This is a genomic window from Burkholderia gladioli (assembly GCF_000959725.1).
GTDB classification, from domain to species: Bacteria; Pseudomonadota; Gammaproteobacteria; order Burkholderiales; family Burkholderiaceae; genus Burkholderia; species Burkholderia gladioli.
Genome location: NZ_CP009322.1, coordinates 3,552,491 through 3,610,161 on the forward strand (window position 1 = coordinate 3,552,491; position 57,671 = coordinate 3,610,161).

47 protein-coding genes and 1 pseudogene (2 of these 48 running past the window's edge) are annotated in these 57,671 nt (G+C 66.7%); 28 read left to right on the plus strand and 20 right to left on the minus strand.

The genetic code is table 11. The features are described 5' to 3' along the window. The 5 genes from BM43_RS38895 to BM43_RS40475 all read right to left on the minus strand — a co-directional run. Positions 1-13 carry the 5' portion of a type VI secretion system amidase effector protein Tae4 gene (locus BM43_RS38895; protein WP_080742107.1) on the minus strand. 620 nt of this gene lie to the left of the window's left edge, so 13 of the gene's 633 nt are visible here — the first part of the coding sequence; the start codon lies at positions 11-13; its stop codon lies beyond the left edge, outside the window. 2 nt (positions 14-15) lie between these two features. Then, entirely contained in the window at positions 16-573 is a 558-nt protein-coding gene (locus tag BM43_RS38900) for a PAAR domain-containing protein (protein WP_080742108.1), read from the minus strand. A gap of 238 nt (positions 574-811) precedes the next feature. Then, complete coding sequence (dbpA, locus tag BM43_RS15285; protein WP_036054872.1) at positions 812-2,209, minus strand: ATP-dependent RNA helicase DbpA; 1,398 nt, start codon at positions 2,207-2,209, stop codon at positions 812-814. A 13-nt stretch (positions 2,210-2,222) separates the two neighbouring features. Continuing rightward, complete coding sequence (locus BM43_RS15290) at positions 2,223-2,405, minus strand: hypothetical protein (RefSeq protein WP_025097459.1); 183 nt, start codon at positions 2,403-2,405, stop codon at positions 2,223-2,225. Positions 2,406-2,687: 282 nt separating this feature from the next. Next, positions 2,688-3,122, minus strand: a complete 435-nt coding sequence (locus tag BM43_RS40475) for a hypothetical protein (protein ID WP_144417669.1) — start codon at positions 3,120-3,122, stop codon at positions 2,688-2,690. Positions 3,123-3,409: 287 nt separating this feature from the next. Between BM43_RS40475 and BM43_RS15295 the strand changes: the two genes are divergently transcribed. Next, positions 3,410-4,531, plus strand: a complete 1,122-nt coding sequence (locus BM43_RS15295; protein ID WP_036054871.1) for an iron-containing redox enzyme family protein — start codon at positions 3,410-3,412, stop codon at positions 4,529-4,531. Between the two features lie 91 nt (positions 4,532-4,622). Here BM43_RS15295 and BM43_RS15300 read toward each other — a convergent pair whose 3' ends face one another. From BM43_RS15300 to BM43_RS15315, 4 genes are all read right to left on the minus strand, one after another. Further along, positions 4,623-5,216: a TetR/AcrR family transcriptional regulator gene (locus BM43_RS15300; protein ID WP_036054870.1), complete on the minus strand. Its 594-nt coding sequence runs from the start codon at positions 5,214-5,216 to the stop codon at positions 4,623-4,625. A 315-nt stretch (positions 5,217-5,531) separates the two neighbouring features. Beyond that, positions 5,532-6,332: an SDR family NAD(P)-dependent oxidoreductase gene (locus BM43_RS15305; RefSeq protein WP_036054869.1), complete on the minus strand. Its 801-nt coding sequence runs from the start codon at positions 6,330-6,332 to the stop codon at positions 5,532-5,534. Positions 6,333-6,469: 137 nt separating this feature from the next. Next, entirely contained in the window at positions 6,470-6,958 is a 489-nt protein-coding gene (locus BM43_RS15310; protein ID WP_036054866.1) for a low affinity iron permease family protein, read from the minus strand. A gap of 132 nt (positions 6,959-7,090) precedes the next feature. Then, positions 7,091-8,239, minus strand: a complete 1,149-nt coding sequence (locus tag BM43_RS15315; RefSeq protein ID WP_036054864.1) for a GGDEF domain-containing protein — start codon at positions 8,237-8,239, stop codon at positions 7,091-7,093. Between the two features lie 443 nt (positions 8,240-8,682). Between BM43_RS15315 and BM43_RS15320 the strand changes: the two genes are divergently transcribed. Next, positions 8,683-9,612, plus strand: coding sequence for a LysR substrate-binding domain-containing protein (locus BM43_RS15320; RefSeq protein WP_036054860.1), 930 nt, complete (start codon positions 8,683-8,685; stop codon positions 9,610-9,612). A 25-nt stretch (positions 9,613-9,637) separates the two neighbouring features. On the opposite strand, the gene BM43_RS15325 is transcribed toward BM43_RS15320, so the two are convergent. The 8 genes from BM43_RS15325 to BM43_RS15360 form a co-directional block, all read right to left on the minus strand. Continuing rightward, positions 9,638-10,225, minus strand: coding sequence for a pyridoxamine 5'-phosphate oxidase family protein (locus BM43_RS15325; RefSeq protein ID WP_036054859.1), 588 nt, complete (start codon positions 10,223-10,225; stop codon positions 9,638-9,640). Positions 10,226-10,342: 117 nt separating this feature from the next. Beyond that, positions 10,343-11,989, minus strand: a complete 1,647-nt coding sequence (locus BM43_RS15330) for a hypothetical protein (protein WP_036054856.1) — start codon at positions 11,987-11,989, stop codon at positions 10,343-10,345. A 197-nt stretch (positions 11,990-12,186) separates the two neighbouring features. Then, on the minus strand, positions 12,187-16,278 hold the full coding sequence (locus BM43_RS15335) for a hypothetical protein (RefSeq protein WP_036054853.1): 4,092 nt from the start codon (positions 16,276-16,278) through the stop codon (positions 12,187-12,189). Between the two features lie 208 nt (positions 16,279-16,486). Beyond that, a complete protein-coding gene (locus BM43_RS15340; protein ID WP_036054850.1) occupies positions 16,487-19,417 on the minus strand; it encodes an ATP-binding protein in 2,931 nt (976 codons plus the stop codon). Between the two features lie 55 nt (positions 19,418-19,472). Next, positions 19,473-19,928, minus strand: a complete 456-nt coding sequence (locus tag BM43_RS15345) for a CesT family type III secretion system chaperone (RefSeq protein WP_013689018.1) — start codon at positions 19,926-19,928, stop codon at positions 19,473-19,475. A gap of 120 nt (positions 19,929-20,048) precedes the next feature. Next, positions 20,049-20,333 carry a hypothetical protein gene (locus BM43_RS15350; RefSeq protein WP_172535078.1) on the minus strand — a complete coding sequence of 95 codons (285 nt, stop codon included), beginning with the start codon at positions 20,331-20,333 and terminating at the stop codon, positions 20,049-20,051. Positions 20,334-20,504: 171 nt separating this feature from the next. Next, a complete protein-coding gene (locus BM43_RS15355; protein WP_013689020.1) occupies positions 20,505-20,750 on the minus strand; it encodes a hypothetical protein in 246 nt (81 codons plus the stop codon). A 29-nt stretch (positions 20,751-20,779) separates the two neighbouring features. Continuing rightward, positions 20,780-22,186, minus strand: a complete 1,407-nt coding sequence (locus BM43_RS15360) for a hypothetical protein (RefSeq protein ID WP_036054846.1) — start codon at positions 22,184-22,186, stop codon at positions 20,780-20,782. 647 nt (positions 22,187-22,833) lie between these two features. On the opposite strand from BM43_RS15360, the gene BM43_RS15365 reads away from it, so the two are divergent. Together BM43_RS15365 and BM43_RS15370 are read left to right on the plus strand one after the other, a co-directional pair. Further along, the gene (locus tag BM43_RS15365) at positions 22,834-24,024 is read left to right on the plus strand and encodes an MFS transporter (protein ID WP_036054844.1); all 1,191 of its coding nucleotides are present in this window, start codon (positions 22,834-22,836) and stop codon (positions 24,022-24,024) included. 340 nt (positions 24,025-24,364) lie between these two features. Beyond that, positions 24,365-25,918, plus strand: coding sequence for a hypothetical protein (locus BM43_RS15370; protein ID WP_036054842.1), 1,554 nt, complete (start codon positions 24,365-24,367; stop codon positions 25,916-25,918). 103 nt (positions 25,919-26,021) lie between these two features. On the opposite strand, the gene BM43_RS15375 is transcribed toward BM43_RS15370, so the two are convergent. Next, the gene (locus tag BM43_RS15375) at positions 26,022-27,446 is read right to left on the minus strand and encodes a class I SAM-dependent methyltransferase (protein ID WP_036054841.1); all 1,425 of its coding nucleotides are present in this window, start codon (positions 27,444-27,446) and stop codon (positions 26,022-26,024) included. A 546-nt stretch (positions 27,447-27,992) separates the two neighbouring features. On the opposite strand from BM43_RS15375, the gene BM43_RS38905 reads away from it, so the two are divergent. From BM43_RS38905 to BM43_RS15480, 22 genes and pseudogenes are all read left to right on the plus strand, one after another. After that, complete coding sequence (locus BM43_RS38905) at positions 27,993-29,660, plus strand: HsdM family class I SAM-dependent methyltransferase (RefSeq protein WP_080742109.1); 1,668 nt, start codon at positions 27,993-27,995, stop codon at positions 29,658-29,660. Then, positions 29,650-30,678 carry a hypothetical protein gene (locus tag BM43_RS38910; RefSeq protein ID WP_080742110.1) on the plus strand — a complete coding sequence of 343 codons (1,029 nt, stop codon included), beginning with the start codon at positions 29,650-29,652 and terminating at the stop codon, positions 30,676-30,678. Before BM43_RS38905 ends, BM43_RS38910 begins: the two co-directional genes overlap by 11 nt. A gap of 178 nt (positions 30,679-30,856) precedes the next feature. Then, complete coding sequence (locus tag BM43_RS15385) at positions 30,857-31,348, plus strand: MarR family winged helix-turn-helix transcriptional regulator (protein WP_025097476.1); 492 nt, start codon at positions 30,857-30,859, stop codon at positions 31,346-31,348. 216 nt (positions 31,349-31,564) lie between these two features. Next, positions 31,565-32,395 carry a p-hydroxycinnamoyl CoA hydratase/lyase gene (locus BM43_RS15390; protein ID WP_036032814.1) on the plus strand — a complete coding sequence of 277 codons (831 nt, stop codon included), beginning with the start codon at positions 31,565-31,567 and terminating at the stop codon, positions 32,393-32,395. Between the two features lie 151 nt (positions 32,396-32,546). After that, entirely contained in the window at positions 32,547-34,436 is a 1,890-nt protein-coding gene (locus tag BM43_RS15395) for a feruloyl-CoA synthase (protein WP_036054837.1), read from the plus strand. A gap of 143 nt (positions 34,437-34,579) precedes the next feature. Continuing rightward, positions 34,580-35,785, plus strand: a complete 1,206-nt coding sequence (gene mhpT, locus BM43_RS15400) for a 3-(3-hydroxy-phenyl)propionate transporter MhpT (RefSeq protein ID WP_036054835.1) — start codon at positions 34,580-34,582, stop codon at positions 35,783-35,785. Between the two features lie 65 nt (positions 35,786-35,850). After that, positions 35,851-36,999: a porin gene (locus tag BM43_RS15405; protein ID WP_036057007.1), complete on the plus strand. Its 1,149-nt coding sequence runs from the start codon at positions 35,851-35,853 to the stop codon at positions 36,997-36,999. 28 nt (positions 37,000-37,027) lie between these two features. Continuing rightward, positions 37,028-38,749 (plus strand): tannase/feruloyl esterase family alpha/beta hydrolase, encoded by a 1,722-nt coding sequence (locus BM43_RS15410; RefSeq protein WP_036054833.1) that lies wholly within the window; start codon positions 37,028-37,030, stop codon positions 38,747-38,749. Positions 38,750-39,207: 458 nt separating this feature from the next. Next, the gene (locus tag BM43_RS15415; protein ID WP_013689048.1) at positions 39,208-39,759 is read left to right on the plus strand and encodes a sigma-70 family RNA polymerase sigma factor; all 552 of its coding nucleotides are present in this window, start codon (positions 39,208-39,210) and stop codon (positions 39,757-39,759) included. Further along, positions 39,741-40,715, plus strand: coding sequence for a DUF4880 domain-containing protein (locus BM43_RS15420; protein ID WP_036054831.1), 975 nt, complete (start codon positions 39,741-39,743; stop codon positions 40,713-40,715). Before BM43_RS15415 ends, BM43_RS15420 begins: the two co-directional genes overlap by 19 nt. A 106-nt stretch (positions 40,716-40,821) precedes the next feature. Continuing rightward, complete coding sequence (locus BM43_RS15425) at positions 40,822-41,322, plus strand: Lrp/AsnC family transcriptional regulator (RefSeq protein ID WP_017920929.1); 501 nt, start codon at positions 40,822-40,824, stop codon at positions 41,320-41,322. Positions 41,323-41,614: 292 nt separating this feature from the next. Next, positions 41,615-44,032, plus strand: a complete 2,418-nt coding sequence (locus tag BM43_RS15430; protein ID WP_042285248.1) for a TonB-dependent siderophore receptor — start codon at positions 41,615-41,617, stop codon at positions 44,030-44,032. A 31-nt stretch (positions 44,033-44,063) separates the two neighbouring features. Then, the gene (locus BM43_RS15435; protein WP_230676375.1) at positions 44,064-44,834 is read left to right on the plus strand and encodes an energy transducer TonB; all 771 of its coding nucleotides are present in this window, start codon (positions 44,064-44,066) and stop codon (positions 44,832-44,834) included. A gap of 22 nt (positions 44,835-44,856) precedes the next feature. Beyond that, the gene (locus tag BM43_RS15440) at positions 44,857-45,591 is read left to right on the plus strand and encodes a MotA/TolQ/ExbB proton channel family protein (protein ID WP_017920678.1); all 735 of its coding nucleotides are present in this window, start codon (positions 44,857-44,859) and stop codon (positions 45,589-45,591) included. A 13-nt stretch (positions 45,592-45,604) separates the two neighbouring features. Then, the gene (locus BM43_RS15445; protein WP_013689054.1) at positions 45,605-46,027 is read left to right on the plus strand and encodes an ExbD/TolR family protein; all 423 of its coding nucleotides are present in this window, start codon (positions 45,605-45,607) and stop codon (positions 46,025-46,027) included. Further along, the gene (locus BM43_RS42585) at positions 46,024-47,796 is read left to right on the plus strand and encodes an ABC transporter ATP-binding protein/permease (RefSeq protein ID WP_036054825.1); all 1,773 of its coding nucleotides are present in this window, start codon (positions 46,024-46,026) and stop codon (positions 47,794-47,796) included. The genes BM43_RS15445 and BM43_RS42585 overlap by 4 nt, the downstream gene beginning before the upstream one ends. A gap of 79 nt (positions 47,797-47,875) precedes the next feature. Then, positions 47,876-48,196, plus strand: a pseudogene (gene trxA / locus BM43_RS42590) (thioredoxin); the annotation flags it as partial. A gap of 946 nt (positions 48,197-49,142) precedes the next feature. Then, positions 49,143-50,501 carry a TldD/PmbA family protein gene (locus tag BM43_RS15460; RefSeq protein ID WP_036054822.1) on the plus strand — a complete coding sequence of 453 codons (1,359 nt, stop codon included), beginning with the start codon at positions 49,143-49,145 and terminating at the stop codon, positions 50,499-50,501. Positions 50,502-50,513: 12 nt separating this feature from the next. Further along, entirely contained in the window at positions 50,514-51,989 is a 1,476-nt protein-coding gene (gene tldD, locus BM43_RS15465; RefSeq protein WP_042285252.1) for a metalloprotease TldD, read from the plus strand. A 28-nt stretch (positions 51,990-52,017) separates the two neighbouring features. Continuing rightward, on the plus strand, positions 52,018-52,458 hold the full coding sequence (locus tag BM43_RS15470; RefSeq protein ID WP_244107964.1) for a Fis family transcriptional regulator: 441 nt from the start codon (positions 52,018-52,020) through the stop codon (positions 52,456-52,458). A gap of 22 nt (positions 52,459-52,480) precedes the next feature. After that, positions 52,481-53,503: a DUF2891 domain-containing protein gene (locus tag BM43_RS15475; protein ID WP_036057006.1), complete on the plus strand. Its 1,023-nt coding sequence runs from the start codon at positions 52,481-52,483 to the stop codon at positions 53,501-53,503. A gap of 244 nt (positions 53,504-53,747) precedes the next feature. Further along, complete coding sequence (locus BM43_RS15480; RefSeq protein ID WP_036054820.1) at positions 53,748-55,439, plus strand: methyl-accepting chemotaxis protein; 1,692 nt, start codon at positions 53,748-53,750, stop codon at positions 55,437-55,439. Positions 55,440-55,484: 45 nt separating this feature from the next. On the opposite strand, the gene BM43_RS15485 is transcribed toward BM43_RS15480, so the two are convergent. Continuing rightward, entirely contained in the window at positions 55,485-55,739 is a 255-nt protein-coding gene (locus BM43_RS15485) for a hypothetical protein (RefSeq protein WP_144417670.1), read from the minus strand. Positions 55,740-56,425: 686 nt separating this feature from the next. Here BM43_RS15485 and BM43_RS38915 point away from each other — a divergent pair. Both BM43_RS38915 and BM43_RS15490 read left to right on the plus strand, forming a co-directional pair. After that, a complete protein-coding gene (locus tag BM43_RS38915) occupies positions 56,426-56,911 on the plus strand; it encodes a DUF2778 domain-containing protein (protein ID WP_080742112.1) in 486 nt (161 codons plus the stop codon). Beyond that, positions 56,911-57,180, plus strand: coding sequence for a hypothetical protein (locus tag BM43_RS15490; protein ID WP_025097485.1), 270 nt, complete (start codon positions 56,911-56,913; stop codon positions 57,178-57,180). Before BM43_RS38915 ends, BM43_RS15490 begins: the two co-directional genes overlap by 1 nt. 51 nt (positions 57,181-57,231) lie before the next feature. Here BM43_RS15490 and BM43_RS15495 read toward each other — a convergent pair whose 3' ends face one another. Beyond that, positions 57,232-57,671, minus strand: the 3' portion of a protein-coding gene (locus BM43_RS15495; RefSeq protein WP_036054817.1) for a GntR family transcriptional regulator. The gene runs 298 nt beyond the window's last position; only the last 440 of its 738 coding nucleotides appear in the window; its start codon lies beyond the right edge, outside the window; the stop codon is at positions 57,232-57,234.

Genomic DNA, 57,671 nt, shown 5'->3' on the forward strand with positions numbered 1-57,671 from the left:
TGGTATGCGGCATCACTACCTTCCCCCGTGCTGTTTCGCGAGCGCGTCGTCACCCCAATACACGATGTATGAGCCGGGTTTGTCGCCGGTGGAAATGCGTGGCAAGATGCCATCCGGTCCGATCCGCCCTGCATTGGTTTTGCCGTCTTCTGTTTCGATGTAGTAAGGAAGGCCTTCCACACGATGTCCCATGACCTTGACTTGCTCGTCATAGCCTAGGTTCTCGACCGACGCAGTGCCGCTTGCTGTGGAAACAGGCGATGCCTGCATTCGATTGCTGCCGGACTGGTCGTCGCACCATGAGTCGCCGCCAAGCGATGCAACGATGCGCGGAGGGACGGGGCACTGGCATCGTACGACGTCGCCATCCAGTGTCGTTTCGCCCATGAAGAATAGGCGATAGGGGCCGCCAGCCTTTGCGATGATTCCAGTGCATCGACACGCGGTGCAGAACGCCTCGCCTCCAATCAAGGCGACTTGATGGCCGTCAAACGTGCATCGCGAAGCTTTGTAAGTGCTGATTGTCCCGCCGCTCGAAAGCGCGTCGCCTGCGACCGCGATTTTTCTTCTCATGGATTGGCCTCCGAAAAGCCATAATCCTAGTTGTTCGCAGTCTTAACTTATCCGGAAATTTATCAATACATTGTTGATTACATGGCGAGCCGCTGACGTAAGAGACGAGTCGACGCTGCGATGTCGTGAAGCTTGACTTGAGCAGTCTAGATCAACTGATCGCCCCTGCGTTGACGAGCGGAAACCCTAGACATGGTCGAGATGCCGCAGCTTCCACCGCGGCACCCCACGACCATCCTCACTCGTCCATCAACCGCACCTTGACCTTCTTCCCCTTGATCTTGCCGCCATTGAGCTTGCGCAGCGCCTCGTGCGCCACGCTGCGCTCCACCGCCACGTAGGTCGAGAACTCGGTCACGTTGATCTTGCCGATCTGCGAGCCTTGGAAGCCCGCATCGCCGGTCAGCGCGCCGAGCACGTCGCCGGGCCGGATCTTCTCCTTGCGCCCGCCGAGGATCTGCAGCGTCTCCATCGGCGGCAGCAGCGGCTCGTTGCTGGCAGGCGTGAGCGAGGCCAGCGGCTGCCATTCCACCTCGCGCCCCTGGGCCTGCTCGATGCCGCCCACGCGGCCCATCTCGTTCATGCTGGCCAGGCTCAGCGCCCAGCCTTCCTGGTCGGCGCGGCCGGTGCGGCCGATCCGGTGCACGTGCACCTCGGGGTCGGGCGTCACGTCCACGTTGATCACCGCCTCGAGCTGGGCGATGTCGAGCCCGCGCGCGGCCACGTCGGTGGCGACCAGCACCGAGCAGCTGCGGTTCGCAAACTGGATCAGCACCTGGTCGCGCTCGCGCTGTTCCAGCTCGCCATGCAGCGCGAGCGCATGAAAGCCCTGCGCGCTCAGCACGTCGAGCAGGTCGCGGCACTGCTGCTTGGTATTGCAGAACGCGATGGTGCTGGCCGGCCGGTAATGATTCAGCAACTGGCCCACCGCGTGCAGACGCTCGTCCTCGGTCACCTCGTAGAAGCGCTGGCGGATCTTGCGCGCGTCGTGCTGCTCGGCCAGCTTGATCTCCTTCGGATTGCGAAGAAACTGCCGGCTCAGCTTGGTGATGCCTTCGGGATAGGTGGCCGAGAACAGCAGGGTGAGCCGCTCGGTCGGGCATTGCCGCGCGACGGTCGCGATATCGTCGAAGAAGCCCATGTCGAGCATGCGATCCGCTTCGTCGAGCACCAGCGTGTTCAGCGCGCCGAGCGCGAGCGTGCCGCGTTCGAGGTGGTCCATGATGCGGCCCGGCGTGCCGACCACGATATGCGCGCCGTGCTCCAGGCTGGCGGCCTGAGGACGCATCGGCGTACCGCCGCACAGCGTCAGCACCTTGATGTTCTCCTCGGCGCGCGCGAGGCGGCGGATTTCCTGCGCGACCTGGTCGGCCAGCTCGCGCGTCGGGCACAGGATCATCGCCTGCACGTCGAAGCGGCGCGTGTCCAGGCGCGAGAGCAGCGCCAGCGAGAAGGCGGCGGTCTTGCCGCTGCCGGTCTTGGCCTGCGCGATCAGGTCCTGGCCGGCCAGCGCCAGCGGCAGGCTGGCGGCCTGGATCGGCGTCATCTCGGTGTAGCCGAGCTGCTCGAGATTGGCGAGCACCGCCGGCGAGAGCGCGAGCTCGCTGAACGGCCGGTTGGGCGTGGCTTGGGTCATCGTGGCTCCGGGTTCAGAAGGGACGGCCTTCGATCTGCTCGTAGACGGGATTGCCGTTCTCGTCCTCGTAGCGATAGAGGTAATTGCGCGCGCCGCACAGCGGGCAGCGGAACAGGTCGCCCTGTCCTTCGTCCTTGATGACGACGTCGGCGAGCTCCCACGGCGTGCCGCAGCTCTGGTTTCTACAAGTGAACAAGGTCTTCTCCAACGGGATGCGATGGCGCTCCGGACCAGCGGGGCCGCGGGCGCCGCGCGACGGCGGCCTGCGGCATCCGGGCGACGGCGCGGATGCGGGCGGCCGTGGCGAGGACGGGGCGTCGATGCGCGGGTGAGATTGAGGGCGATCGGCGGATCGCGCGTGCCGCGATTTTAACGGATGCGCGACCGCCAGGCTTTCGATTCCGAAAGCCTGGCGCCGGTCAAGCGGTTTGCATGGGCGCCGGATGATACCGCCCACCCTATTGTATGGAGAACATTCTCAAGGTATTCTCTGCGCCGATACAGACCTGTCTTGCTTAATCGGCGGCTTCAACTGATATGGAATCGATTCCCGCCGTGGAGATATCGAATCTTTCGACAGGCAATCGAAAGCGAGCAGGATGCAGGACCCGAACTCCAGGCGCATGGCGCCAGGGGGCTGGCGGAACAACGAGAGAACCTGAGAGAAACGGCGCTGGGGCAAGAGCCGGATTCTCGCCGCGACGGACGACGGACGCGGCGGATCCCGGCTCGGCAGGTGGCCCGGCCGGCGCGCTGCGGCGCGCACACCACCGAGCAAAGGCAAAGCGATCGTGGACACGCGCTCGCGCTTTTCATCAAAGCCGCAATTGCGGCTTTTCTTTTTTCCATCGCCCGAATGCCGCGAGGTATTCCGATTTTCCTGAATTCCGGCAATCGCGCCATTGGCCGTCATTGAATAAAAAATGATACCGGCGGTATCGTTTTTCCATCGGGAGCGTCAGTGCCGCGATTGATTCGAATCTCATGATGATACCGGCGGTATCGTTGTCAGGCGGCCCTGGCGTACTGGAAAGCGGGTTCGATCGCAAGCGGATTTCTTGATCCCACGGGATAAACCCGTGTGCATCACTCACTGTCATTTCGTTTATGTAGAATGCACGCGCGTATGTTTACTTTTTCGACGACAGGCGTCGAGGGACATAAGGCACAACGAATCATCAGGACAGCATGCGACACGAAATGGCAGCGACGGCTCAGGACCTCCCGTTCCGCGCGTTCGAGCGCGAGACGGCCGACTCAACGCGGATCGACGCGGTGCTGGACGAAGCGTCGATGCTGAGCCTGCCCGCCGCCGTGGCGCTGCTGTGCGATTCGGATGCGTTCGACGACTGGCCCGACGCCACGCCCGAGAGCGGCGAGCGCTTTCTCGCCGCGGTGCGCGCCACGCTGTCGCGAGCCTTCGGCGCGCGCGACCCCGAGGCGCTCGCCGAGGCGCACCAGGCGCTGTTCCAGCTCTACGACCTGCACGTGGCCGACGGCACCGATCCGCGCGCGCGTCACCAGTTCAATCCGCTGCTGACGCAGGCACGGGCACTGATCGAGCGGGCCTGGCTGCGCAGCGAGCGCGAGCGGCTCGGCCTGGGCACGGCGCCCACCGCGAGCGCCGAGGTGGTCAGCGCCCTGAAGGCCCTGTGGTCCGGCCATCGCGCGGCCGCGCATCCGCTGTTCGATTTCCTCGAGACCGAAGCGAGCCGCGAGCAGATCGTCGCCTTCTTCCGTAGCGACAGCGCGTTGAACATCCGCTTCTTCGACCTGCTGCTGTATTCGCTGATCGGTTCGCGTGTCGAGGTGCGCAAGGAGCTGGTGCAGAACCTGTGGGACGAATCGGGCCGCGGCAACCCCACGCTGAGCCATGTCAGCCTGTTCCGCCAGTTGCTCGACGTGGTCGGCGTCGGCCAGGCCGAGGACAACCATGCCAGCCAGCTCCAGGTGGAGGGCCATGCCGGCTACAACCTGTTCATGCTGACCAGCCTGAACCGCGCCCATTACTTCAAGCTGCTCGGCGTGATGGCGATGACCGAGCTGCTCGATCCGTCCCACTACGAAAAGCTGGTGCGCGGCTGCCGGCGCGTCGGTTTCGGCGGCGCCGGGGAGCTGGGGTATTACGAGGAACATGTGACGATCGACATCGTCCACGCGGAAGGCTGGCTGGCGGACGTGATCGTGCCGGTGGTCGAGCAGACGCCGGCGGTCGGCGACGACATCATCTTCGGGGCCGCGCTGCGCCTGGCGAGCTGCGAGGCCTATTTCGACGCGCTGCATGCCAGGCTGGCCGCGCTCGAACCCGCCGCGCTCGCCTGAGACGGGCTTGAGGCGGCAAGCAGAATAATGGAGCCTGAGAGAACCGCGCCCGCGCGTCGGCCTGGCCCGGCGCGCGGCGGCGCGACCTTGCTCAGTTGAGCGTGGCGGTTTCCCGGTGCTGGGGCGTCAGCCGGTAGGCGGCGATCAGCCGCTCGGCCGCTTCCCAGGCTTCGCCGGCGGCGTGATCGCGATCGCCGCTGGTGGCGGCGATGATCGCGCCATCGAGGATCATCACGATCTGCCGCGCCAGCGGCTCGACCATCGCGGACGGCACCAGGTCCTGCAGCAGCCCCTGCACGAAGCTGCGCAGGCCCTGTTTCTGCGAGATCGAGATGCGCACGATGTCGCCCGAATCCTCGTGGAACTCCGACAGCGCGCCCACGAACATGCAGCCCGAGAAGTCGTGCGAGGTGAACCAGCGGTGGTGCCAGTCGAACAACTCGTGCAACTGTTCCTCGGACGACTGCCGCGTGGCGATCGAGTCTGCCATCGACTGCAGGGCCGAGCGGGCCCGCTGCGACAGCACCTCGGAGATGAGGTCGTTCTTGGTGGCGAAATGGCGGAACAGGGTCATTTTGGCGACGCCCGATTCCTTGATGATGCGATCGATCCCCACCGCGTGATAGCCGTTTTCGGCGAACAGGCGGGTAGCGGTATCGACGATGCTCTGCTTCTTGGTGCTCATGCGTCCGACTTCCTTAGGCCACCCGGAATGGCGGACCCTCCCGGAAATCGGGAGCCGCATGCCGCCGTCGCACCGCTCGGCGGGGCCGGAACGGGGAATCGGGTGTGACGCATAGATTACCTTGAACCGGCCAGGTTTCGCTTGCCGTGGCGCGTTCGCGACGCCGCGTCGCGCGTTACGGCGTGTTGTTTCGTGTCGCAAGCGCGTGTTTCGCGCCGGGCGGCCGCGGATGCACCGCCGGGGTGCGCGATTGGACCGCCGGTTCGGGCGTGACGACGGGGCGCGATCCTTCGACGGATCGCGCCCCGTCTGTTTTCAGGCGGCGTTCCGGTAACGCGGCGCGGCCGAGTTCGTCGACAACTGGCCCGACATCGTGCGGCGCGCGCTTTCGTAGGCCAGCCAGGCACCCTCGTCATGCAGCGGCGGAATCGTCACCAGCTCTCCGCGATCGAAGCCGACCAGGGCCGCGTCCACCATCTCGGCGGCCGGCATCACGATGCCCGGGTCCAGATGCTCGATCGGCAGGCCGCCGGTGGCCCAGAAATCGGTGGCGGTCGCGCCGGGCAGCACGGCCTGCACGCGCACGCCCTTGGCGGCCAGCTCGTGATGCAGCGACTGGCTGAAGGCGAGCACGAAGGCCTTGGTGCCGCCATATACGCCGTTCAGCACTTCCGGCGCGATCCCGACGATCGAGGCGATATTGATCACGGCGCCGCCGCCGCGCGCCACGAAGCCGGGCACGGCCGCGTAGGTCAGGCGCGTGAGCGCCGTCACGTTCAGCTCGATCATGCTCGTCATGCGCTCGACGTCGCTGTCGAGCAGCGGCGTGTGGGTGCCGATGCCGGCGTTGTTGACCAGCAGGCTCAGGCCGGCATCCTCGCGCAGCCGCGCCTCGACCCGCGCGAGCTCGGCGCGGTCGTTGAGATCGGCGGCCATCACTTCGACGCCGACCTGCGTCTCGTCGCTCAGGCGCTTGGCCAGCGCGTCGAGCCGGTCGCGCTGGCGGGCCACCAGCACCAGGTCGTAGCCGCGGTGCGCGAGGCGTTCCGCGTAGAGGGCGCCGATGCCGGACGAGGCGCCGGTGACGAGGGCGGTGCCGGGGCGGGATGAGGTCATGGTCATTCTCCAGAGGCTTGCTGCGTTTCGGGGGAGGTTCGTCGTCGAACCGGTGTACGCATTCTGGCAAGCTTCCGTCTTGTCTCAAATGACGTAGATAGACATGATTCGTGCCATGCCCCCGACGCGACTTTTCCTCAGCCTCGTCGCGGGCCGTCCCGATCGTTTTTGTCGTCCTTGTCGCTGTCGTCCCTGTCGTCCTTGTCGTCCCGGTCGGTCTCGACGAAGGGCGAATCCGTGTCCGGGCGGCCCTCGCGTAGCGCCTTGCGTGCCCGCTCGGCCAGCCGCTCGTAGTGGCGGCGGAAGCGCTCGAGGTCGTGCTCGTCGAGTTCCTCCAGGTCGAGCAGGGCATTGTGGGCGCCGTCGCACGCGCGGATCAGCTCGTCGAGCTTGATCTGCATGGCCGCGGTATCGCGGTTCTGGGTGTTCTGGATCAGGAACACCATCAGGAAGGTGACGATGGTGGTGGAGGTGTTGATCACCAGTTGCCAGGTGTCGCTGAAGTGGAACAGCGGGCCGGAGACGGCCCAGATCAGCACCAGCGCGACCGCCAGGATGAAAGTGGCCGGGCGGCCGGTGGTGGTGGAGAGAAAGCTGGAGAACCGCGAGAACCATTGCGTGCGCATCGTCGCCTCCGTTCTGGATCGGGAGTGTCGATGATGGCACAGCGCGGCCGATCGCCTGGCCGCCCGCTCGAGGCGGGTTCGCGGCGCAACGGACGGGCAACCCGGCCGGACGAATCGCCGGTGGCGCGGCGCTCAGCCGTTCGCCTGGGTGCCCTCGGGCGCGTCGCCCTTCTTGTTGCGCTTGGCGTCGTACATCGCCGCGTCGGCGATGCGCAGCAGCGAATCGATATCGGTGTCCTCGCCCGACACGGAGGCGATGCCCACGCTCGCGCCGACGCTGGCCGTGATGCCGGGCGCCAGCTCGAAGGGCCGGGCGATCTCGCGGGCGATGGCGTGGGCGAAGTCGCGCGGCGTGTCGTAGTCGCGGCAGGTGTCGACGATCACGAACTCGTCGCCGCCGATGCGCGCCACCAGCGCCTCCGGACCAGCCAGCCGCATCAGCCGCTCGGCCACCTGCACCAGCAGGGTGTCGCCGGTCTCGTGGCCGTGCGCGTCGTTGACCGGCTTGAAGCCGTCCAGGTCGAGATAGAGCAGGGTCATGCCGGCGTGGATCCGGGCCCGCGCGTTGCCGTTGGCGGCATTGAACAGGCCGGCCCGGTTGAGCAGGCCGGTCAGCATGTCGTGGCGCGCGCGATGGCTGTTCTCGCGCTCGGCCTTCATGGTCGAGATCAGCAGCGCGTTGAGGCGGCGCGCGGCCCCGCTCATCGCGAACAGGTAGAAGGGGATCTGCACCAGGGTGAGCAGCAGCACCTTCTCGCCCGAGATCAGCGCGCCCAGCGCGCAGGGGCCGAGCGAGAGCACGATCATCACCGCCACCAGGCGCGGCGCCGCGAAGTTGCGGAAGCAGATGCCGCCCACCATCGCGGCGGCCGACAGGAAGGACAGCGTGGCCGCCACCCAGTCGCCGCTGATCGCGCTGATGAAGGCGCCATAGCCCACCGAGGCGCCCCATAGCGGTGCCAGGCTCAGGTAGAAATCGGTGGGCGTCGGGCGGTGCTGCAGCGCGCGTCGGCGCGAGACGATCAGCACCACGAAGCGGATCGCGCAGATCAGGATCTCGCCGAACAGCCAGATGCGGAACAGCGTGGTGGGGTGGCGGGTCTCCAGGGCCCAGGCCACGGCGATGGTGTTGAAGACGCCGCCGAAGAAGATCGGCAGCGTGCCGAACAGGGTGCCGACCAGCGCGACGCGTATCTCGTGCGGCGTGTCCCGGCCAGGCTCGGCCAGCCACGTTGCCAGCCGGCCGCGGGGCAACGAGTAAACTTCGGTCCTGCTCTGCACGTGACGGTCCTTCGTCGAGTCGCGCCCAGCTTGTGGACGGCGGGCGGCGCTATTGGGATTGGGCAGGCGACTGCGGCGAACTGCGTGACCGGCCGAACGCTTCGCGTGCGGTCATGCCGTCGGGCCCCGCCGTCCGCGGGTGCTGGACGGTTCCGACGCGCGCGCCGGCGCGATGCGCCAAGCCTGCGTGGTGGCGCACTGGGCGCCGCCTGCAAGTCTACCAGTCCTGGGCAGACGAAAAGCGCCTGTTTTAGCGCGCAATCGTGGCGAAAGCGTGTCCGCGCCGACGCTCAGGACGGCGAAGCGCGTGAGCGCGGCGGCCCGGCGGTGCGATCGCAGCGGCGTGCCCGCCGCGAGGCGCCGGCGCCGATCGCGCGCGCGGCGCTAGAATGCCCGCTTCGTCCCGCAGATCGCCGCCGCCCGCCGGGCCCGGCGTTTCCCGTATGACCCGCATCCCGAAACATCGCCGCCTGCCGCCGCTCAACGCCCTGCGTGCCTTCGAGGCGGCCGCGCGCCACCTCAATTTCCGGCTCGCCGCCGAGGAGATCGGCGTGACGCAGGGCGCGGTCGCGCAGCAGGTGCGGCACCTCGAGGATGTGCTGCAGCGCCCGCTGTTCGACCGGCTGCCGCGCGGGCTGGCTTTGACGGCCGACGGTCGCGCCTATTTCCCGGCGGTCCAGCGCGCCTTCGCGATCGTTGCGGACGCAACCGATACGCTGAGCCGGCGCCCGTCCACGCTGAGCATCAGCACCGCGCCCTCGTTCGCCTCGAAATGGCTGATCCCGCGGCTCGCCCAGTTGCGCGAATCGCAGCCGGCGCTGGAGGTGCGCGTGATCGCCGACGAGAAGCTGGCGAGCTTTCGCGGCGACGGCGTCGACATCGCGATCCGGCTCGGCAAGCCGCCGTTCGGCAAGGGGCTGGCGGCCGAGCTGCTGTTTCCGCTCGAGGTGTTCGCGGTGGCCGCGCCCTCGCTGCTGGCGGCGCGGCCCGTGCGCCGCGTCGACGAGCTGGCCGGCCAGGTGCTGCTGCACGACGCGCACGATCTGTGGCCCGAGTTCCTGGAGGCGCTGCGCGCCGGGCCGGCCGTCGATCCGGCCAAGGGGCCGCGCTTCAACCAGTCCTCGCTGGCCATCGACGCGGCGATCGACGGCCAGGGCATCGCGCTGACCAGCGAGCCGCTGGTCGAGCGCGACATCGCCGCCGGCCGCTTGCGGCGCGTGCTCGATTTCTCGTTTCCCCTGTCGCTCGGTTTTTATGTCGTGCATCCGCAGGGCGCGGCCGACAGCGGACCGCTGCGGGACTTGCGCGACTGGCTGTTCTCGCAGCGCGACCACGAGCGCGCCAGCCAGGGCAGCGACGCGCTGCGGATCTGAGGCGCCCGGCGCGTCGGCCTCGGCCTCAGGGCGCGATCCAGTTGCCTTGCCAGCCCGCCGGCTCGCGCACGAAGCGCGCGCGGCGATGGCCGTCGGCGGCCAGGTCGAGCCAGTCGATCGCCTCGGCGCGCAGCTCGATCACGGCGAAGTTCGCGAAGCCGTCGAGCGTGTCATCGGCTGCGGCGGCGGAAGAGGCGGAAGCAGGATGTGCATCGGCTGGCGCGGCGACGGGCGTGCCCGGCGGCAGCGGCGCGCGATAGAGGATCAGCGTGCGCGGCCGGCTCGCCTGCCAGATCGCCAGGCGCCGGGCCTCGTCGGCCAGCACGCTCGCCGTGCCTTCGACGCGGATCTGCAGCCCGCCGGCGAGATCGCAGCCGACCAGCGCGGCGCGGCCGTCATGCCGCAATTCGGCCAGCTTGGCCGAGCGCGCATCGGTATGGAACAGCAGCGAACCCTGCCCGGCATCGACGCCGCGCAGCACCACGGTGCGCACCCTGGGCGCGCCGTCGAGCCCGAGCGTGGCCAGTTGCAGCATGGTGAACGGCGAGCGCTCGCGGCCCGCGTTCGCGCCTTCGGCGAGCAGGGTCCAGATACGGGGGAGCAGGTCGGTCATGGCGGGAGGCGGGCGGCGCGCCGGCTGGCGAGGTGCCGAGCACGATAGCGAGCCGCGCCATGGCGGTCAACCGGGCGCGCCACCACCGGGAAGTGGCGGCGCGCCCGCGCCTCGGGTTCAGGTGTTGGCGGGGGCGTTGCGGCGCGTCAGCGCGCCGCCATTGTCGGTCGCCGTGGTGGTGGCGGTGGTCGGCAGGATCGGGCCGCGCGCGGTTTCGCCCGGTGCCGGCTTCCGGATGTTGCCCATCTGCGCGAACGGCACGTACATCAGGCCCAGCAGCATCGCCACGCCGAGATTGTTGACCGCGGTCTGGGTGGCGGGGCTGGCGTGGGTGCTCTTGTCGGCGATGATCTGCGAGAGCAGCGTGGTGGCCGTAAACAGCGTGGCGCGCGCCGGGAAGGCGCCCGTCAGCGTGTCCTTGAAACCCTCCAGCGTCGGCATCTCGATGCCCGCCCGCAGGTCCGGGATGCCGCCCTTCTTGATCGCGTTCGACACCCAGTCGTCGAACACCTCGCCGGCCGTGTTCCAGCCGGCGCGCTCGGCGCCGTGGGCGGTCTGCAGCACTTCGCCGGCCGCGCCCGCGCCCGACGGGCTCGAGGTATAGGACATGCCCATGCCCACGCCGAATTCGTCGACGGTATAGGCGCCGCCCGAGAGAGCCGAATCCTTGACGGTCGGGTCCCTCGATTCGGGGCCGTCGCGATCCTTCGGGTTGAGCTTCACGAATTGCTGCATGCCGTCGCGCATCGCGCAATACAGCACGAAGGCGCCCAGGCTGGCCGAGGCGCCCGCCATGCTGCCGGTGCCGATCGCGGCCATGCCCATCACGCTGCCGATCGCCATCAGCGCGAGGCGCGAGTTGCGGCTGGCATCGGTCTGCACGCCCTTTTCCTTGTCGCGCATCATGCCGGCCACCAGCAAGGCGACCGGCGCCATCGTGAGCAGCAGCCCGACCATGGCCTGGACGTCCTTCGAGGTGTGCTTGTCGTTGAGCACGCCGCCGAGCCCCTGGCCGGCCAACTGGCGCAGGAAGGTCGGGCCGTAGACCGTCGGCAGGCGAACCGCGAGCGAGTGCGCGGCCGAGATGACGCCGCGCTGGCCGCCGTCGACGATGGCTTGGGCGAACTGCACCACGCTCTGCGCCATGGTGCGTTCCTGCTGGGTACGCGGCAAGGGCGCGTTGTCGACGTCGAGCGCCTGGTGCAGGGCCTCCAGCGAGGCGGGCGAGTGCAGCGCGAGCGCCGGCTCGCCGCCGCTCAGGCTGACCAGCGCGTTGTCCATCTGGGTGCGCAGCGCGCCCATGTCCGAGATGTCGACGCTTTCCAGGTCGACCTCGTGATGCGATTCCGTCAGGGTCGTATCGTGGTGCAGGTCCTGGAGGCTGTGCACGCTGCCCGACTCCGAGCCGCCGCCGATCATCGCGCGTTCCTGCTCGGTGGCGCTCGTGAGGGTCTTCTTGATCAGCGGCCGCTTCGGCGGCTGGCGGTTCGTCAGCGGGGAATGCTCGAGCGTGGTGCGCGAGGACGACGCGACCGGCGGCGGCGTGTTGCCGCTTCTCGCGCGGATCGTGGGGCGCGAGGTGCCGGTGCCGAGATCGCTCGGCTGCCGGTTCGACTGCGAGGTGAGCTGCGAGAGGGCATTGTTCGACGCCTGCCGGGTCGGCGGGGGCGGCGTCGGGGTGGTGACCTGCGGGGACGTCGTGGTGGACGTTTCCGGAATGGATGTCGGCGTGCTGCGCCCCGAGGAAATATCGTTGCTCTTCATCTTGGCCCTCTCGTAGGAATGGAAACCGCCAGGGCACGACTCAATCGTGCCGCGGTCCACGATGGGGCAACAGTAGCGAGAAGACGGGCGCGTCGAATCGAAAACACGAAATGAGGTCGTGCATGACGAAGCGCCCCCGCCGAGGCGGGGGCGTGACACACGGCAGCCATCCCGGGCGTGCCGCAGGTCGGGCCGGATCAGGCGCGCGGGGCGGCGGCCGGGGCGGGCGTCTCCTCGAGGGTTTCGCGCGCGTCGAAGAACTCGTCGCCGTCCTCGTCGATATAGGGCGTTTCTGCCTGGGGGGCAGGCGCCGTCGTGTGCGCCGGGGCAGGCACCGGCGCGGCCGTGTCGCGCGTCGGCGTCGGGGGGGCGGCCTCGGCCAGCGCGCCGAACGACTGGAACGCCACGCGCGTGTCCGCCGCCGGGATCGGATCGAGCGCCGTTTCGCGAGGCGGTGGCACGGGAGGGCGCGCCGGCGGCGGTGGCACGGCCGGGCGGCCGCCCAGCGCGCCGAAGTTCTGGAATTCCGTCTGCAATCCCGTCTGCGCCGGCGCCGGCCGGATCGCCTGCGCCTGCGGCTGCGCCGCGCGCGGCGGCCTCGCCGCCGGTTCGAACAGCGCCTCGCGCGCCGGCCGATTCCTGCCGTCGAGCATCGCGCCGATGGTCGGCCGCGTCTGGCGGGCCTGCGCGGTGGTCGGGTCGAGCATCGCCTGCATGCGCTGTTGCATCCGCGGCGGGGTGGGCGGCACCGGCCGGGTCGGCACGGGCGGGCGCTGGCGCGGCAACGCGGCCGGATCCGGCAAAGGCGCAGGCACCGGCGCGGCCGGCTGCGCCGCCGCGAGCCTGGCCTGGTACCGCTCGAGCTTGTCGAGCTGGGCGAAGTCTGCGCTTTCCGAAACGATCTCGTGCTCGCCCGATACCTGGGTGACCGAACTGAGATGGATCGCCGCGTTCAGGCCCACGCGCGTGGTGGTCGCGTTCGACTCCTTGACCTTGAGGTCCGAGGCGATCCACGAGGCCGGATCCGTCATGATCTCGTCGATCTTCCGCGCGGCGGCGGCGCTGGGTTTGCCCATCGCGGCATCGGCGGCGGCCAGCGCGTCGATCTTCCGGGCCGCGTCGTTGCGCAGGCGGAAGCGGTGGAAGTAGGTCTGGTTCGGCGCCGCGTTGCCGCGGATGTCGCCGAGCAGGGTGTCGATCTTCCTGTCCGCCGCCTGGTGGGCCGCATCCCATTGTTCGGGCGTGGCCTGGTCGATGTCGATGCGGTTCTTCTTGAAGTGGTCGAGCGCGTAGAGATCGCGCCAGGCGCCGCGCTGCATGTCCACCGCGTGCGTGAAGGTCTTGGTCGACTTGTACTCGACGTCGATGATGCACGAGCGCGGCATCAGCACGCCGTTGTCGCGCGCGATCTGCACGCGCGACTCGACGCCCGAGTCGCTGAGCGCGAGGTTGGCCGAGGGCGTGTCGAGCGAGCTGACGCCCACGCCGACCGTATGCGGCTTGTGGCCGACCGGCACCGAGCCGCTCAGGCCGCCGGTGAGGCGCGCCACCCATTGCGAGCCGCCACCCGAGCGGTGCTGCTCGATCTGCAGCGAGCCGCCGTCGTCGTGCACCTCGCGCGTGTGGTCGCGCGTCGACGCGTAGCCGACGCCCAGGCCGAAGCCGGCGGTCAGCGGCGAGTGCGGGATGCCGCCGTAGACGCCGACGTCGACCGAGGCGCCGCGCCGGGTGGTGTCGTCGATGCCGTCGGTCCAGCCGACCGAGATGTCCGGATCCTCGATGAACTTGTCGGCGAGCCGGTTCCAGGTGTCGCCGGCGGTGCCGGTCTTCGCCTGGGCCGAGCTCTCGACCAGGTGATCGAACACCGCCGCGTATTTCTTCTCGAGCGTCTTGTCGTCGAAGTTGCTGCCGTCTTCCTTGACGCGGCGCGTCACGCGCAGCGACACCCCGCTCGGCTCGTTGCGCTCGTGCTGGTGCAGCACCGCCTGGGCAGTCACGCCGGCGCGCACGTAGGAGAGCCCGACGTCGAAGTCGTAGCCGACGCGCACCCCGAGCCCCGCCTGCGTGCTGATGCTCTTGGCCGTGCCCATGAAGATCTCGGCGCCGTAGTTGCTGCGCCCCAGCTCGACCATCGCGGTGCGATTGCCGGTGGCGCGCAGGTCCACGCGCGGCGAGAGCGGCACGCCATGCACGTTCAGCAGCTTGCCGACGTTGGCCGACAGCCCGCGCGTGCTGGCGCCGAAGCGGTTGCCGTCCTGCATGCGTAGCCGGGCCCCCGACGGGAGTTCCCTGACCACCTGCGACATCGCCTTGACCACTTCCTGGCGCTGCGGCTTGGCCACCGTGTGCGGCAGGTTCTTGGCGTCGCCGCGCAGCGTGTCGAGCGCGGCGACGAACTCGGCATCCTCGACGTCGGCGCGCTGCGCCCAGTTGGTGATCCGCTCCAGGTTGAACGGCGCCTGGTTCAGCGCGGTGAAGGCCTCGTGCTTCTGCGCCTCCTTGCCGCCCCACGAGGCCGTGTCGGCCAGCAGCTTGTCGCGCGCCTCGGCATCGGCCGGCGAGTCGGACAGGTCGGTCCTGGCGAGATCGTCGCGCAGGCTGTTGGCCTTGGCGACGATCTGTTTCATCTGCGCCGCGTCGGGCTTGCCGGTCGGAAAGCCGCCGTGCTCGAACCAGACGTGCAGCGCGGCCAGCTCGACCAGCGAGTGCGGGGCGTGCGCATGCGCGAGCGTGGCGCGCGGCTGCATCATCGGCTGGTCCATCAGCGCGCCGCGATGCTCGGCCACCGCCTTGAGCGCCTTGAGCTCCTTGGCGATGGTGGGACGCGTGACGTCGGCCGTGCCGCTGCGCAGCGCCGCCACCGGCGAGCGATGCTTGCCGACCGCGCGCGCGGCGAAGGTCTTCCAGCGGTTCTCGGCGGCGCGATCGAGTGTCTTTCCGGTGAACTTGTGCAGGCGCTCGCGCGTCTTCGCCAGCGGCGTGCCGGCGCCGTCCTCGCGGAAGTTCTGGCGCCAGGCGAAGAAGTCGCCCTTCTGCGCCGGCGTCATGTCCCGCACTTCCCCCGTGTTCGCCGCCGCGGCCGCCTCGAAGGCGCGCGCGGCCAGCGTCGGCTCGGCGCCGGGCACCTGCATCCGCTCGCGCACCGCGCCCGGCGCGGGATCGTTGTCGCGCGTGAGCGTGTCGTGCGGGCCCGGGTCGGCGTGGTCGGCCGCCTGCAGCATCACGCGCTGCGCGGCCGTCTTCATCGGCGCCTCGCGCGGGTCGGTGCCGCGCAGCGTGCAGAGCGAGTCGAAACCCTCGTCGCTGCGCGACAGGATGCGCGCCGCCAGCCAGGCCCGCGCGCGCGTGGCGTCCAGCGGTTGCGCGGCGCCGGCCGGCTGCGCGCTGGTGGCGCGGTCCATCTGCGAGAAGTCGAGCGTGCGCATCGCCTCGACGATCGCCTTCGCGTCGGCGGCGTCGTGCGCGCCGGCGCCGCGCAGTGCGATCGCAAGCAGGGCGCCGCGCTGCGTGGCGGGCGCATGTTCGGGCGCGCCCAGCCCGGCGAGCTGCCCGGTCAGCACCGAGCTTTCGCCGCCCTCCACCGGCGGCGCGCCGGCGGGCTCGGGAAACCAGGCCTTGACCAGCCGGTCGAGCGATTCGGGATGCTCGAGCGCGTCCAGGCGCGTGCTGCGCTCGTCGGCGTCCTCGTGATCGTCCTCGGGCACCGCCGGCAGGGCGCCGCCGAGCGCGGCGCCGACTCGCTTGCCGGCCCGGCGGCGCAGCGCCTCGGCGTGCGCGGCCTTGGTATCGGGCGCGTGCCGCTCGACGTCGGTGCGGTACTGCTTGGCGGCGAGCGGGCGATGCGTGCTCGAATACTGGCCGAAGGGCGTGGACAGCTCGGTGGCGGCCGCCTGCACGTGCGCGGCCGCGTTGGCGAACACGCCCGGCGACGGGCCGGTGTCCTGCGTGGCCGGCCTGGGCCGCAGCGTCCTCAGGCGATCGGTGTTCTGCTGGCGCCGCGCGACATCCGCATCGGGATGGGCGGCGGCGCGGTTCTCGGTCCGATTGGCGGTCCGATTGGCGGCCCGATTGGCGGCGTGCTCGGGCTGCGGAGGCGGCGCGGGACGCTGGGGCGGTGCCGCGTCGTTGCGCGCGCGCGGGGCCGGCAGCGGCGCGCCCGGTTGCGCGGCCGGAGTGGGCACCGCGTGCGTGATGCCGGGCACGCCTCGCGCATCGCCCCGCGGCTTGGCATCGGCCGTGCCGCTACCACCGATACCGAGACGGGCGAGGACAGGCTTGAACGACGGCATTGGGGCTCCGGGAACGCATGCGAGCCTCGCCCGTTGGCGCGAGGCTCGCATCTCGGTATGGAAGCCCATGGTAGGCGGCGTGGATGACAGCCATTAGTCACCGCGGCGGCACTGGCCGAAGCGATGTTGCGTGATCCGAAGTATCGCGTCCGCCGCGTCGATGCGAATGCGGATGTGGATGTCGATGCAGATGTGATGCGGCGGCCGATCAGCCGCCGGCGGTGCCGTCGAGCGCGTCGAGATCGGCGCGGATCCGCTCGACGATGCGATAGGCGCCCTGCTCGGTGGCGCAGCGCAGCGCCTGCAGGAAGCCGCGCCGCGTAACCTCGTGCGCCTCGCCGCGCGCGCGCGACAGCACGCCTTGCAGATGCAGCAGCCAGGGCATGGTCCAGCGCTCGCCGGTGCGATCGGCGCGGCGCACCGCCTGGGCGATGCCCTGCGCGAGCGTGTCGGCCAGCGCCGGCGTGGTGGCCACGGGGATCGCCGGCAGCAGGGTGGTGACGAAGGCCAGCTCGACCGGCGGCACGCGATGCGATTCGAAGCGGCGCGCGATCTCCTCCACCAGCGATAGCGCGGCCGAGGCGTCGCCCTGCCGGCTCAGCAGCCAGCGCTGCACGTCCAGCCCGGTGCGCAGCCAGCGGCGCGGCGCGGTCGAGCTGGCCAGTTCGACCAGCGCCGCGGCGTAGGCTTCGGCGCGCGGCGCGTCGTCGTCCACCACCGCCAGCGCGCAGGCATGGCGCAGCGCCACGCAGCAGGACAGCGGCTCGTTGTCGGTGGCGTTCAGCTCGGGAATCTCGCATTCTCGCGGCGTGCCGCCCACCAGCCATTGCACGGTCGACAGCGCCGCGCCGGCGATCAGGTGCAGCGACAGCCCATGCCGCGTGGCCAGCGCGCGCGCCTCGCGGATCACGTCGGGCAGCGCGACGTTGGGCCCGTCGGGCATGCCGCTGAGCAGCGGGATCGCCATGTGCAGGTCGCCGGTATAGGCGCGCAGCAGGCCCTCGATCAGCCGTGCGTTGTGCTGCGCGGCCGGCCAGTGCGCCGCGTCGGCGATCTCGGCGTACTTGCGCGCGAACTCGCGCGCGCGATCGGTTTCGCCGCGGATCTGGGCGCGGAAGAACAGGTGCAGCAGCGCGCGCAGCCGGGTGGAATTGTCGGCGCAGGCACTGGCGATCTCGTAGGCGCGCTGCCATTGCAGGGCCGCCTCGCCGGCGGCGTTGCGCTTGCAGGTCAGCGCGTTGGCGAGCGCCGCCGCCACGCGCATCTCGGGGCGGATCCGGCGCACCTCGCCGTCGTTGCCGCAGATCGCCACGCGCCGCGCCCAGCCGACGTATTCGTCGCCGAGCGCGAGCCGCACCCACAGCGGCGCGGAATGGTCGAGCAGGTCCGCGCCCAGTTCCGGCTTGCCGGTGTCGATCGCCCATTCGAGCGCGGCGCGCAGGTCGGCCAGGTCGTGGCGCACCGAAGGCGGCGCGAGGAACGGGCCGGCGCCGAAGCGGCGCGCCACGATGCGCGCGATCAGCGCCGCGTGCAGCGCGCCCGGCGTGGCGCGCTCGGGCGTGCGCGCCAGCGTGGCCAGCGCGAAGCGGCGCACCGAGGGCGGCAGTTGCAGGCGCAGCTCGCCGTCGCATTCCACGTCGTCGACCAGGCCCGCGCTGACCAGTTGGCGCAGCCGCCGGCGGGCCGCCTCGGCCGGCGTGTCGTCGAGGCCGATCGCGCGGTCGAAGGCGATCAGCAGCTCGATCGCCGCGCCTTCCTCGAAGGCGCCGTGGAACACGCCGAGCCGGCGCAGCGTGGTGCGCGTGCCGGGGTCGAGCCGGCCATGCACGAAATCGAGGCAGGCGAACTGCAGGTCCGCATGGGGCAACAGGCGCCGCCGCGAGCCCGAGCGTTGCGCGAGGAAGCGGTCCAGGTCGGTGGCGCAGGCCACGAACACCGAGCGCACGTCGCCGTTCGAGGCCAGCGCGGCGGCCAGGTCGGCCGCCATCAGCTCGACCGGATGCGGCATGCCGTCGAGGCTGGCGCAGATCGAGGCGGCGGCGGCCAGCGCATCGGCCGGCAGCCGCGCGGCGGGCGGCGTGCCGTCGCGGCGCTGGCGGCGCGCGAAGGCCGCGAAGAACAGCGCCAGCGCGTCGCTGTTGCCGGAATCGTAGGGCTGGTGCGTGTCGGCCGAGATGCCGAGCGGCGCCACCGCGATCGCGCGTTCGCCGCCCACCGCCAGCGGCGTGTCGCCCGTGGCGAGCACGTGCACGCCCTGGGTGGCGGCGGTGAGGTGCTCGATCACGCGCGCCACCGCGTGGCGTACCGGCGAGACGTGGTCGAGCACGACGAGCAAGCGCCGTTCCCGCAGGGTTTCGGCCAACTGGGCCGCGTCCAGCTCGCCGCCGCGCGTGTCGACGTCGAGCGCGTCGGCGATCGCGTGCACCACCCGATCGGGCGCCGACAGCGTCGCCAGCGGCACGTAGGCGACGCCATCCGGAAAGGACGGCGCCAGGCCGCGCGCGGCCTCGATCGCCAGACGCGTCTTGCCGATCCCGGCCGCGCCGGTCAGCGTGACGGCGCGCACCGCCGGCACCGTGGCCAGCAGCTCGGCCAGCTCGGCGTGGCGGCCGACGAAGGGGGTAGGGTCATGCGGCTGGGCGTGGGTGAGCGTGTCGCGCGCGCGCGGCGCGGCGGCTTCGGCATCGGCCTCGGGCAGCGCCATCAGCTCGTCGGGCGGCGCGGCATCGCGCGCCAGGCGCTCGCCGCCGTCGATATCGGGCCGCTCCACCACGCGCAGGTCGCCGGCGAAGCGGTAGCCGCGGCCCGGCACGGTCTCGATCAGGTCGCGGTCGTCGCCGAGCGCGCGGCGCAGGGCGGAAATCTGGGACTGGACGGTATTGGTGTCGACCTCGAGGCCCGGCCAGACCGCGTCGCGCAGCGTGGCCACCGGCACCGCGCGGCCGTTGGCGTCGATCAGCAGGATCAGGATCGCGAGCGGGCGCGCGCCGATCGCGACGATCTCGCCGTCGGCGATCAGCAGGCCCGCGTCGCGCAGCAGCCAGAAGCGGGAGAAGGCGATGGTGCGGCCGCCCGGGGTATCGGCCGGCGCCGGGACGCGGCGCCGGATGGGCGCGCGCGGAGAGACGGATTTCGACATCGGGGACTACGCGTGGCGCCAGACTCGGGTTGATCGGCCGAGCGGCGCCGGGCGGTCAAGCGCGCAACCAGACGTACTCCCCGGATGCGATGCCGTCGAACATGTCGTCACTCGATTCCATGATGTTGCGCCGCCAGTAGCGGCCGTGTTCCGCGTAATGGGCGAGCAGGTCCGCCAGTTCCGCGCCGTCCACGCCGCTGTCGAACGGGATGCGCAGTATCAGTACCACGTTCCCGGTATCCGTGTCGATCCCCATTTGCGCCTGATCCTGGGCGTAGACCAGCAGGTTCGCCTCCAGCATCAGTCGGAAGATCGTCAGGGTGCGGCCGGCGGTGACGGTTCCATAGTGGAAGTTCGCATACATCGCGTCGATATCGTTATCGAAATAATCGAGGCGTACGTCGAATCCTTCCACTTCGATGGCGCGCGTCTCCAGTACGTTCTGGACGTCGGGCAGGTCGATGACGGCGCACAGATCCTCGATCAGCCAGGTATATCGGTCGGAGCTCATGCGATGCGCTAACGGGTCGGGAAAATCGGGGATGAATCGAGAAAACAAAAAGAGGCGGCCGCCCGAAACCGGGCAGGGCCGCCGCGATGGCGCCGCGTGAGGCGACGCCGGTTGGCGCGATTAGCCGCCTTGCGATGCGCTTTTGACGTTGCTCGCGCCGCTTTTCATCACGTTGGCCAGCGATGCGGCCATGCTCTGCTGGAGCTGCATCTGCGCCGAAGCGAGCGTCATGCGGTTCATCTGGTCGCTGATCTTCTGCATCTGGTCTTCGGTCGACCCGGCATCGGCGCCGCCTGCTGCGGCGTTGGTGGCGCCGTTGAATGCATTGTTGGCGGCGCTACCGAAGGTGCTGGCGGCTCCGCCCAGGCTGCCGGCGGCGCCGAGCACGTTGCTGGCGGCGCCCATCGACCCACTGATATTCGGAAAAGGCATGGTGTACCTCGCGTGTCTAGGTTTGGTTGCGAAAACTACGGAACTGCCACTGCGGTTCATTGCCGGCCAGGCCCGGCCGGGCTTTTCGGCCCGGGCCGCGCGCGGCCGGCAGCGTTCGAGGACGGCGGGCCGCCCGCGAATCGGTTACGACGCGTTCGCGCGCTGCTCCTGCAGCTTCGCCAGTGCCCGCGAGGTCGCGAGGAAGCCGCGATAGAGCTTCGCGAGGTTGCTGCGGTCGAGTTCGTTGGTCGACGGCGTCGCGCCGATCTTCTCGGCGGTCGCGTCGAGCGCCGCGCGCAGTGCGTTGACGCGGTCCTGGCTGTCCGGCGCGTTGAGCAGCGTGCGGATCTCGTTGAAATCCTTGGCGTACGGGTCGAGCGGTTCGTACATGGTTGATCCCTTGGGGTGACGTGCCGGGCTCAGCCCGCGATCGGCGGAGCCGGCTGCCGGGACGGTGGTTCGGCCCGCTGCGCGAGCGCGGCGGGGCGGGTGGCCGATGCGGGCATCGGCGCATGGGTTCGGGCCGCGCGCGGCAGCTCGGCCGAGGCCGAGGGCAGCGGCACGAATTCGTCGGCCGTGTTGCGCGGGGCCGGGGCGCCCGGGGCGTTGGCCGCCTTGGCGGCCGCGTCCTTGCGCGAGGCGCCGGCCCGGGCCGGCTTGCCGGCGGCGGGCGTGGCCTGCGCGCTGGCTGCCGTGCCGGTGGCCGCGACCTTGGCCGGGGCGCTGACGCCGGTGTTCGCGTTGCTGCTGACGGTGCCGTTCGCGCCCGTCACGCCGCTGTCGGCCGCGCCGTTCGCGGCGGCATTGGCGGCGTTGTCGGCTGCCGCCGCCGCGTCGGCTGCCGAGGCGTCCTGCGGATCCGAGGCGTAGATGTGCTTCACGCCGTCGGGCGTCTGCGCGTACTGCACGCCGTCGGCCGAGATCATTTCCGAATAGGCCGTCGCGTCCGTCGAGGTGGCGTTGCTGGCCGATTCGGAGACGTCGGCGACGATGTCCTTCACGTTCGGGTCGAGATCGGCGCGCACGCGCGCGATCGCCGCGTCGAGCGCCATCTTGTTGCCGACCGAGCCCTTGATCACGAAGCGCCCGCCGCCGCCGTACTGCACGCGCGCGCCGGGCACGCCGAGCGAATCCTCGATGCTGCGCGCCACCTGGGGCGCGACGTCGTATTGCGGCGCGACCTGGGTGATCGTCAGGCGGCGCAGCAACTGGCGCACCGCCGAATCGTCGGCCGAGCTGGCCAGCATGCCCGTCACCACCACCGTGTCGCCCACCGCGTGCGCGTTCAGGCCGTCGATGCGGGCCGCCGCGAGCGCTTCCGTGACGCGGCGCGCGTTGTCGTCGGCGTTCGGCGGCAGGGCCGCGCGGCTCATCTGCACCGTCGAGAGCACCGAGACCGTCACGATCACCGCGCCCACGCCGAAGCAGGCCGCCGCGATGCCGAGGTAGCGGCGGCGCAGCGGCGAGGCCTTCGGCACCGGCTTGGCCAGCAGCGTCTGCAGCAGCTCGTAGTCCGACGGCCAGACGCCGGTTTCGTCGCCAACGCAGAGGATCGTGCCGTCGAACTGCATCGGCACGAAGTCGATCAGCAGGATGGTCTCGAGCGGGCCGCTGGTCGGGTTGCCGGCCGCCGCGCCCGCGTTGGCCGAGGCCACCGCCTGCGCCGACACCACGCCCGATTCGTCCACCGTCAGCCACAGATCCGCCCCGCGCCAGTCCGTCAGGCGTATGTCGGCCGCGTCGTCCGTGCCGATGCGGTGCGCGCCGGGCGCGAGCTGCAATTGCGCGCCTGCGTGGGTGCCGGTCAGAATCCGCAGCAGTTTCATGGGTCCGTCGAGTCTGGTCACAGCCTGAGCTTTCGTTCCGGCTAATGTAGGCGCTCGCTCGATAGCGGCGTGTGGCGGATGCGAAGCTAGAACGCGGTATGCGAACGCAGGGGAGGCGGCGCCGGGAGTGTGAAAAAGCGTGTCGTGAAGGTGGTTTTTACCGACGCCGAATTATTTTCGGGTTGGGAATGGGGGTAATGCCGAGGTGAGTCTCCGAGGCTCGGCGGGCGGCGCGGGCGGCGGGTGGGGAAGGCTTGTCGGGTGGGCGATTCGGCGGGATTTAAATCGTTATGCGCGACGGGTTGGTGGTGAATGCGAAGCGACGGCCGGTGGAAATCAGGAATGCTCGACGGGCTCATTGCCTCGAAACAAAGCCTGATGATGGGTGCCGATGCGAGATCGGGCGATACCGGTAGCTGGCTCGTTCGACGAATGGTCGGCCCATGTCGAATCCAGGGAGGTGGCGCGCGATTCCATGTGAATCGACCACCGGTTCCACTCGCTTGCACTCGCGAACTCTCTTCGTTACACTGCGCCGCAGACGAGGTTCAATCCACTTCCCGATCCTCGCGTAAGCGTTAACGTGAACCAACGCAAGTCATTGGGCTTGCTCTCCCGGCAGGCTCGATTGCGCAGGTTCACGCATCATGAAATCCGCTTACGTCAACGCGGCCGCATTGCGCCGTGGCTATCTTCTCCCCATCGGTATCGTCCTGGTTGGCGCCAATCTGCGCGCACCGATCACGTCGCTTGGCCCCGTTCTCGACCGGATTCAATCCGACCTGTCGCTCGGCGATTCCGCCGCCGGCCTGCTGGGTGCGCTGCCGCTTCTGGTTTTCGCCTTGCTGTCGCTCGTCGCGCCGGCGATCGCCAGGGCAATCGGCCTCGAACGCGGCATCGGTGCCGCGCTGGTCGCGATCCTGGTCGGCACCGTCGTGCGTTCCTGCCCGTTCGATGGTGCCGTCTGGCTCGGCATGCTGCTGTTGAGCGCCGGCATCGCCATCGGCAATGTCCTGCTGCCCGGGCTCGTCAAGCGCGAGTTCCCGGAGCGCTCCGCCTTCTACACCAGCCTCTACGCCGCGGCCATGGCCAGCGCGGCGGGCCTGTCCGCGGGCCTGGCGGTGCCCGTCGCGTCGCTGCCCGGCTCCAGTTGGCGCGTCGCCATCGGGATGAGCATCATCGTCACCGTGGCCGCGTTCGCGACGTGGCTGCCGCAACTGCGCTTCGAACACCGTCCCTCGGTGCGCAAGGAAAGCGCCGCCGGCTCGGTCTCGCCCTGGCGACACCCGATCGGCTGGCAGATTTCAGGCTTCTTCGCCTGCCATTCGTTCGTGTTCTATTCGCTCGTGACCTGGTACGCGTCGATTGGATTGGAGCGTGGCGAGTCCGCCGCTTCCACCGGGTTCGATCTGCTGCTTTACCAGGTGGTCGCGGTGGCGACGAGCCTGCTTTCGGCGCCTCTCATCAAGCGCATGAAGGATCAGCGTGCGATGGGCTACGTGTGCGGCGCGTCTCTGCTCGTCGGCGCGCTCGGGCTCTGGAGCGGTGCTCCCGTATCCGCCGCGTGGCTGGTTGTTGCCGGCCTCGGCGCCGGCTTCTCGATGACCACCAGCTTGTCGCTGTTCGCGCTGCGTACCCACCATCACGACCAGGCGGCCAGGCTGTCCAGCATGGCGCAGTTCATCGGATATTCCGGCTCGGCTGTCGGCCCGCTGCTGATGGGGGCCTTGCATGCCGCCACCGGTGCCTGGCGTGTCCCGTTGGCCGTGCTGATCGTCGTCAGTGCGTTGGTTGCCGTGTTCGCGGTTCTCGCGGGACGGCGGCGGTTCATCGATTGAAGGTGGACATCTCTCGTGAGAAGTTCGACGAGAGTGGCAGGGGATTCGGAGATCGATTCGGCCGGCGTCGTGCCGTCATCGCCGCTTCACGTCCATGACACGTTCATCCCCGATCGTGACCGCATCACGTCGGCCCACCTCGTCGAATTCGAGAGGCTGCACACGGAATAGATCCACGGCATCAAGCGTTCTTGAGTGCGACAGACACTCAAGACGATCTGGATGTACAACCGAGGGCGCCTTCGATGCATCGAGGGCCGAGATGTCTGTCGCAGCATTTTTCCCGTGCCGCACGACAAATTGAGAGCTGACAAGGTCGAATATGCAATCCAGACAGCGCATGGGGCTCCAGCCCCTACCTTTCACTTACGAGGAGTGGAAGAAAAAGACCGAACTGACGATCGGCCGCCGCGATTCCAGGCTGGTGGCGCTCGACTTGGCCATCAAGGCCTATGAGGTGGGCAAGTCGCCCGGCAATCTGCGCATCATCGAGAACGCGTTTTTCGCCTGGCGCCGCAGCAGCGGCATGGGCGACGAGTGGAAGCGGAATGCCCGCAACAAGAAGACGGAGTGCTTCTCCCTCCTGTATTCGTGGCTCTATTCGGTCGACCTGGACGTGCTGGCGGGATCGGCGCAGTTCATGGTGGACGACATGGCCAATGCGCGCGCCGGCATCCTCTGGTTCTTCTCCAAGCTCGAGTGCGAGCGCGGCAAGTTCCAGATCGTGACGGGCGGGGTGTTCGACATGTCGAATGCCGGGCTGACCTTCGGGGCGACCGAGGCCGGCAAGGAGGCCGGCAAGATCGTCACCGATGTCAGGAACATCAGCAGCACGGGGGTTCGCACCCAGGCGGAAAAGCTCGCCAAGAAGCTCGACGCGCTAGGGGCCGGCACCAAGGCGGCGGACCCGCCCTCGACGCAATTCACGGTCGATTCGGGGATCCTGTTCCATCGCTCTCCCGAGGTGCTGAGCAACGGCGAGATCGCGCTGTCCGACAAGATCTTCGGCGCCTTCAAGCAGGCCTGGACCGCGGCGGGAAATTTCATCGACGAGAACACCTTCAAGGATCTGCGGGCCCTGACCGATTTCCTGGTGAAGCGTTTTCTGTCGACAGTGGCCAACGCGACATACGGCGTGTCGATGAATCTCGCCACCGCCGTGAACACGCTCGTCGAGGCCGTGTTCCAGCGATACAAGGCATGGCAGAGCGGGCAGGACGTGCAGGTGGTCGACGGCACGCCGGCCACCATCGTGCATGCGCTGGAAACCAAGATGTCGGTGATCGCGGCGCAGAACCTGTACGCGACGCTGCGCTCGGGCGTGCAATTCGGTTTGCAGGTCGCCTCGCTGGGGGCGGCGCATGTGGTCAGCTTTGTCGTGTCGGCGGTGGAGGTGCTGATCAAGACGGCCTATCGCCTATATGAATTGCACCTGTTCCGGAAGTTCGTGGCCGAGGCGAAGGAGAAATTCCAGGGGCTCGCGGCACTGAAGATTCATCAGGACCCCATCGCATTCAATACATGGTTCAAGTACTACGCGACGCGGGTGCCGCTCATTTCGGCGCTGATCCTGAACAGCGGGGCGATCAACAAGATGCACCTGCTCAAGATGTTCGCGGGGCGCTGCGTGATCAACCAGTCGCAATACGATGCCGGGGTGAAGTATCTGGCCCGCCTGCACAACTGGAGCGCGAAGTACATCGAGGATTCGGGCTACAAGGTGTACAGCGCGGACGAGATCGCGAACCAGTGGGCGAAGCCGAGGAAGGATTTCGACTCGAACTACCTGAACAACCGGAAGTACCAGCTCTACAAGTTCGGGTCGGCGTTCCTGAGCGGTGGATCGAAGAACATCGTGACGGGCGTGGCGGGGGATGTGATTCCGGTGCTTTAGCCTGCGGCACGCTTGGCGACGGAGGTCGGTGGGGATATCGATGCACCCGGCATGGCGAAGCTGGCGGGCGCGTCTACTAGCAAGCTGTTGTCGGCAACGACCATCAACCGCCGCGCAGCACGCCCAGCCGTGCGAGCCGCTCGGGGCAAGCCACCGGTTTCCCCGCCAGCCAGGCGAGTGCCTGGGCGGCTTCCTCGCCGCTCACGGCAACGCCGTTGCCGAGCACCTCGCAAGGCACGAACACCGTCGCCGCGGGATTCTCGCCGCTGGCGAGCGCGGCTGCCGTGGCCGTGCTCGCGGCGCGGCGCGGGCCGCTCGGATCCGGGCCGCCGGGCCGCGCGAACGGGGTGAGCGAGCCACCCGCCACCAGGAACAGCAGGTTCTGCATGATCTCGCGCGCGTTGCGCTGCGCACCGCCGAGCCGCGCGACGATCTCGCCGATCGGCGAGGCGCCGCCCGCCAGCAAGGCGCGCAGATCGGCGATGAAGTCGGGCTGGAAACCGAGCGCGCCGCGTGGAATCGTCATGCGCGGCTCGATCTTCTCGAGCGCGCCCGAGCAGCCGATCGCCAGTTCGTCTAGATCACGCATCGCCTCGCCGGGCGAGCGACCCGCACGCGCGCCGCGCACGAAGACATCGCGCCGGAAGCGGCGGTTCACGGCGAAATCCTCACCCAGGTGCCGCAGCCGGGCATTCGGCAAGGCGGCGATCGCATCGGCGGCCGGGCGGTCCATCAGCAGCAGCGGATGGTTGTCGGCCAGCGTCGCGCTGCCCGCGTAGACCAGGCCCGCCTCGGCCATCTCGTCGACCACGTCGACCGAGTAATGCACGTCCCAGGTGCCGTTCAGGAACTCGTGCGCGAGATAGTCGAGCGGATCGTCGGCGAAGGCCGCGAGTGCCTTGGTGGCGGCGGGGTTGTCGCGAAAGTAGCGCAGGCTCGGGATGCCGAGCCGCTGCATGCCCGCCAGCGCGCTGCCGGTGCGGGTCCCGGTGCCGCCGTCGGCCGCCTGGGCGAGCTCGAGCATCAGCTTGCGCAGCGGCGCCTCGGCCGACCAGCCCGGCTGGCAGTTGTAGCTGAGGTAGACCAGCCCGCCATCGGCGAGGCGGCGATAGATCAGCCGCCGCAGCACGCGCCGGACCTCGGTGTCGACCCAGCTGTAGATGCCGTGCATCACGATGAAGTCGAAGGGCGGGAGCTCCGCCTCGAGCAGCGCCTCGAAGCTGGTCTGGTGGAACACCGTGTTGCTCACGCCGAGCCGGGCCGCGCGTCGCGAGGCCACCTCGATATGGGCCGGGTTGAAATCGCAGGCATGGAATTCCGCATGCGGGAAGGCCGCCGCGTTGATCACCGTCGAATGCGCGAAGCCGCAACCCAGGTCGAGATAGCGGAACGGTTGGCCGAGCGCCTTGGGACGCGCGCCGCCGATCACTCCGGCATAGTTCAGCCAGGCCGGCGACAGTTCGCGATGGAACCGGTCGGGGAAGGTCACGTCGCTGAGGTAACCGGAGGTGGGATCGGCTGCGGACATGGGGATGAAAGTGCGATTCGATTGCCAGCCGGAGGATGGGCCAGGCTGGGTGCCTGCGTGGCGCTAGCGATGCGGGGCGGGCGCGGGCCACCGACCTGGGCTGCGCTCGACACGAGGCCGTCCGGCTGCTTTGGGCGACAGGGCATGAGCTTAGCATGGGGGGGCCTCCTGACGTGCTCGCGAGTGCTTCGCGTCCGCTAATCCTGAGCTCGCCACGGGTATCTTGACCCCTCACCCACGATGGGCGGTGTGCTCGGTGCGGCTGTGCCGATCAGACGCAAGATAAAACTTCAATGCACTGTATTTTTGTACAGTGTCTCTGGCTACAATGACGGCTCGTGGGCAGGGGAAGCAACTGATGTCGCAGCGGATTGTCTGCCGGCCAGATATTCCAACCGTTTGCAGGAGTCTGGATGGCTGTGAGGCGGAACTTCCTCGCCTCGACGGTTGCTTTGCTGCCGAGCTAGAATGCGCCGTCCAGTACGCCGGGGTTGGCGCAGCCCCTCATCCATCAGGACTGGCGGCGCTGCTTTCCAGGATTTACAAATGACTCGCGGACACTCTTTGGATCTTTTTGATACGCCAGAACTTCGTAAAGAGCGGGGAGCCTTCTTTACTCCTGACGAAATTACTCGATTCGTCGTCAGTTGGGCCATCCGTACCTCCGATGACTCTGTGTTGGAGCCGTCCGCAGGTGATGCCGCGTTCCTTGTTGCCGCGGTCGATCGTCTTCGAACGTTGAATCCAGGGAAAAATTCGCGCCCCCTTGTTAGTGGTGTCGAGATTCACGCGCGTAGCGCCCAAATTGCTCGTGAACGCATTCTTGAGGCCGGAGGGAAATCGAAAATCTTGGACAGCGATTTTTTTGCCGTCCAGCCGACCCCGGTCTACGACGCTGTAATTGGCAATCCGCCCTATATTCGTTATCAAGATTTTTCAGGTGAGGCTCGCGCCCGATCTCGTGAGGCGGCTCTCCGAGGGGGGGTGTCCCTGACTGGTCTCGCTTCCAGTTGGGCCGCATTCACAGTCCATTCCGCAATGTTTTTGAAGCAAGGTGGACGACTTGGTCTCGTGCTGCCTGCCGAACTGCTCTCAGTAAACTATGCGGCCCCGGTGCGTCGTTTTCTCTTCAACCGTTTTCGTGACGTGGAACTTGTGCTTTTTGATGAGCAGGTGTTCCCTGAGGCCGAGGCGGATGTTGTCCTCCTGCTAGCCGATGGCTATCTTGAGGGCCCAGCGAATCACGCAACGATTCGTCAAGCAAAGAACGCCGCGGAACTCGCGACGCTTGGTGCGGGTCAGATTTGGCGTCCGGCCGATCCGGCCGCCAAGTGGACTAGTAGCCTCATTGATCCTAAAGCGATCGAGTCAGTGCATGAGCTGCAGCAACAGGGTCTTTTCACACATTTGGAATCGTGGGGAGATACCACTCTCGGAATTGTTACGGGCAACAATAAGTACTTCACGCTTTCACCGCAGCGCGTGAAGGAGTTGGGCTTGCATAGGAGTGAGTTGCTTCGTCTTTCGCCACCTGGCAGCTCGCATTTGCGTGGACTCTCGCTTTCCCGTGCCATGCTCACGAAGTTGGGTCGAGAAGGCCACGCTACGTACCTCTTTTATCCGCGCAATCCTCCGTCCTCGGAAGCAGCGGCATATATAGAAAATGGTCATCGCACTGGCGTCGATACAGCGTACAAATGCCGTGTTCGTAAGACTTGGTATCAAGTGCCACTGGTCCCTGCCGCTGATTTGTTGCTGACGTGCATGAATGCGGATACACCCCGGCTTACTGCAAATGATGCTGGCGCTCGCCACCTCAACTCAGTACATGGTGTTTATCTGAACGATCGGTATCGAGAGTTGGGGCGTGAACTTTTACCTCTTGCAAGTTTGAATTCGGTTACTCTATTGCACGCCGAGATAGTTGGCCGTGCTTATGGCGGGGGCATTCTAAAGATCGAGCCCAAGGAGGCCGACCTTTGGGCAATGCCTTCGCATGCATTGGTTTTGGCTCACGCAGATGCACTTCGCGACATCAAGCAACAAGTTGCTGATCTCCTAGCTTCAGGACGCCTGCTGAGTGCCGTTGAAATGGTCGATGAGGTTGTTCTGCAGGGACGTGGAGAATTGACCGCAACGAAAATCAAATATATTCGGCAAGCGAGATCGGAGCTTGCTCAACGCCGTACTGTGAGGGCAGCCAGTGGCCGCTAAGACATCTGCAAAAGCAAAAGCGTGGGTTCTTTTTGACAGAATCGTTGATCTTGCCGCTCCGGATGGGGTTCATAGTAATCCTTGGGTTAAGGGCTCAAACGGAGCGCTACGTTTTGAACCTGATTACGACACACTTACGCTATTGTTGGGCGTGCCTCTTTATTTGAAAGCGGAGACTCAATCAGGGGTGCCGGCTCTTGCTCTTGACGTATGGCTGAGCTATGAATTGCGACGAGCTGGATTTGGTAGAGACCAGACTTGGCCGCGGCCGGTGCACCCACGTATTCTTCCCGCCCCAGTCGCTGCATTGCTGAAGGAATTGCCCCGCAAGATGGGCGATGCCGTGGCGGAGCGCATTACTAATGCGGCATCTATTCGTGACGTCACCTCATCTAGTGCGTCAATCCTTGGGAAGAACTACCTCAAGCAGGTTGATGTCATTATTACCGACTGGGCTACAGGCCCTGAGTTACTGATTTCAACGAAACGCATGGATTCTTCCTACGGTAAGAACGCTCCGAATAGAATCGAGGAATCTTACGGGGATGCGAAGAATTTGAGGTTGAGGCATCCGCTTGCTGCTCTTGGTTTTGTGTTTGGACTGCGTTCTGACATTTTGCAAAAAGAGCCCCGTACTGCTGCGTGGCTTTTTGACTTGCTGGCTAAGCTTGGTCGCGAGGACGATGCGTACCACGCTACTAGTCTCGTCTTGATGGAATATGCTGACAGTGTCGAAATTCCAGATACGGGAGAGGAAAGGCATGCCGAAGGTGTCCCCGAGCTTGGGCTTGAATTAGACGGAGATGAAGATCTGCCGGAGTTCGTTGCGACGTCCGATGTTGATCGTGAAATCGCTCGATTGCCGAAGGTAACGATCCGTAAAGATGCGACACCAGACGACCTCACGCCCGGTCGTTTCCTTGCTGCAATGGTTACACGCGTCCTTGATACAACGCCTGTCAACATGCATGAGTATGCGCGAGAGCGTCGTGCTTCTGTGATTGCCGGTCAGTCTTGACAGGGCGTCGACGAACAAGCAGATGTCGAGCGGATGTTGATAAACAAATAAAGGTCGTGGTGCTAGCTGGCAACGTTCCAGCACATCAGTATGAACAAGGGGCAACGAGGCGTGCGTGGCTTGCCGGCCGGCACGCTACGGGCTGCTAGAATCACCGCCATTTCCTCCCTCCCGCGCCATGAAGTCCGCCCCCGCCCAGCCCGCGAATCCGAAATCCGCCGCCTCCACACCGGGCGACAAGCCGAAGGCCCGCGTATCGCAGCGTCTGACCTACGCGATCGGCGGGCTCGATCGGCTGCTGCGTCGCCACATGACCGACGCGCTCGCGCCGCTCGGCATCACGCTCGCGCAATACACGGCACTGTCGGTGCTCGAGGCGCGCGGCGCCCTGTCGAATGCGCAACTCGCCGACCGTTCCTTCATCACGCCGCAATCGGCCAACGAGGTGATGAGCGTGATGGCCGGCCGTGGCTTCGTCACACGCGAGGCCGATCCCTCGCACGGCCGCGTGATCCTGCTGAAGCTGACCGGCGAAGGCGCTGCGATGCTGCGCGAGTGCGAAGCCGTGCTGCGCCCGCTCGAGACGCGCATGCTCGGCGATGTCTCCGCCGATGATGCCGTGCACGTCCAGCGCGCGCTCGAACTGTTCGCGCGCAACCTGCGCGGCTGAGCCTGCCGCCGCATCGCGCGGCGTGACCCGCCTGTTCCCTATTCGCCGCCGCTGCTGCCGCGGCGCCTGATTGTTCCCTGCTTCCTGTCGTTTCGCTCCGGGTTTACACCGGCGCGCGTGCGGCTTGCAATATCAGGTAGCCTGATATTAAATTGAACCGTCCGCAGCAGGGGTGCTGCGTGCGTCATGGCATGAAAACGAACGACAGGAACATCTATGAGCAAGTACGACAAGCGCTGGCAGACCGTGGACGTGAAGGTGGAGGCCGGCATCGCCTGGGTCACCTTGAACCGCCCCGACAAGCGCAACGCGATGAGCCCGACGCTCAACCAGGAGATGCTGCAGGTCCTGGACGCGATCGAATTCGACGACGAGGCGAAGGTGCTGGTCCTCACCGGCGCCGGTGCCGCCTGGACGGCCGGGATGGACCTGAAGGAGTACTTCCGCGAGATCGACGGCGGGCCCGACGCGCTACAGGAAAAGGTGCGGCGCGACGCGTCGGAGTGGCAATGGCGCCGCCTGCGCATGTACGGCAAGCCGACCATCGCGATGGTCAACGGCTGGTGCTTCGGCGGGGGCTTCTCGCCGCTGGTCGCCTGCGATCTGGCGATCGCCGCGGAGGAGGCGGTATTCGGCCTGTCGGAGATCAACTGGGGCATCCCGCCCGGCAACCTGGTCAGCAAGGCGATGGCGGATACGGTCGGGCATCGTCGCGCGCTGCACTACATCATGACCGGCGATACTTTCACCGGCATCGAGGCGGCCGAGATGGGCCTGGTGAACAGCAGCGTGCCGCTCGCCGGGCTGCGCGAGGCGACCATCGCGCTGGCCGCGCGGCTGATCGACAAGAACCCGGTCGTGCTGCGCGCGGCCAAGCACGGCTTCAAGCGCTCGCGCGAGCTCACCTGGGAGCAGAACGAGGACTACCTGTACGCGAAGCTCGACCAGGCGCAACTGCGCGACCCGGAACATGGCCGCGAGCAGGGTCTCAAGCAGTTCCTCGACGACAAGGCGATCAAGCCGGGCCTGCAGGCCTACAAGCGCTGAAGCCGGCAAACGGGACAGACAAGGCAGGAGACGACATGACCGACAGACAAATGCTGATCGGCGAGACGAAGGCGCGCGCCGGCGCGTCGAACGCCGGATTCAGCGGGCCGGGGCGGGCCGCCATGCAGACCACGCCGTGCCACGGTCCGACATGAGCGACGCGACGATGAACCCATCGCAGCCCGCGCCGGCACGTGCCGACGACGGCGTGCGCTATCGCGCGGCGGCGGTCGCCGAAGGCGCCGCCGCGATGCGCCGCGCGCAAGACGGCAGCTGGTACCTGAGCGCGCGCGAGCCGCTCGGCGACTACCCCGCGCGCCTGAGCGACCGCCTGCTGAGCGGCGCGCAGGCGCATCCCGATCGGCTGCTGGCGGCGCGCCGCGGCGACGATGGCCGCTGGATCGGCATCAGCTACGCCCAGATGCTGGAGCGCTCGCGCGCGATCGGGCAGGGGCTGGTCGACCTCGGCCTGTCGGCGACGCGCCCGCTCGCCGTGTTGTCCGGCAACGATCTCGAGCATCTGCAACTGATGTTCGCGGCAATGCTGGCCGGCGTGCCGTATGCGCCGATCTCGCCGGCCTATTCGCTGGTCTCGACCGACTACGGCAAGCTGCGCCACACGCTGGGCGTGTTGCGGCCGGGCGCGGTGTTCGTCGCCGAGCGCGCCGGGTTCGCGCGCGCGCTCGACGCGGCAAAGCCGGCCGATGCGACGCTGATCGTGGCGCGCGATGCCGACGCCGCCGGCGATGCGCTGCCGCTCTCGCGCCTGCTGGCCACGGCGCCGCGCACCATCGACGCGATCCATGCCGCGATCGGCCCCGACCATCTCGCGAAGATCCTGTTCACCTCGGGTTCCACCCGGCAGCCGAAGGCCGTGCCCACCACGCATCGCATGCTGTGCAGCAACCAGCAGATGCTGCGCCAGACCATGCCCGAGCTCGGGCGCGAGCCGCCGGTGCTGGTCGACTGGCTGCCGTGGAATCACACCTTCGGCGGCAGCCACAACCTCGGCATCGCGCTGTACAACGGCGGCACGCTGTATATCGACGACGGCCGCCCGGTGCCCGGCCGTTTCGACGAAACCGTGCGCAACCTGCGCGAGATCGCGCCGACGATCTACTTCAACGTGCCGAAGGGCTGGGAGGAGCTGGCCACCGCGCTCGAAGGCGACGCGGCGCTGCGCGATTCGTTCTTCTCGCGCGTGAAGCTGTATTTCTTCGGCGGCGCGGGGCTCTCGCAAGCCGCCTGGGACCGGCTCGATCGCGTGACCGCCGCGCATTGCGGCGAGCGGATTCGCATCATGGCGGGCCTGGGCATGACGGAAACCTCGCCGTCCTGCCTGTTCACGACCGGGCCGCTGATGCGCTCCGGTTATATCGGGCTGCCCGCGCCCGGCTGCGACGTGAAGCTCGCGCCGAGCGGCGGCAAGCTCGAGCTGCGCTTCAAGGGGCCGAACGTGATGCGCGGTTATTGGCACGCCGAGGTCGATCCGCGCGAGGTGTTCGACGAGGAAGGCTATTACCGCAGCGGCGACGCGGCGGTGTTCGCCGATCCCGATCGGCCCGAACTCGGGCTGCAGTTCGACGGGCGGCTGACCGAGGATTTCAAGCTGAGCAGCGGCACCTTCGTCAGCGTCGGGCCGTTGCGCGCGAGGGCCGTGTCGAGCGGCGCGCCCTATGTGCAGGATGTGGTCGTGACCGGAATCAATCGCGACGATATCGGCCTGCTGGTGTTTCCGCGCCTCGATGCCTGCCGGGCGCTGGCCGGGCTCGCCGCCGACGCGCCGGCCGCCGAGGTGCTGCGCGCGCCGGCCGTGCGCGCGGCCTTCGCGGCCTGGCTCGCGGCGCTGAATCGGCAGGCGAGCGGCGGATCGACCTACGTGGCGCGCATCCGCTTGATGGATAGCCCGCCGTCGCTCGATCTCGGCGAGGTGACCGACAAGGGGTCGCTGAACCAGGCGGCCGTGCAGCAGCATCGCGCGGCGGCGATCGAGACGCTGTACGACCCGGCGCGCGACGATCCCCACGTGATTCGCGCCTGAGCGCGGTCCTGGACGGACAACAAGGACCTGCCGGCCACGCGACTGGCAGGCTTTTTTACGGCCGGTGGATCAGGCTGCCTGATAAAAACCGCGGCGCCCGGCAAGACGCGCCGACGACAAGACAACATGGATTGGAGACATCGATGAATACCTACGTTGCCGAAAAGCCGGCGGTCGCGACCACGCTCGCGCTCTGCTTCGCGATCGCGCTGCTCGAGGGGCTCGACCTGCAGTCGGTCGGCGTTGCCGCGCCGCGCATGGCGCGGGAGTTCGGCCTGAGCGTGTCGCAGATGGGCATCGCGTTCAGCGCCGGCACCTTCGGGTTGCTGCCCGGCGCCATGCTCGGCGGGCGGCTGGCCGATCGCATCGGGCGCAAGCGCGTGCTGATCGCCTCGGTCGCCTTGTTCGGGCTGCTGTCGATCGCCACCGCGCAGAGCTCGAGCTTCGCGATGCTCGTCGTGGTGCGCGTGCTGACCGGCATCGGCCTGGGCGGCGCGATGCCGAACCTGATCGCGCTGTCGTCCGAAGCGGTGCCGCCGCGATCGCGCAGCAGCGCGGTGGCCGCGATGTACTGCGGGATTCCGTTCGGCGGCGTGATCGCCTCCCTGATCGGCGTGCTGCTCGCCGGCGATACCGAATGGCGGCACATCTTCTACGTCGGCGGCGCCGGGCCCTTGCTGCTGGTGCCGGTGCTGGCGGTGCTGCTGCCGGAATCGCGCGCCTATCTCGACGTGGCCGGCACCCGCGCCGCGCGAGCGAGTGTCGCCCACACGCTGTTCGGCGGCGGCCGCGCGAGCGCCACGCTTGCCTTGTGGATCAGCTACTTCTGCACCCTGATCGTCCTCTACTTCCTGTTGAACTGGCTGCCGTCGCTGATGGCCGCGCGCGGGCTCGACCGCGCGCACGTCGGGCTGGTGCAGGTGGCGTTCAACGTCGGCGGCGGGCTGGGCGCGCTCGGCATCGGCGCGGCGCTGGACCGGATGCGCGCCTCGCGCGTGGTGGGCGGCATGTACGCGGGGATCGTGCTGTCGCTGGCCGCGCTGGCGGCGGCGCCGGGCTTCGCCTCGCTGGCGGCGGCCGCGTTCGCGGCCGGCATGTTCGTGATCGGCGGTCAGTCGGTGCTGTACGCGCTGGCGGCGATCTACTACCCCACCGCGATGCGCGGCACGGGCGTGGGCGCGGCGGTGGCGGTCGGGCGGCTCGGCTCCGTGGTCGGGCCGCTGGCGGCCACGACGCTGCTGGCCGCCGGCCGCAGCGCGCCGATCGTGATCGGCGCGAGCATCCCCGTCACGCTGGTGGCGGCGGTGGCCGCGCTGCTGCTGATCCGTCGTCCGCAGGCCCGCGACTGAGCTTTTCCGGTTTTCCCGATGCGTGCCGTCAGAGCGCGCTTATTCAAGGTATGGAGACGAAGCAGATGAAAAAGCACATCAGGAACGGCCTGCTGGCCGCCGGCGCGGGCTGCGCCTTGGTCGCGCCGATCGCGCACGCGCAGTCGAGCGTGACGCTGTACGGCATCATCGACACGGGCGTGGAATTCGTGTCGCACGCGAACGCGGCGGGCGACCACGTGGTGCGGATGCCGGCCGTGACGGGCGAGCTGCCGTCGCGCTGGGGCCTGCGTGGCAGCGAGGATCTCGGCGGCGGATATCAGGCGATCTTCACGCTGGAAAGCGGCTTCAACGTGCGCGGCGGCGATCTCGGCCAGGGCGGCCGGCTGTTCGGGCGGCAGGCCTTCGTCGGGCTGAAGGGCGGCTTCGGCACGCTCGCGTTCGGCCGCCAGTACACGATGACCTATCTCGCGCTGCAGGGCGCGGACATCATCGGCCCCGACATCTACGGGCTCGGCTCGCTCGATGCCTATGTGCCGAATGGACGTGCCGACAATGCCGTGAGCTATATCGGCACCTATCGCGGCGTGACGCTCGGCGCCGCCTATTCGTTCGGTCGCGACGGCGCGGGCACCGGCAATTCGCCTGGGCAGGGAACCTGCGCCGGGCAGGTGCCCGGCAATACCGTCGAATGTCGAAACATGTCGGTGATGCTGAAGTACGACAGCGCGTATTTCGGCGCGGCGGCTTCGTACGAGGAGCAGCGCGGCGGCACCGGCGCGGCGGCGAACTTCTTCGATGGCGTGGCCCCGGCCGCGCTTACCAGCAGCGCCGGCAAGGACGCGCGCGTGCATGTGAGCGCCTATGCGCAGGCCGCGGGTGCGCGTATCGGCGCGGGATGGATCGGGCGGCGCGTGTCGACCGGTTCGCCGAGCGTGGCCGGCGCGCATTCGGATCTTTTCTTCCTCGGTGCTTCGTATGCGGTGAAGCCCGATTTCATCGTCGATGGCGAGGGATATCGGATCGTCAACGCGGCGCACGACACGCGCGCGACGATGGCGACGCTGCGCGCGACCTATCTGCTGTCGAAGCGGACCTCGGTCTACGCGCAGTCCTCGTATCTGTGGAACAGCGCACACGCGAGCTACGCGGTGAGCGGCGGCGGTGCCGGCACGACGCCCGGCGCGGGAATGGGGCAGCTCGGCGCGATGGTCGGCGTCAAGCACATGTTCTGATCCGGCAGATTGAAACGAGGGGGATATCTTGAACCGAAAATATGCATTCCTTTGTTTGTCGCCGCTGTTCGCAGTCGGGCTTGCCGGTTGTGGCGGCGATGGCACGACCAACGCCGCGCCCTCGCATCTGAGCGCCGCGACGCCGGCGGCGATGACGCAGAGCTGCGATGCGCTCGCCGCGAAGCTCGCCTATGCGAATACCGCGTTCACGTCCGTGACCACCGCTTCGGCCGGTGCGTTGACGGTGGCCGGCAAGCCGATCGCCGAGCATTGCGTGATCGAAGGGAAGATGAACGAGCGCGTTAGCGCGGTCGATGGGAAGACCTACGCGATCGGCTTCGAGATGCGCTTGCCGAAGGCGTGGAACGGACGCTTCTTCTACCAGGCGAACGGCGGGCTGGACGGCAACGTGGTGACCGCGACTGGTGAGATCAGCGGCGGCGGGCCGTTGAACGATGCGTTGAACATGGGCTTCGCGGTGATCAGCTCCGATTCGGGGCATGGCGCCGCTCAGAACCCGCTGTTCGGGCTCGATCCGCAGGCGCGGCTAGATTACGGCTACGCCGCCGTGGATGCGCTCACGCCGATGGCCAAGCAGGTGATACGGCTGGCTTATGGGAAGGCGCCCGATCGCAGCTACTTCGACGGCTGCTCGAACGGCGGGCGTCATGCGATGGTGACGGCCGTGCGCAATGCGGGCGACTACGACGGGATCATCGCGGGCGATCCGGGTTTCCATTTGCCGAAGGCGGCGATCGGCGAGATGTATGGCGCGCAGCAGTTCGCCAGGATCGCGTCGGCGACGGGGGCGAATGGCTTGCCGGATATCGGCAGTGGGTTCAATGCGGCGGAACGGCAGTTTGTCGGGGCGAGGATACTCGACAAATGCGATGCGCTGGATGGGGTGGCCGACGGGATGGTGCAGGACGTTGCCGCTTGCCAGGCGCATTTCAGTGTCGAGACGGATATTCCGACCTGTGTTGGCGGTACGCGAACGGGAGCGTGCCTGACGAGCGAGCAGAAGACGGCACTCGAGAATGTGTTCGCGGGCGCGCGCAACAGCGCGGGGACGGCGCTTTATGCGGGCTTTCCATACGATCCCGGCATCGCGGGCAGCGGCTGGGCGGCGTGGAAGCAGTCGAATTCCATCACGCTCGATCCGGCCGCGATGGCGTTCACCTTCATGACGCCGCCGAAGAGCGCCGCGACGCTCGCGAACCTGGCCGGTTTCGCGCTCGGGTTCGACATGGATGCGGACGCGCCGGCGATCTTCGCGACGAACGGCACGTATACGCAATCCGCGTGGTCGTTCATGACGCCGCCTGACGAGACGAACCTGTCCGCGCTGAAGTCGAGAGGCGCGAAGATGTTCGTTTATCACGGCACGGGTGACCCAGTGTTCTCGTTCGACGATACGCGTGATTGGTACGAGCGTGTCGCTCAGGCGAACGGCGGAAGTGCCGCGGACTTCGTGCGCTTCTATCCGGTGCCGGGGATGAACCACTGTTCGGGCGGGCCGGCGGCGGATCAGTTCGATATGCTCACGCCGCTGGTGGCCTGGGTCGAGCAGGGACAGGCGCCGGCCGCGATCGTGGCCGCGGCTCGCGATGCGACGAACGCGGTGCCGAATGCCGACGTACCGGCGTCATGGGGCGTGGGGCGCACGCGGCCTCTGTGTCCTTATCCGCAAGTGGCGCGGTACAACGGCTCCGGCGACCTGAATTCGGCAGCGAACTTCAGTTGCCGGTGAGGCGGGGGGCGATCCGGTTGTCCGGGGCGGCTTGCCCCGGGTGGCGGAAGCCGCCTTCCGAGATGCCGCAACCTGCGGTAGGCACACCGATCCATGCAGCGCGCCTCGGGGCGGGTCCGGATCAGGGCATCATTCCGAGCCTGCCGGCCGTGCCGCATTCGTCAGAGTATTCGACTTGGGAATCTGCCGGGGGCTGGCGAATGCGCGTGCCGAAGCCGATCGAGGCACGGGGACCCACCGACGACAAACATAGCTGTGCTACATGATTGATCCGGTTTCGCCGCGGCGTCGCGAATCGCCGGGGCGACCATGGGTTTTGGATTGGTATCGCGCCGATACAGGGCGATTTTGAAATGGCATACTACGACATCGACCTAGCGGGGTATGACGTTGCGTTTGGGCAGATGATTGGCATCCTGCAGCGCACGCCCATTGCGCCATCGCGTGGAAAATGTCACATGAGCAGCGGCCCGACAGTACAGCCGATCGAGAAGCGGGAAGGGAACGACGAGGCGTCGTCCCCTTCCCGCGCCTCATGGCTTGCCGACGAGTTTCGGGCCAGCTATGCCTGGCTGAAGGCGAAGCTGCAGCGGCGTGTCGGGTCGCCGGCCGATGCCGAGGATCTCGCGGCCTCGTCCTTCGAGGCGCTCGCCGGCGTCGACGACCTGCAGGGCGTGCGTGAGCCGCGTGCCTTCCTGACCGTTATCGCCCAGCGCCTCACCTTCGAGATGTGGCGCCGCCGGGATCTCGAGCGCGCCTATCAGCAGGCGCTCCTCAACGTCGAGGAGCCGGTCGCGCCGTCCGCCGAATCGATCGTCGAGATTTCCCAGGCCCTGTTTCTGATCGATCAGGCGCTCGATGGATTGTCACCGAAAGCAAAAAGTGCTTTTATCTACAGCCAGATCGACGGCCTCACTTATGCGGAGATTGCCGCTCGACTCGGTGTCTCCACCAGCATGGTCCGCAAATACATCGCCCAGGCGCTTACCCGATGCTTTCTGATCAGTTGAAGATCCCGCGCGGTGCCGGTCCGGTCGAATCCGCCGTGGAGCAAGCCGTCCATTGGGAGGTGCGCCTGCGAGCCGAGGACGCCACGCAGCGTGACCGCGAAGGCTTCGAGGCGTGGCGCCGCGCCGATCCCGCCAATGAACAGGCTTGGACCCGCCTCCAGGAAGGGCTGGCGAGGTTTTCCTCCTTGCGGGGAGCGCCCGGCGCGGCGGTACGAAGCGCGCTGAACGAACCCTCTCATGCAAGACGCCGCATGTTGAAGGCGGGGGCGGGCGTGGGGGCGCTGGCCCTGGCCGCGATCGGAACGCGAGAACTGGTCAGGACCTTTTCGCTGGACGCCGATTACCACAATGGCGATCTGGCGCCGCGCTCGGTTGCGCTGGATGACGGCACGCCGATGATACTCGGGGCGTCGGCACGCGTTTATTCCGCGCAGGATGGCATACGCGGCGACGTCTACCTCGCATCGGGCCAGATCCTGACGACGCCTTCCACGACGAGCCCCTCGCGGCGGATCGTGCGCACGAAGGACGGGACGGCGGCCACGAGTCTCGCTCGCCTGAGCGTCGATGCCTTGCGTTATCACACCGTGGTCGCGGTGCAGGGCGGCGGCGCGACCCTCGCCTCGCCGGGCGGCGGCAGCCTGCGCGCCGACGATGGCTCGGTCTGGTCGCTGTCGGCGCGGCGCATCGTCCGCATGCCCGAGACGGCCGCCGATATCTTCGCATGGCGGCGCGGCACCCTGGTGGTGCTGGATCGCCCCGTGCCGGACATTCTCGAGACGCTGGGCCGCTATTACGGCGGCTATATCCGGTTTCCCCAGATCGCGCTCGCCCGCCGGGTCAGCGGCGTGTTTCCGCTCGACGACGCCGAGGCGGCGCTGCGCCAGCTGGCCAACGGCCTGGGACTCTCCCTTGCCGTGTACGGAAAGGTCCTGGCCGTCGCCTCGGCGGCCTGAGGTCGAGTACCGCCGGCCCGGCCCGGCCCGGCCCGGCCGAAAAATTTTTTCCCTTCCCGGTGTCACTTTTCCCGTTTCGTTGCACAAGGTGAATGAAGGTGTCCGAATGCCGGACGCCACCCTTGTCCCGGAAGGGGGAACTGTGATCGACCACATCGACAAGGCCATCCTGACAGTCCTGCAAGAGGACAGCACGCTTTCGGTGGCGGAAATCGCCGATCGCGTGCATCTGTCGACCACGCCCTGCTGGCGCCGCATACAGAAGCTCGAGCAGGACGGCATCATCGCCCGTCGCGTCGCCCTGCTGGACGCCGAGAAGCTCAATGTCGGCGTGACCGTACTTGTCGAGATCCGCACCGCGCAGCACACGGCAGCCTGGCTCAGGCGCTTCTGCGAGGTGGTCGCCGGCATCCCCGAGGTCATCGAGGTGTACCGCATGAGCGGCCATATCGACTATCTGCTGAAGGTGGTCGTTCCGCACATCGCCGCGTACGACGGCGTCTACAAGCGCCTGATCAGCGAGTTGGAGATCTTCGACGTGAGCTCGAGTTTCTCGATGGAGACCATCAAGCATACGACGAGGCTGCCGCTCGATTACGTTTGTTGATTTCCTGGTCTGCGGAATTCGCACGCGGATGGAATTTTCAAGGGCGGGGCGTTCGGCGGGAATAAAAAACCGCAAATGGCGCGAAAGACGAATTCTTTCAAAAAAGCATTCCGAGCAGGATCGCTAGACTTTTTCGTGTGGGTGAGGGGCAGGCAAGCCTGCTGTAGCCAGCGGCCTCGAGCGAAGCCGGGAGTGAAGGGGCGCAAGGGCATGCCGTTGCGGTCCGCCGCTTTTCGACCTTCGTTCATGTGGGACTAGACAGGCGTTTTGCCGAAATACAACCGACTAGGGGATGGGTGTCATCGTGGGGATCAAGTTGAACGGCAGGGGTATGGCTCGCAATGTTGCGGCAATGGCGATCGCGATGGCGGTTGCCCAGACTTTCATGGTGTCCGCGGCCGATGCGCAACAAGCGGCGCAGCACACCTATCATCTACCGAGCGGTCCGCTGGATCGCACCTTGGTGGAGATCGCCAAGGTCGCGCATCTCCCGCTGAGCTATGACGCTGCCCTGGTGCAGTCGCTCAAGTCGGCTCCGGTGGACGGTACCTATTCAGGCGAGGCGGCGATCCGCAAGGCCTTGCAGGGCACCGGCCTCGACCTGGTCCCGACGGCCAACGGCGGCTACACGCTGGCTCACGTCAAGGCGGACGTGAAGGCGGCAACGGCCGCGACAGCCGCGACGGCCGCGGCCACGACCGTTGCCGGCACGTCCACGGCGCAGGTCGATACCACCCTGCCGCTCATCAGCGTGGCGGCCAGCCGGGATTCCGGCGGTACCGGCTTCGTCGCGGAATCGTCGTCCACCTATGCGCGCTCGGACGTGCCGCTGAGCGAGACGCCGAAATCGGTCAGCGTCATCAACGCGGCGGTAATCCAGAGCCAGGCCGACCAGTCGCTCTCCGACGTGCTGAGGAATGCTTCCGGTGTCGTCACGCGGCCGGGGCCGCTCGGCGTGCCGAGTTACACGATTCGCGGGTTCTCGGCATCCAACCTGACCTCGGACGGGCTCGCCACGGTGGGCTCGGCACCCAACGTCACGCCGACCATCGCCATCTCGAGCGTGGAAGTGGTCAAGGGGCCGTCGGCGATCGTGAACGGCAACAGTCCGCCGGGGGGCGTCATCAATCTCGTCAAGAAGACGCCTCAGGCCGATCCGTTCCACGAAATCCAGGTGGGCTACGGCTCCTACGGCAGCGAGCAGATCGCGCTGGACAGCACGGGCGCCATCACCGACGACAAGAAGCTCCGGTATCGCTTCATCATCTCGGGCGAGCGGGTCGGCCAGAATTCGATGGGATATGACGGCGAGAGAAATTTCTACTTCGCCCCGACCCTGCAATGGAAGGATTCGACCACGGATCTGACGGTGGGCTATGAGCGCACGGTCGACCGCGAGCCGGTTCCCCCATTCACCATCGGCTATGCCAAGGGCGATATCTATCGGAACTATATCGACAGGCCGCTGGGCTCGCCATCCGACCATTTCGGCGCGCAAACCGACAATGTTTTCTATCATCTCGAGCAGAAGCTCGGCACGTCGCTGACCTTCGTGAGCAAGGCGTCCTACACACGGAGCCAGCAGACGCAGATGGCCTGGACGCCGGTCTCGCCGCTCTCGGCGACCAATGGCGCGACGTTCATGAGTTTCGATTCGCTTTCGGATTTCTACAGTTGGAGTTTTCAGAACTACCTGCGTGGCAAATTCAATATCGGCGAAGTGAAAAATACGGTGATAGCGGGATGGGATGTGCTCCGTTACAGCCAGTATCAGTCTGACGCCACGGCCACGAAATTCATTTCGGTTCCGAATGTATTCGGATCCTTTGTGTTCCCGACGTCCGACGTTGCAAGCTTGGCGCCGGATGTGGCGAGCTTCTACACCCAAACCGGTTTGTATCTTCAAGATCAGTTTTCCTACCGGAATTTCCATGCGCTCGCGTCCGTGCGCCGGGATACGTATCTGACACATGCGAACTACGCCGGTAACCCACCGGCTGGAAACCATCAGAACGCTTATAGCCCGAGCCTCGGCCTGCTCTACGAACTGACCTCCGAGGTCGCGGCCTACGCCAGCTACAACCGCGGCTTCCAGCCAGGCACGGCGATGCAATTCGGCGGCGGCTTGCTTCCCCCGCAGATCAGCCAGCAGGTCGAGGTGGGCATGAAGTTCAACCTGCTCGACGACAAGCTGGCCATCACGACCTCGGCCTACCGCACCTCGTTCAGCAACTACAACGTCGCCGATCCGCTCCATCGCGGTTTCTATCTTCCCGCCGGTGGTGCTGTCAGCCGGGGATTCGAAGCGGAGATCAGCGGCCAGCCGCTGCCCGGCGTCAACCTGATCGGCAGCTACACGTACAACGACTTCGTGCAGCCCTCGGGCACCAAGCTCGCGGTGAACCTGCCCAAGAACAGCGCCAGCCTGTGGGCCACCTACAACTTCCGCTCCGAGAAGCTCCAGGGTTTCGGTGTCGGCGCGGGGCTGTTCTTCGCGAGCGGGCAGTACATCGGTTCGGGCTCGGCGTACCGCATCCCCAGCCAGGTGGAGACGGACCTCGGCGTGTTCTATCGGAAGAAGGGTTACGGCCTGAATCTTTCGGTCAAGAACGTATTCAATCGCAAGCTCTACTACAGCAGCACGACCTCTACCCTGATCCCGATGGGACCGGAGCGGACCGTCATGCTCACCGGTACCTATGATTTCTGACACCCTCGAGACTCGGCCCTGGCGCGGCGGCATGTCCGGCTCCGAGCACCTGGCGAATTTGCGATCGCGGTGGAGGCGCGCGGCGGTTGCGCTTGCCGTCGTGATGGTGCACGGACTCGGGCTGTACCTGATCCTTCATCACAGCGTGCACCTGATCAGGCTGGAGGCCGACCGGGCCGCCGGTGCCTCGGTGCAGGTCAGGCTGGTTGCCGCGCCGACGCCGCAGCCCGTGGCGAAGCCCGAGCCCAGGCCCGAGCCCAGGCCCGAGCCCAGGCCCGAGCGGCCGCCGGAGCCCAAGCCCAGGCCGATCGAGAAACCGGTGGTTCGGAAGACGGCACCCTTGCTGTCCTCGGAGGCGCCGTCCGAGCGGAGCGTCGCGCCCGCCAAGACCGAGCCCGTCAAACCGGTCGAGCCGGCGCCCCCCCCGCCGGTGCCGACGCCCACCGCGGCACCGGCCCCCGCTCCGGCGCCGCCCGCACCCGCACCCGGGCCCAATCTGCTCGATACCCCGAAGCAGATCAGCAGCGCGGAACTCAAGCAACTCGGTTGCCGGATCCCGAGGCCCGACTATCCCCCGAAGGCCAGGCGGCTCGAGCAGGAAGGCACGGTCCTGGTGAGGCTGACCATCGGCGCGGACGGCGCGGTCAAGACGGCGCGAGTCGCACGAAGCAGCGGCTACCCGCTGCTGGACGCGGCGGCGCTGACATCGATCGAGGCCGGGCGTTGCCAGCCCTATACGACCGCCGGCATTGCCCGCGCCGTCGAGGCCGAGCAGCCGATCGCCTTCAACCTGAATGACTGACCTGGAATCAACGGAGCAAAAAATGGAACAGTACGGCATCGCCAACGTCTGGCAGCAGGGTGACTTCATCACCCGCTTCATCTTTGTCTTTCTCCTCGGCATGTCGGTCGTGTCCTGGTTCGTCATCGTGACCAAGGGACTGGCGAATCGGCGCCTCGAGACCATGGGCAAGCGCGCGCAGACGCGCTTCTGGTCCACCCCGTCGTTCGACGAGGGCATCAAGGCGCTGGGCGACGGTGCCGACAATCCCTATCGCGCCATGGCGCTGGCGGGCCGCGAGGCGAACGAGCAGCAGGCCGGCGGCGGGGCATCGCTGCAAGGCAGTCTGAGCGCCAGCGAATGGGTGGCCCGCGGCCTGCGCAACGCCTTCGACGACGAGGTCGCCCGACTGCAAAACGGCCTGGCCGTGCTCGGCTCGATCGGCAGTACCGCGCCCTTCGTCGGCTTGTTCGGCACCGTGTGGGGCATCTATCACGCGCTGATGGCGATCGGCGCCTCGGGCCAGGCCAGCCTCGACCATGTCGCGGGCCCGGTGGGCGAGTCGCTGATCATGACGGCGATCGGCCTGTTCGTGGCGATTCCCGCCGTGCTCGGATTCAACTACGTCAATCGCGGCAACAAGCGTGTCAGCCATCGCCTGAACCGGTTCGTGCATGAACTGCACGTGTACTTCATCACGGGCGCCAAGGCCCACGGCGACGTTCGCCAGGCGCCCGCGGCGCCGGTGGCGAGCAAGCGCGTCGGCGCCGCCGCCTGATCGGGAGCCTATCGTGTCGATTCTCATGGATGGCAACAACGACGAAGGCGTGATGAACGACATCAACATGACGCCGCTGATCGACGTCATGTTGGTATTGCTGATCATTTTCATCGTGACGCTGCCGGTCATCAACAAGGCGGTGAAGGTCGATCTCCCCAAGGCCGCGGCCCAGCCTGCCGAATCGAAAACCCAGGACATCGATCTGTCGATCACGGCCGACAAGACGGTGCTGTGGAACAAGGACGTGGTGGACGACGCGGCGCTGAAGCTGCGCGTCGCGGCGGCCGCGAAACAGGGCGATCCGCCGGCCGTCAACATCAACGCAGATCAGCACGTCGAGTACGGCAAGGTTGCCGCCATACTCGCGGCGCTGCAGGGCGGAGGGCTGAACAAGATCAATTTCGTCATGCAGCCGGACAAGGGACAGCAATGATCAGGAATCGGGCACTCCCGACGGATCGCGCCGAGGATCGGGATGCCCGGCGTCACTTTCCCACCGTCTGGAAGTTGATCAAGCCGTACTGGAGCACCAGGGAGGGCATGCTGTCGGCCTTGATGCTCGCCTACGTGCTCGGCGCGGGCTGGAGCCACACCTATATCGCCGTGTGGCTCAACCGATGGACCGGCACGTTCTACGACGCCGTGGGATCCGGGAGGTTTCAGGCGCTGCCGAGCCTGCTGTTGCAGTTCCTGCTGGTGTCCATGGCCGCGGCCGCGCTCACGATGTCGACGGTGGTGCTGCAGTCGATCGTCGAGATTCGCTGGCGGCGATGGCTGACGACCTGGCTGGCCGATCAATGGCTGGCCCGCCATACCTACTACCGCATCGAGCGCGACCGCGCGCTCGAGAACATCGATCAGCGTATCGCGGAGGACGCGAAGCAGTTCGTCAAGGACACCTTGCTGCTGTCGATGGGCGTGCTTCAGGTGCCGGTGAGCATCGTGAGCTTCAGCGTGATCCTGTGGTCGATTGGCCATTCCCTGGATCTCGATATCGGCGGGCACACGTACCAAATCCATGGATACCTGGTCTATGCCGTCTTTCTCTATCAAGGCCTGTTTTTCTGGGCCACGCACCTGCTCGGCCGACGCCTGATCACCCTCAATGCCAAGCAGAACCGCGTGGAGGGCGACTTCCGCGTGCTGATGGTGCGGGTGCGCGAGTTCGCCGAGCAGATTGCCTTCTTCGATGGAAGCGGCGCGGAAGGCAAGCGATTGAACGGGGCGTTTCGCCAGGTCGTTTCGAATCTCTATGCGCTGCTTTGGGTCAACACGCGGGTCTCGCTGTTTACCAACATCGTCGGGCAGGTCAGCTCGGTGGTGCCTACCCTGCTGGTGCTGCCGCAACTGATGACGGGGGGGCTGACGCTGGGCGGGCTGATGCGATCCAACGCTGCATTCAATTCCGTGTCCAGTTCCCTGGCGTTCTTTCCCCAGGCCTATCTGGGATTCACCGCGTGGCGCGCGGAAGCGAACCGGCTTCGCGAATTCCTTCATGTCAACGCGCTCGAGGCGCAGGGCGGCATCGAGGTGAGCGCCGGCAAGGCGGGCACGGTTGCCGCCAGGGCGCTGGTGCTGCGCGACGCAGGCGGCACGGAGCTTGCCCGCGTGCCCGACTTCTCGCTCCCGCCGGGTTCGCGATGCCTGATCCGCGGTCGCTCCGGAAGCGGGAAAAGCACGCTGCTCAGGGCACTCGCGGGCCTCTGGCCTTACGGCGAAGGCGCGATCACCCGCGCTGTCGAAGGCGCGGTGTTCGTTCCGCAGCGCAGCTACATTCCCGCCGGCACCTTGAAGGCCGCGATCGCCTATCCCCACGATGAATCGATGTACACCGACAGCCGTTGCGAGGAAGTCCTGCACGCCTGCGGCCTCGGTGTCCACGCCGCGTCGATGCTGGACGCCGATCGCTGGAGCGACCGGCTTTCCGGCGGAGAACAGCAACGGGTGGCGTTTGCGCGCGTGTTGCTGGCCTGTCCCTCCACGATCTTCCTGGACGAGTGCACTTCGGCGCTCGACCCGGAAAGCGAGCGAAACCTCTATCAGCTGCTGATCGACCGCTTGCCCCACGCCACGGTGGTGAGCGTCGCGCATCGAAAGGAACTGCTGGCCTTTCACCAGAAAACCGTCGACTTCTCACCGGAGCCGGCATCCGCGCTTGCACAAGGCCTGGCAGGCCCGGCGCCGTCTGCTTTCCCGGCATGAGGCGCGGATGCCGTCGCAAAGCCGCGCCTTGCCGGCACCAGGCGTCCGATGAAACCGAACCAACGAATAGGGATGTGAAATGAGCGATTTGAAAAGCGTGACCGAAGCGAGCTTCGAGGCCGATGTGATGAAGAACAGCCGCCCGGTGCTGATCGATTTCTGGGCCGAGTGGTGCGGGCCGTGCAAGGCGCTGGCGCCGACGCTCGAGAAGGTGGCGCGCAACTTCGAAGGCAAGGTCGACATCGTCAAGGTCAACGTCGACGAGCATCCCGCCTTGCGCGAGCGCTTCGGCGTGCGCGGTATTCCCGCCCTGGTGCTCGTGAACGGCGGCCAGGAGGCGGGGCGCATCGTGGGGAACCGCTCGGCCACGCAACTGGCGAGCTATCTCGACGCGCACCTGGGAACCGCCACGCAACTGGCGAAGCCCGAACTCACGCTACGCGCCTTCGGCGGCGATTCGCAGGCGAAGGCGGCTCGGATCGCGCATTTGCGCGAGTATCTGGAGCGCAAGCAAGCTACCCCGGATACGCCCATGTGGCCGGACAATATCAGCGGTGCGCTCGCCTTCGTGGTCGGGTCGTCCGATCCGGACGAATGCGCGAGCGCGCTGGGCATCCCCAGCGATGTCGTCGAGGCGGTGAATGTGCTGTCGAGCTATCGAGGCACGCATCTCAATGCCGCAGTGTTCCTGGCCGATTGGCTGGAAAGCGTGCCCGTCGGGGCGAACCTCTCCCGGTTGCCGGGCCGGCTGCTGACGTCGATCCTGTCGAGCCAGATCGTCACGGACACGCTCAACGAGGAATCGAGGCTGCTGGCGATTCGTGACGAGCTGGTTTCCCTGCACACGGCGGAAACGGACGGCTCCCCGGTGACGGAGGCGAATTGGGCGGATCTCAAGCAGGCGTCCAAGGCCGCCGCGGACGAATTCGGCGAAGGCACGGCAGCCAGGGCGGCCGGCGTGCTGGAGGTGGCCTCGTCCTCCCTGGCCAGGAATCCGGACATGCTGAAGGACTTCGTGTTCGCCGTTTCCGGTTTCGTCTGGAAGAGCCTGCAGGCCAAGTGCAACTGGAGCGCGGCGGACGATTCCCGCTTTGCCCAGCTCGCGGATGGAATTTTCAAGCATGCACTCGAAACCGGCGTCGAGCCGCCGCGAGGCAGCGCGATGGGCGAGCGGGTGGCGGAGATCGATCCCCAACTGATGGAGCGGTTCCGGTCTCATTACGACGAGGGCCATCGTGCCCTGGGCGAGCGCGGCCGCGCGATCGGCGACCTGCTGATTTCGCTCACCAGGCAGATCGCCTGAGGCATGCAATGACACGATGCCGCGTAGCGGAGGAGGCAGGCTGATGCAGTCGAGCAGTACGCAGTTGCAAAACGTCGCCGCCGAACTGGAAAGTTCGGCCGAGCGCGCGATCGAGTTCGCGCGGCTGGCGGGCGCCGAGGGAACGCGTGTGGAGATGGAGGCCGCCGAATCGCGCATCGTTACCGTGACGAACGGGGTGCAGACGGATCGCGGTTTCAGCGGCACCCTGGAGATGACGGTGACGGTCTTTCGCGACGGGAAACGTGCCTTCGCGAAATCGTCCGACTTGTCGGACGAAGGGCTGAAGAAGATCGTTCGCGCGGCAATCGACAGTACCGCCGCGACCGAGCCCGATCCCGCGGCCGGCTTCGCCGATCCATGCGAGTTGGCCAGGGCTTTTCCCGATCTCGATCTCCATCATCCGCTGGACTGGACGCTCGACGAGATCGGCGCCCATGCGCAACGCGTCGAGGATGCGGCGCTGGCGCATGACCCTTCGATCAAGGCGTCCAAGGGCGCGACGGTGCGAACGGTGTCGGGCATGTCCTTGCTGGCGACATCCATGGGCTTCGTCGCGACGGCGCCGTGGTCGGTCCATTCGATCGCATGCGCCCCGGTCGCGTTCGGCGCCGGCGAGAAGCAGATCGGTGTCTGGAGCCATGCGAGTCGCGCATTCGACGATCTCGCGACGCCGGAAGAGGTCGGGACGCTGGCCGCCAGGCGGGCAACCGAGGCGCTTGGCGCGACCCAGGTTCCCACCCAGCAATGCCCGGTTCTTTTCGAGCCTTCGGCGGCGCTGGGACTGCTTTCCGAGCTGGTGTCCGCAGCCTCGGGGGAGGCGCTCTACCGGAGCGGGTCGTTCCTGAAGGATGGCATCGATTCGTCCTTGTTTCCGGCGCATGTCGAGCTCGCCGAGGATCCGTTCGTCGAACGCGGCATGGCCAGCCGCTGCTTCGACAGCGACGGCATTCCGGGCTGGCGCCGCAAGGTGGTGGAAGAGGGGCGCCTGCGCGGGTTTTTCCTCGGGCTTTACGCGGCGCGCCGCTTGAACTTGCCGCCCACCGGAAACGGCCATGGACCTCACAACCTCGTGTTGAGCAGCACGCGGACCCGGCCCGGCGACGACTTCGCCGCGATGGTGGGCAAGCTGCATCGCGGGTTGCTGGTCACGGAAATGGTGGGGGGCGGCGTGAACCGTTTGACGGGGGACTTCTCCCGTGGCGCCAAGGGGTTCTGGGTCGAAAACGGCGAGATCCGGTTCCCGGTGGGCGGCATCACGATAGCGTCGAACCTGCGGCGGATGTTCGGCGGACTACAGGCGATCGGCAGCGATGCGATGACGAGGGGATGGGCGAGCTCGGGGTCCTGGCTGATCGATGCAATGCGGATTGGGGGGGCTTGAGGCATGAGTGACATGAAGCAGTGGCAGGTATTGCGACCGGCCCACGAGGAGATTCGCACGCTGGCGCGGCACACCCTGCTGGAGCGGCATGGTGTCGACGAGGCGGCGCTGTTTTCGGCGATGGGCGTCGCCCTCGGCCGGCGATGGGAGCATGCCGATATCTTCCTCAAGGAAACCAGCGTGGAATCGTGGTCGCTGGAAGGCGGGGCGGTGCGCGCGAGTTCGTATCGTTGCGATACGGGCTTCGGGCTGCGCGTATTGAAGGGGGAACAAGCGACGCTGGCGAGTTCGCAACGCATCGACACGATGGCGCTGCGGCATGTCGCCTCCCAGCTTCGCGAAACCGGAAGCGGCAACGCGCGGGACGGCTCGGCGACGATGCAGGGCAGGCCGGTCGCATCGGCACGCTCGTTCTACGACCCGGCCCATCCGCTGGGGACCATGGCCGGCGCGGACAAGATCGCGCTCCTGAAGAAGCTCGACGAGATCGCCCGTGCCGCCGATCCGCGCGTGATCGAGGTGCATGCCGTGCTGAGCGCCGTGCACGAAACGGTCTGGATCGCGCGATGCGACGGCCTGAGTTCCGGCGACGTGCGCCCGCTGCTGGCCTTGTGGATCAATGTGCGCGTGAGGTCGGGCGCGCGCGTGGAGAGCGCGAGCGGGGGCATCGGCGGGCGCCATGGTATTCATACCTGGACGGATGACGAACTCCGCGCCTTCGTGCTGGAACGCGTGACGGCCGCCCTCACCAAGCTGCAGGCACGGCCGGCGCCTGCCGGGAACATGACGGTGGTGGTCGGCCCGGGCTGGAACGGCGTGCTGTTGCACGAGGCGGTGGGCCATGGACTGGAAGCCGATGGCGTGCGCCGCGGCACCTCCGCCTTCGCGGGACGCCTCGGCGAAAAGGTTGCCGCCGACAACGTGACCATCGTCGACGACGGAACCCTCCAGGGCGCCCGTGGCTCGCTGAATATCGACGACGAAGGCTGCGCGACGCGGCGCACGACCTTGATCGAGAACGGCGTGCTGCGCGCGTACATGCAGGATGCGCTGAGCGCGCGCCTGATGGGCATGGAGCCGACCGGAAACGGCCGCCGCGAGGGCTACGCCTCGCCGCCCATGCCGCGCATGACGAACACCTTCATGCTGAACGGTGACCACGAACCGCAGGAAATCATCGAGTCGGTGCGCAACGGCATTTACGTCGCGGGCCTCGAGGGCGGCCAGGTGGACATCACGAGCGGGCAGTTCGTGTTCGAGGCGTCGGAGGCCTACCTGATCGAAAACGGCCGGATCACCGCGCCGATCAAGGGCGCGACGATCACCGGCCACGGCCCCGACACGATCCGCAAGATCAGCCTGGTCGGCAACGATCTGGCCTGCGATCCCGGCAGGGCGTCGTGCAGCAAGGCAGGGCAGTCGATCCCGGTGGGCGTCGGTCAGCCGACCCTGAGGGTGGATGAAATGACCGTCGGAGGCACCGCGTAGTCATGGCCGTCGAGGCGGTGCGTTGCCGGTGGAATGGAAAGTGAATAAATGGGCTCGTCGTCTCAGCCAGTCCAGCCGCAGCCAGCGTGAGGCGAAAACGGAACTGCTGCCCTTGCCGAGGCCGATACGCGACGCCTTGTCGTTGGAGTATCACCTCCAGCTCGAGGCGCTGCATGCCGGCGTGGGGTCCTTGATCGCGCTCCAGGTCCTGATGAGGACGGTGATCGCCACGGGCATCCTGTGCGAATTCGGGTACGGGGATATCGAGGACGCGTCGTACAAGGATCTGGAAAAGATCGCCAACCACGCGTTCTCCTCCGGCCGGCAAGGGCATTTCCATTTCGATGGCGATGCATTCCGCCTTTTCGCCAAGGTGCTCACGACGCATGATTCGCAGCTGGAGGTCGCTCCCGTGAGGGTGATCGACGAAGTCGCGAAGCGTCTGGAGCGGTATGGCAGGGCTGCCTGATCTTATTGAAACCCTCCTCTCTATGTCTTCGATTTTGACGCGCGAGCTTGCCGATCAATTCGCCGGCCTGGCACTGGGCCATGTCACGCGCGAATACCCTTGCAGTCCTGGCCATGTGATGTCCGGGCCGCAGGACATCGGCGCGCCGCGGCAGCTTCATCCGGTGTTCTTCGGCAGCTTCGACTGGCATTCGTGCGTGCATGGCTATTGGCTGCTTGCCAGCCTGCTGCGCCGGTTTCCCGACCTCGAGGCCGCGGCCGGGATTCGTGCCTTGTTCGACGCTTCGTTGACGCCGGAGAAGGTCGAGCGGGAGTGCGAGTATTTCGGGAACCCGCTGAGCGGGAATTTCGAAAGGCCGTATGGCTGGGCATGGTTGCTCAAGCTCTTCGCCGAGCTGCACGCTCACCACGAGCTGCGCTGGGCCCAGGCGCTATTGCCGCTGGCGACGATGATACGGGAGCGATTCCAGCGATTTCTTCCCAAGGCGATCTATCCGATTCGGGCCGGGACGCATCACAACACGGCGTTCGCCGTGCGCCTCGCGCTCGATTACGCGGATGCCGTCGGCGACCTCGTCTTCAGGACGCAACTGGCCGAGGCGGCGACGCGGTGGTATGCCGATGACGAGGATTGTCCGGCCTGGGGAGAGCCGAGCCTCGACGAATTCCTTTCCCCGTGCCTGATGGAGGCTGAATGCATGCGGCGCGCCCTGGGCGCTCGCGAGTTCGCCGTCTGGTTCGACAAGTTCCTGCCGCGCCTGGCCGCGAGCCAGCCATCGTGCCTGTTCGTTCCCGCCGTCGTGAGCGACCACGCGGATGGCCGCATCACGCATCTCAATGGGCTGAACCTGAGCCGGGCCTGGTGCTTTCGCTCGCTCGCAAGCTCGCTGCCCCCCGAGGACAGCAGGGCAAGCGCGATGCGAGACGCCGCCGGCCGGCACTGGGCCGTGGCGTTTCCTCATGTCGGCGGCAACTACATGGCGGAGCACTGGCTCGCGACGTATGCGGCGTTGGCGCTCGACGTCGATGGCGCGGCCGGCGTTTGACGGCAAGATTCCCGCTTCGCCCCTCGTCATGATCACTGCCGGCCGATCAGCCTGCCGGGGTGCCGCCATTCCTCTGCTGATTGACACGAAGACCCGCGGCTCGTCCGCCTTCGAGCGGCAGGGGACGAAGGCGTTTGCGCGAAGGCAAATTCCGAGGTGATCGGATTGTAAATCCCCCTTCAGCCGGACAGTTACGAGCCGTAAACAAAAAGTAAGAAATATCTGACGACGCTCGGGAGCCGCAATGAAAAACATGAAAGTATCCAGCCGCCTGATCATCGGATTCGGATTGTTGACGATCCTGTTGCTGGCCGTCGCGGCGGGCGCGTTCTACGGGCTCGGACAGCTCAACAGCCAGCTCGACAGCATTGCGCGCGTGAACAACACCGAAGCCCGGCTTGCCAACCAGCTTCGCGCATCGATCCAGGATCGTGCGATCGCGGTGCGGAACCTGGCCTTGGTGACCGACCCGCAGGATATGGCGCGGGAGGCGGATCGCATCACGCAACAGGAGCGGATCTATGCGGATGCCTATCAGCAGTTGTCGCGCATGTTTACCGATGAGGCCGGAACGACCGAGCGCGAGAGGACCTTGCTGGCCGCTCTCAAGCAGGATGAAGCGGCGGCCATGCCGCCCTTCAGGAAATCGGTCCAGCTCGCCCTGAACAATGATGCGGCGGCCGCGGCCCGGGAACTCCTGCAGAATGCCCGGCCTGCGCAGCGCATATGGCTCGCTCGCGCGGTGGAGCTGGCGAATTTCGAGGATCAACTCAACGAGCAGGCGCAGCGGGAGGCGATCGCGACCTACTCGAACGTCCGCGCCTTGATCGCGGTGATCGCCGGCAGCGCGCTGCTCGTTGCGGTCGGCACGACCATCCTCATCGCGCGCAGTATCCTGCGGCAACTGGGGGGCGAGCCGTCGATGGCGCAGTATGCGGCGGCCCAGATCGCCGACGGCAACCTGATGATCGATCTGCCGGTGACGCGCGGTGATTCATCCAGCTTGATGGCATCGCTGGAGACGATGCGCGCCAAGCTTGCCTCGATCGTCCAGGGCATCAAGACATCGGCGGAGTCCATTTCCATCGCCGCCGGGGAAGTGGCGCAGGGGAACGTCGATCTTTCGCAGCGCACCGAGGAGCAGGCCGCCTCGCTCGAGGAAACGGCCGCGAGCATGGAGGAGCTCACCTCGACGGTCAAACAGAATACGGACAATGCCCGCCAGGGAAGCACCCTGGCCGCCGCGGCTTCGCAGACCGCTTCCTCGGGCGGCGAGGTGGTCAGGCAAGTGGTCGGCACGATGGCGGATATCACGTCCAGCTCGCAGAAGGTATCCGAGATCATTTCCGTGATCGAGGGCATCGCGTTTCAGACCAACATCCTGGCGCTCAACGCGGCCGTCGAGGCGGCGCGGGCAGGCGAGCAGGGTCGCGGCTTCGCGGTGGTCGCCGGCGAGGTACGGACCCTGGCGCAGCGCAGCGCGGTGGCGGCCAAGGAGATCAAGGCGCTCATCGAGACCTCGGTATCTCATGTGGCGGCGGGTTCGCAGCTGGTGTCGAACGCCGGAGCGACGATGGACGAGATCGTCCGCTCGGTGAAGCGCGTCACGGACATCATGGGCGAGATCGCTTCCGCCTCGGCCGAGCAAGGCACGGGGATCGAGCAGGTCAACGTTGCCGTCACGCAGATGGACGAGGTGACCCAGCAGAATGCCGCGCTGGTCGAGCAGGCCACGGCAGCCGCCCAGTCGATGGCGGACCAGGCGGAAAGCCTGCGGGCCGCCGTATCGATATTCAAGGTCGAATCGCGGCCTCGGGCGGCTGCCGAGACCACGCCGGTGCGAGCCACGGCGGACAGGGCGGTGCAACGCAGGGAGGCGGCGAAGCCGGCGCGGGCGCCGGTGAAGGCCGAGGGCGGCGAGTGGGCGACGTTCTGAGTGAGGTGGGGCAAGGGAACACGGTAAAAAAGCCTGCTTTCACGATCACGGCCTTGCTGCCACGTTCGCGCAACACTCGCCAGCGCCGCACGGGATCATCTTCTCGATCAGCGTAGACGGCACCAGGCTTCCGACGAGTTCGTGCACGCACAACACGAATTGGGAAAGCGCATCGATGAGAAGCAGCTGTGGCGTGACGTCGTTGGCGTTTGGACCGGCCAGGGTCGTGACGACGAGAATGCCATTGGCATCTGCGAAACGGTGGTGCCTGGAACCCGCCCGGGAGGCAAACAAGCTCATCCTGGCGAATTTGAACTGGCCTCTAAGCGTCTCCAATTCAGCTTGTGCGTAACGTTGTCGCGGTTGGAAGCACCAGAGGCTATACCGATCGAGTGGGAGACGTGTCCTTGATAGCGTATCGTGATCGCAATCCAGGAAGATGTCCTCATGGCTTTTCACGACGATCTGACGGAGTGCGGAGCTCAGTTGATTTCGTCGCTTGAGTAACTACATCGAGCTTGAATGATTCGACCGAAACGATGATTTCAATGTCATCTGTCTAGTTCAGACATCGCGAAGTTAAACGAAATATTCTGTATGGCGTAAGTTCGATGAACCACGAAATTACGTCGCTCGTCCGCTCGTCCCAGGCTGCCGATAGCGGATTGAGGGCATCTACCTCGGAACACAGCCAATGATCGATTGCGACAGGCGGAGAGATGGATGAACGCGTCCTGAGGAAATGTAGTTGTCGGTGATATGGGTGGTGATCGGTTGTGCGGGGTGGTTTGCCCGGGTAGCCGAGGCACACCGCGCAGTCCGCGGCGTCATGGCGCTGCGAGTTGGAGCAGCCCAAAGTTATCCAAGCCAGCGCAGCGCGTTTTGTGCGTAACGTTGTCGCGTTTGGGGGTTTGACGGGGAGTTTCGGTTGAGTGGGCGACGTGCCATTGATAGCGTCTCGGGATTGCAACCGAGGGGGGCTTTTCATGGCGGCGATCTGCACTTTCATCTTGAATGGCAAACCGATGTCCGGGCTGACATGTATGGGTTTGAGTACGGTGCCGGCGTTCAGTGGTATGCCCGGTCATCGCAACATGCCCGGATCGACCGCGAAATCCAGGTTGGGGCCGCTTCCGCCAGGGCGCTACTACATCGTCGATAGGCAATCAGGTGGGCGGCTGGGTTGGCTTTACGACTTTGCACGTGCAAATTTCTACGGTACCGATCGAAATAAATGGTTCGCGCTTTATCGGGATGACGGTAGAGTCGATGACACGACTGTCTTCAACGGTGCTCGTCGCGGTGCGTTTCGCCTCCACCCGAATGGTCGTTTCGGCCGTAGCCAAGGGTGTATAGCAATACAGGATCAGAACGACTTCGACCGGATCTCAGCCTATATTCGGGCGCAGGGAGCGACAGTGCCGATTCCTGGCAGCGACACGAAAGCGTACGGTTTCATTGAGGTGAAGTGATGAAGTTCGGACGATACGCGCTGAACGTGATCGGTGCGGTCGCGATTGGCCTGCTGTTCACGAGATGGTTCATGCAGTTGCCGATCGAGACGCCGATAGCCTGGTGGATCGAGTCAGCGATGGACATGCTCGGGATGGATGTGATCGCGCACGCGGACGATGTCGAGCCGATCGGTTTCTTTCTCTTCTTGTTCGCGAGCATTGCCGGGGGCGGTGTCGTGATGTGGGCGATCAATCGGCTTGTTATCCGGCTCGTCAGGCGACAGTGACTGGTGTCGTATTGAGCGTTGCGTGTGAAGCAATGAATCGCCGATTCTGAATCAGACCTCCTTGAGATCCGCCACAAAGTCGTAGTAATCCTCCCGACAATAAGTATCGGTCAGTTCGATCGCGCGCTGGTCCGCCGAGTATCCGATTCGCGTGATCACCAACAACGCGGTTTGCGGCGCAACGCCCATCAAGCTGGCGACTTCTTCGTCCGCGTTCACCGCGCGGAAATGCTGCGAGGTACAGACCACCGTTTGCCCGCGAGCATCCAGATAGCGATAGAGCGAGTTGTCGATCGCCAACGGGTCCGGGACGATCGCGACGGGCAGCGCCGACTGCTCCAGTGCCATCACGGCGCCATCCGCGCGCCGCAGTCTGCGCAAGCAAGCGACAGACGCACCGGGCATCAAGCCTAGTCGCATGGATTCATCGCGATTCGCCACGCGCAGGACTCGATCCAGCCAGACGGATTCCGGCTTGAAACCACGCTGCT

Bases quoted from the DNA above. Each gene is read 5' to 3' on its own strand.
- BM43_RS15335 (WP_036054853.1), bottom strand. From the start codon at position 16,278: ATGCCGTCGTTCAAGCCTGTCCTCGCCCGTCTCGGTATCGGTGGTAGC.
- BM43_RS15485 (WP_144417670.1), bottom strand. From the start codon at position 55,739: ATGAGCTTGTTTGCCTCCCGGGCGGGTTCCAGGCACCACCGTTTCGCA.
- BM43_RS15340 (WP_036054850.1), bottom strand. From the start codon at position 19,417: ATGTCGAAATCCGTCTCTCCGCGCGCGCCCATCCGGCGCCGCGTCCCG.
- BM43_RS15295 (WP_036054871.1), top strand. From the start codon at position 3,410: ATGGCAGCGACGGCTCAGGACCTCCCGTTCCGCGCGTTCGAGCGCGAG.
- BM43_RS15480 (WP_036054820.1), top strand. From the start codon at position 53,748: ATGAAAAACATGAAAGTATCCAGCCGCCTGATCATCGGATTCGGATTG.
- BM43_RS15355 (WP_013689020.1), bottom strand. From the start codon at position 20,750: ATGTACGAACCGCTCGACCCGTACGCCAAGGATTTCAACGAGATCCGC.
- BM43_RS15430 (WP_042285248.1), top strand. From the start codon at position 41,615: ATGGGTGTCATCGTGGGGATCAAGTTGAACGGCAGGGGTATGGCTCGC.
- BM43_RS15385 (WP_025097476.1), top strand. From the start codon at position 30,857: ATGAAGTCCGCCCCCGCCCAGCCCGCGAATCCGAAATCCGCCGCCTCC.
- BM43_RS38905 (WP_080742109.1), top strand. From the start codon at position 27,993: ATGACTCGCGGACACTCTTTGGATCTTTTTGATACGCCAGAACTTCGT.
- BM43_RS15345 (WP_013689018.1), bottom strand. From the start codon at position 19,928: ATGAGCTCCGACCGATATACCTGGCTGATCGAGGATCTGTGCGCCGTC.
- BM43_RS15350 (WP_172535078.1), bottom strand. From the start codon at position 20,333: ATGGGCGCCGCCAGCAACGTGCTCGGCGCCGCCGGCAGCCTGGGCGGA.
- BM43_RS15490 (WP_025097485.1), top strand. From the start codon at position 56,911: ATGAAGTTCGGACGATACGCGCTGAACGTGATCGGTGCGGTCGCGATT.
- BM43_RS15460 (WP_036054822.1), top strand. From the start codon at position 49,143: ATGCAGTCGAGCAGTACGCAGTTGCAAAACGTCGCCGCCGAACTGGAA.
- BM43_RS15370 (WP_036054842.1), top strand. From the start codon at position 24,365: ATGGGGCTCCAGCCCCTACCTTTCACTTACGAGGAGTGGAAGAAAAAG.
- BM43_RS15425 (WP_017920929.1), top strand. From the start codon at position 40,822: ATGCCGGACGCCACCCTTGTCCCGGAAGGGGGAACTGTGATCGACCAC.
- BM43_RS38900 (WP_080742108.1), bottom strand. From the start codon at position 573: ATGAGAAGAAAAATCGCGGTCGCAGGCGACGCGCTTTCGAGCGGCGGG.
- BM43_RS15375 (WP_036054841.1), bottom strand. From the start codon at position 27,446: ATGTCCGCAGCCGATCCCACCTCCGGTTACCTCAGCGACGTGACCTTC.
- BM43_RS15440 (WP_017920678.1), top strand. From the start codon at position 44,857: ATGGAACAGTACGGCATCGCCAACGTCTGGCAGCAGGGTGACTTCATC.
- BM43_RS15390 (WP_036032814.1), top strand. From the start codon at position 31,565: ATGAGCAAGTACGACAAGCGCTGGCAGACCGTGGACGTGAAGGTGGAG.
- BM43_RS15415 (WP_013689048.1), top strand. From the start codon at position 39,208: ATGAGCAGCGGCCCGACAGTACAGCCGATCGAGAAGCGGGAAGGGAAC.
- BM43_RS15475 (WP_036057006.1), top strand. From the start codon at position 52,481: ATGTCTTCGATTTTGACGCGCGAGCTTGCCGATCAATTCGCCGGCCTG.
- BM43_RS38915 (WP_080742112.1), top strand. From the start codon at position 56,426: ATGGCGGCGATCTGCACTTTCATCTTGAATGGCAAACCGATGTCCGGG.
- BM43_RS15360 (WP_036054846.1), bottom strand. From the start codon at position 22,186: ATGAAACTGCTGCGGATTCTGACCGGCACCCACGCAGGCGCGCAATTG.
- BM43_RS15420 (WP_036054831.1), top strand. From the start codon at position 39,741: ATGCTTTCTGATCAGTTGAAGATCCCGCGCGGTGCCGGTCCGGTCGAA.
- BM43_RS15325 (WP_036054859.1), bottom strand. From the start codon at position 10,225: ATGACCGACCTGCTCCCCCGTATCTGGACCCTGCTCGCCGAAGGCGCG.
- BM43_RS15300 (WP_036054870.1), bottom strand. From the start codon at position 5,216: ATGAGCACCAAGAAGCAGAGCATCGTCGATACCGCTACCCGCCTGTTC.
- BM43_RS40475 (WP_144417669.1), bottom strand. From the start codon at position 3,122: ATGACGGCCAATGGCGCGATTGCCGGAATTCAGGAAAATCGGAATACC.
- BM43_RS15405 (WP_036057007.1), top strand. From the start codon at position 35,851: ATGAAAAAGCACATCAGGAACGGCCTGCTGGCCGCCGGCGCGGGCTGC.
- BM43_RS15310 (WP_036054866.1), bottom strand. From the start codon at position 6,958: ATGCGCACGCAATGGTTCTCGCGGTTCTCCAGCTTTCTCTCCACCACC.
- BM43_RS15365 (WP_036054844.1), top strand. From the start codon at position 22,834: ATGAAATCCGCTTACGTCAACGCGGCCGCATTGCGCCGTGGCTATCTT.
- tldD (WP_042285252.1), top strand. From the start codon at position 50,514: ATGAAGCAGTGGCAGGTATTGCGACCGGCCCACGAGGAGATTCGCACG.
- BM43_RS15330 (WP_036054856.1), bottom strand. From the start codon at position 11,989: ATGAAGAGCAACGATATTTCCTCGGGGCGCAGCACGCCGACATCCATT.
- BM43_RS42585 (WP_036054825.1), top strand. From the start codon at position 46,024: ATGATCAGGAATCGGGCACTCCCGACGGATCGCGCCGAGGATCGGGAT.
- BM43_RS15435 (WP_230676375.1), top strand. From the start codon at position 44,064: ATGTCCGGCTCCGAGCACCTGGCGAATTTGCGATCGCGGTGGAGGCGC.
- BM43_RS15320 (WP_036054860.1), top strand. From the start codon at position 8,683: ATGACCCGCATCCCGAAACATCGCCGCCTGCCGCCGCTCAACGCCCTG.
- BM43_RS15395 (WP_036054837.1), top strand. From the start codon at position 32,547: ATGAGCGACGCGACGATGAACCCATCGCAGCCCGCGCCGGCACGTGCC.
- mhpT (WP_036054835.1), top strand. From the start codon at position 34,580: ATGAATACCTACGTTGCCGAAAAGCCGGCGGTCGCGACCACGCTCGCG.
- BM43_RS15305 (WP_036054869.1), bottom strand. From the start codon at position 6,332: ATGACCTCATCCCGCCCCGGCACCGCCCTCGTCACCGGCGCCTCGTCC.
- dbpA (WP_036054872.1), bottom strand. From the start codon at position 2,209: ATGACCCAAGCCACGCCCAACCGGCCGTTCAGCGAGCTCGCGCTCTCG.